This window comes from Kribbella catacumbae DSM 19601, from assembly GCF_000372465.1.
Classification (GTDB): Bacteria; Actinomycetota; Actinomycetes; order Propionibacteriales; family Kribbellaceae; genus Kribbella; species Kribbella catacumbae.
Map to the genome: position 1 here is coordinate 227201 of NZ_AQUZ01000004.1, position 55823 is coordinate 283023.

The 55823-nt window shown below is 67.7% G+C and carries 55 protein-coding genes (2 of these 55 running past the window's edge); 19 read left to right on the forward strand and 36 right to left on the reverse strand.

The window, feature by feature from the left end; all coding sequences use genetic code 11:
• The 5 genes from ppdK to A3ES_RS0106505 all read right to left on the reverse strand — a co-directional run.
• Window positions 1–741 carry the beginning of a pyruvate, phosphate dikinase gene (ppdK, locus tag A3ES_RS0106485; RefSeq protein ID WP_020385972.1) on the reverse strand. Its footprint begins 1938 nt before the window's first position, so only the first 741 of its 2679 coding nucleotides appear in the window; the start codon lies at window positions 739–741; its stop codon lies beyond the left edge, outside the window.
• A gap of 347 nt (window positions 742–1088) precedes the next feature.
• Window positions 1089–3053, reverse strand: coding sequence for a vWA domain-containing protein (locus tag A3ES_RS0106490; RefSeq protein ID WP_020385973.1), 1965 nt, complete (start codon window positions 3051–3053; stop codon window positions 1089–1091).
• 1 nt (window position 3054) lies between these two features.
• Window positions 3055–4452, reverse strand: a complete 1398-nt coding sequence (locus A3ES_RS0106495; RefSeq protein WP_020385974.1) for an ATP-binding protein — start codon at window positions 4450–4452, stop codon at window positions 3055–3057.
• A gap of 60 nt (window positions 4453–4512) precedes the next feature.
• Complete coding sequence (locus A3ES_RS0106500) at window positions 4513–5784, reverse strand: serine hydrolase domain-containing protein (RefSeq protein ID WP_020385975.1); 1272 nt, start codon at window positions 5782–5784, stop codon at window positions 4513–4515.
• Window positions 5785–5793: 9 nt separating this feature from the next.
• Window positions 5794–6525, reverse strand: coding sequence for a Clp protease N-terminal domain-containing protein (locus A3ES_RS0106505; RefSeq protein WP_020385976.1), 732 nt, complete (start codon window positions 6523–6525; stop codon window positions 5794–5796).
• Window positions 6526–6702: 177 nt separating this feature from the next.
• Between A3ES_RS0106505 and mug the strand changes: the two genes are divergently transcribed.
• On the forward strand, window positions 6703–7212 hold the full coding sequence (gene mug, locus A3ES_RS0106510; protein ID WP_083933227.1) for a G/U mismatch-specific DNA glycosylase: 510 nt from the start codon (window positions 6703–6705) through the stop codon (window positions 7210–7212).
• A 36-nt stretch (window positions 7213–7248) separates the two neighbouring features.
• On the opposite strand, the gene A3ES_RS0106515 is transcribed toward mug, so the two are convergent.
• Window positions 7249–8181 (reverse strand): alpha/beta hydrolase, encoded by a 933-nt coding sequence (locus A3ES_RS0106515; RefSeq protein ID WP_020385978.1) that lies wholly within the window; start codon window positions 8179–8181, stop codon window positions 7249–7251.
• 112 nt (window positions 8182–8293) lie between these two features.
• Here A3ES_RS0106515 and A3ES_RS0106520 point away from each other — a divergent pair, with 112 nt between their 5' ends.
• Both A3ES_RS0106520 and A3ES_RS0106525 read left to right on the forward strand, forming a co-directional pair.
• Entirely contained in the window at window positions 8294–8866 is a 573-nt protein-coding gene (locus tag A3ES_RS0106520) for a TetR/AcrR family transcriptional regulator (protein ID WP_020385979.1), read from the forward strand.
• A gap of 25 nt (window positions 8867–8891) precedes the next feature.
• Window positions 8892–12212, forward strand: a complete 3321-nt coding sequence (locus A3ES_RS0106525) for a hypothetical protein (protein ID WP_020385980.1) — start codon at window positions 8892–8894, stop codon at window positions 12210–12212.
• Here A3ES_RS0106525 and ligD read toward each other — a convergent pair.
• From ligD to A3ES_RS0106560, 7 genes are all read right to left on the reverse strand, one after another.
• Window positions 12209–13177: a non-homologous end-joining DNA ligase gene (gene ligD / locus A3ES_RS0106530; protein WP_026162601.1), complete on the reverse strand. Its 969-nt coding sequence runs from the start codon at window positions 13175–13177 to the stop codon at window positions 12209–12211. The genes A3ES_RS0106525 and ligD overlap by 4 nt on opposite strands.
• 141 nt (window positions 13178–13318) lie before the next feature.
• Window positions 13319–14176 (reverse strand): PASTA domain-containing protein, encoded by an 858-nt coding sequence (locus A3ES_RS0106535; protein WP_020385982.1) that lies wholly within the window; start codon window positions 14174–14176, stop codon window positions 13319–13321.
• A complete protein-coding gene (locus tag A3ES_RS0106540) occupies window positions 14173–14673 on the reverse strand; it encodes a SigE family RNA polymerase sigma factor (protein ID WP_020385983.1) in 501 nt (166 codons plus the stop codon). The genes A3ES_RS0106535 and A3ES_RS0106540 overlap by 4 nt, the downstream gene beginning before the upstream one ends.
• A gap of 130 nt (window positions 14674–14803) precedes the next feature.
• Complete coding sequence (gene dusB / locus A3ES_RS0106545) at window positions 14804–15925, reverse strand: tRNA dihydrouridine synthase DusB (RefSeq protein WP_020385984.1); 1122 nt, start codon at window positions 15923–15925, stop codon at window positions 14804–14806.
• A gap of 2 nt (window positions 15926–15927) precedes the next feature.
• Window positions 15928–16629, reverse strand: coding sequence for a hypothetical protein (locus tag A3ES_RS0106550; protein ID WP_020385985.1), 702 nt, complete (start codon window positions 16627–16629; stop codon window positions 15928–15930).
• Complete coding sequence (locus A3ES_RS0106555) at window positions 16629–18014, reverse strand: glycine--tRNA ligase (RefSeq protein ID WP_026162602.1); 1386 nt, start codon at window positions 18012–18014, stop codon at window positions 16629–16631. The genes A3ES_RS0106550 and A3ES_RS0106555 overlap by 1 nt, the downstream gene beginning before the upstream one ends.
• A 46-nt stretch (window positions 18015–18060) precedes the next feature.
• Complete coding sequence (locus A3ES_RS0106560) at window positions 18061–18357, reverse strand: antibiotic biosynthesis monooxygenase family protein (RefSeq protein WP_020385987.1); 297 nt, start codon at window positions 18355–18357, stop codon at window positions 18061–18063.
• Between the two features lie 73 nt (window positions 18358–18430).
• On the opposite strand from A3ES_RS0106560, the gene A3ES_RS0106565 reads away from it, so the two are divergent.
• Entirely contained in the window at window positions 18431–18742 is a 312-nt protein-coding gene (locus A3ES_RS0106565; RefSeq protein WP_020385988.1) for a DUF6703 family protein, read from the forward strand.
• Here A3ES_RS0106565 and A3ES_RS0106570 read toward each other — a convergent pair.
• The 4 genes from A3ES_RS0106570 to A3ES_RS0106585 are packed head-to-tail and all read right to left on the reverse strand — an operon-like array spanning window position 18739 to window position 21900.
• Window positions 18739–19287: a DUF305 domain-containing protein gene (locus tag A3ES_RS0106570; protein WP_020385989.1), complete on the reverse strand. Its 549-nt coding sequence runs from the start codon at window positions 19285–19287 to the stop codon at window positions 18739–18741. The two genes, A3ES_RS0106565 and A3ES_RS0106570, sit on opposite strands and share 4 nt — an antisense overlap.
• On the reverse strand, window positions 19284–19439 hold the full coding sequence (locus A3ES_RS55415) for a hypothetical protein (protein ID WP_020385990.1): 156 nt from the start codon (window positions 19437–19439) through the stop codon (window positions 19284–19286). Before A3ES_RS55415 ends, A3ES_RS0106570 begins: the two co-directional genes overlap by 4 nt.
• Window positions 19436–20155, reverse strand: coding sequence for a discoidin domain-containing protein (locus A3ES_RS46445; RefSeq protein WP_202806442.1), 720 nt, complete (start codon window positions 20153–20155; stop codon window positions 19436–19438). Before A3ES_RS46445 ends, A3ES_RS55415 begins: the two co-directional genes overlap by 4 nt.
• Entirely contained in the window at window positions 20152–21900 is a 1749-nt protein-coding gene (locus A3ES_RS0106585; RefSeq protein WP_020385992.1) for a discoidin domain-containing protein, read from the reverse strand. Before A3ES_RS0106585 ends, A3ES_RS46445 begins: the two co-directional genes overlap by 4 nt.
• Window positions 21901–22108: 208 nt before the next feature.
• On the opposite strand from A3ES_RS0106585, the gene A3ES_RS0106590 reads away from it, so the two are divergent.
• A complete protein-coding gene (locus A3ES_RS0106590; protein WP_026162604.1) occupies window positions 22109–23104 on the forward strand; it encodes a LacI family DNA-binding transcriptional regulator in 996 nt (331 codons plus the stop codon).
• Between the two features lie 114 nt (window positions 23105–23218).
• Here the strand turns inward: A3ES_RS0106590 and A3ES_RS0106595 are convergent, their stop codons facing one another.
• The 8 genes from A3ES_RS0106595 to A3ES_RS0106625 form a co-directional block, all read right to left on the reverse strand.
• Window positions 23219–24592, reverse strand: a complete 1374-nt coding sequence (locus tag A3ES_RS0106595) for an alkaline phosphatase family protein (protein ID WP_020385994.1) — start codon at window positions 24590–24592, stop codon at window positions 23219–23221.
• Window positions 24589–25737, reverse strand: a complete 1149-nt coding sequence (gene eboE / locus A3ES_RS0106600; protein WP_020385995.1) for a metabolite traffic protein EboE — start codon at window positions 25735–25737, stop codon at window positions 24589–24591. Before eboE ends, A3ES_RS0106595 begins: the two co-directional genes overlap by 4 nt.
• Window positions 25734–26585 carry a TatD family hydrolase gene (locus tag A3ES_RS0106605; RefSeq protein WP_020385996.1) on the reverse strand — a complete coding sequence of 284 codons (852 nt, stop codon included), beginning with the start codon at window positions 26583–26585 and terminating at the stop codon, window positions 25734–25736. The genes eboE and A3ES_RS0106605 overlap by 4 nt, the downstream gene beginning before the upstream one ends.
• Window positions 26586–26597: 12 nt before the next feature.
• A complete protein-coding gene (locus A3ES_RS54970) occupies window positions 26598–27182 on the reverse strand; it encodes an EboA domain-containing protein (RefSeq protein WP_169501753.1) in 585 nt (194 codons plus the stop codon).
• Entirely contained in the window at window positions 27179–28003 is an 825-nt protein-coding gene (locus tag A3ES_RS54975) for a sugar phosphate isomerase/epimerase family protein (RefSeq protein WP_020385998.1), read from the reverse strand. Before A3ES_RS54975 ends, A3ES_RS54970 begins: the two co-directional genes overlap by 4 nt.
• On the reverse strand, window positions 28000–28884 hold the full coding sequence (locus A3ES_RS52385; RefSeq protein ID WP_083933228.1) for an SCO3242 family prenyltransferase: 885 nt from the start codon (window positions 28882–28884) through the stop codon (window positions 28000–28002). The genes A3ES_RS54975 and A3ES_RS52385 overlap by 4 nt, the downstream gene beginning before the upstream one ends.
• The gene (locus A3ES_RS0106620) at window positions 28878–30002 is read right to left on the reverse strand and encodes an inositol-3-phosphate synthase (RefSeq protein ID WP_020385999.1); all 1125 of its coding nucleotides are present in this window, start codon (window positions 30000–30002) and stop codon (window positions 28878–28880) included. The genes A3ES_RS52385 and A3ES_RS0106620 overlap by 7 nt, the downstream gene beginning before the upstream one ends.
• A 139-nt stretch (window positions 30003–30141) precedes the next feature.
• Window positions 30142–31452: a YibE/F family protein gene (locus tag A3ES_RS0106625; RefSeq protein ID WP_020386000.1), complete on the reverse strand. Its 1311-nt coding sequence runs from the start codon at window positions 31450–31452 to the stop codon at window positions 30142–30144.
• 52 nt (window positions 31453–31504) lie between these two features.
• On the opposite strand from A3ES_RS0106625, the gene A3ES_RS0106630 reads away from it, so the two are divergent.
• The 4 genes from A3ES_RS0106630 (at window position 31505) to A3ES_RS0106645 (ending at window position 34735) form a co-directional block, all read left to right on the forward strand.
• The gene (locus A3ES_RS0106630) at window positions 31505–32497 is read left to right on the forward strand and encodes a metal ABC transporter substrate-binding protein (protein WP_020386001.1); all 993 of its coding nucleotides are present in this window, start codon (window positions 31505–31507) and stop codon (window positions 32495–32497) included.
• The gene (locus A3ES_RS0106635) at window positions 32494–33252 is read left to right on the forward strand and encodes a metal ABC transporter ATP-binding protein (RefSeq protein WP_020386002.1); all 759 of its coding nucleotides are present in this window, start codon (window positions 32494–32496) and stop codon (window positions 33250–33252) included. Before A3ES_RS0106630 ends, A3ES_RS0106635 begins: the two co-directional genes overlap by 4 nt.
• Window positions 33249–34253 carry a metal ABC transporter permease gene (locus A3ES_RS0106640; RefSeq protein WP_026162607.1) on the forward strand — a complete coding sequence of 335 codons (1005 nt, stop codon included), beginning with the start codon at window positions 33249–33251 and terminating at the stop codon, window positions 34251–34253. Before A3ES_RS0106635 ends, A3ES_RS0106640 begins: the two co-directional genes overlap by 4 nt.
• Before the next feature lie 86 nt (window positions 34254–34339).
• Window positions 34340–34735, forward strand: a complete 396-nt coding sequence (locus tag A3ES_RS0106645) for a Fur family transcriptional regulator (RefSeq protein ID WP_020386004.1) — start codon at window positions 34340–34342, stop codon at window positions 34733–34735.
• A gap of 113 nt (window positions 34736–34848) precedes the next feature.
• Here A3ES_RS0106645 and A3ES_RS0106650 read toward each other — a convergent pair whose 3' ends face one another.
• Window positions 34849–35454: an MBL fold metallo-hydrolase gene (locus A3ES_RS0106650; RefSeq protein WP_020386005.1), complete on the reverse strand. Its 606-nt coding sequence runs from the start codon at window positions 35452–35454 to the stop codon at window positions 34849–34851.
• Entirely contained in the window at window positions 35454–36548 is a 1095-nt protein-coding gene (locus A3ES_RS0106655; protein ID WP_026162609.1) for an S-(hydroxymethyl)mycothiol dehydrogenase, read from the reverse strand. The genes A3ES_RS0106650 and A3ES_RS0106655 overlap by 1 nt, the downstream gene beginning before the upstream one ends.
• Before the next feature lie 115 nt (window positions 36549–36663).
• Here A3ES_RS0106655 and A3ES_RS0106660 point away from each other — a divergent pair, with 115 nt between their 5' ends.
• From A3ES_RS0106660 to A3ES_RS0106675, 4 genes are read left to right on the forward strand one after another with little or no spacing between them, the layout of a single operon-like run.
• On the forward strand, window positions 36664–37551 hold the full coding sequence (locus tag A3ES_RS0106660) for an ABC transporter ATP-binding protein (RefSeq protein WP_020386007.1): 888 nt from the start codon (window positions 36664–36666) through the stop codon (window positions 37549–37551).
• Window positions 37548–38390: an ABC transporter permease gene (locus tag A3ES_RS0106665; protein ID WP_020386008.1), complete on the forward strand. Its 843-nt coding sequence runs from the start codon at window positions 37548–37550 to the stop codon at window positions 38388–38390. Before A3ES_RS0106660 ends, A3ES_RS0106665 begins: the two co-directional genes overlap by 4 nt.
• A gap of 27 nt (window positions 38391–38417) precedes the next feature.
• Window positions 38418–39641 (forward strand): sensor histidine kinase, encoded by a 1224-nt coding sequence (locus A3ES_RS46450; RefSeq protein WP_020386009.1) that lies wholly within the window; start codon window positions 38418–38420, stop codon window positions 39639–39641.
• Window positions 39641–40282: a response regulator gene (locus tag A3ES_RS0106675; RefSeq protein WP_020386010.1), complete on the forward strand. Its 642-nt coding sequence runs from the start codon at window positions 39641–39643 to the stop codon at window positions 40280–40282. The genes A3ES_RS46450 and A3ES_RS0106675 overlap by 1 nt, the downstream gene beginning before the upstream one ends.
• Here the strand turns inward: A3ES_RS0106675 and A3ES_RS0106680 are convergent.
• From A3ES_RS0106680 to A3ES_RS0106705, 6 genes are all read right to left on the reverse strand, one after another.
• The gene (locus A3ES_RS0106680; RefSeq protein WP_020386011.1) at window positions 40279–41088 is read right to left on the reverse strand and encodes a hypothetical protein; all 810 of its coding nucleotides are present in this window, start codon (window positions 41086–41088) and stop codon (window positions 40279–40281) included. The two genes, A3ES_RS0106675 and A3ES_RS0106680, sit on opposite strands and share 4 nt — an antisense overlap.
• Window positions 41085–41255 carry a hypothetical protein gene (locus tag A3ES_RS53855; protein ID WP_020386012.1) on the reverse strand — a complete coding sequence of 57 codons (171 nt, stop codon included), beginning with the start codon at window positions 41253–41255 and terminating at the stop codon, window positions 41085–41087. Before A3ES_RS53855 ends, A3ES_RS0106680 begins: the two co-directional genes overlap by 4 nt.
• Window positions 41256–41337: 82 nt before the next feature.
• Entirely contained in the window at window positions 41338–42168 is an 831-nt protein-coding gene (locus tag A3ES_RS0106690; protein WP_051084640.1) for an isoprenyl transferase, read from the reverse strand.
• A 307-nt stretch (window positions 42169–42475) separates the two neighbouring features.
• Window positions 42476–43231, reverse strand: coding sequence for a DNA repair protein RecO (gene recO, locus A3ES_RS0106695; protein WP_020386014.1), 756 nt, complete (start codon window positions 43229–43231; stop codon window positions 42476–42478).
• A gap of 12 nt (window positions 43232–43243) precedes the next feature.
• Window positions 43244–44071: an SDR family oxidoreductase gene (locus A3ES_RS0106700; RefSeq protein WP_020386015.1), complete on the reverse strand. Its 828-nt coding sequence runs from the start codon at window positions 44069–44071 to the stop codon at window positions 43244–43246.
• On the reverse strand, window positions 44068–45057 hold the full coding sequence (locus A3ES_RS0106705) for an aldo/keto reductase (protein WP_020386016.1): 990 nt from the start codon (window positions 45055–45057) through the stop codon (window positions 44068–44070). The genes A3ES_RS0106700 and A3ES_RS0106705 overlap by 4 nt, the downstream gene beginning before the upstream one ends.
• A 241-nt stretch (window positions 45058–45298) precedes the next feature.
• On the opposite strand from A3ES_RS0106705, the gene A3ES_RS0106710 reads away from it, so the two are divergent.
• The 4 genes from A3ES_RS0106710 to A3ES_RS0106725 are packed head-to-tail and all read left to right on the forward strand — an operon-like array spanning window position 45299 to window position 50900.
• Entirely contained in the window at window positions 45299–48412 is a 3114-nt protein-coding gene (locus tag A3ES_RS0106710; protein ID WP_020386017.1) for an FtsX-like permease family protein, read from the forward strand.
• Window positions 48409–49248 (forward strand): ABC transporter ATP-binding protein, encoded by an 840-nt coding sequence (locus A3ES_RS0106715; protein ID WP_020386018.1) that lies wholly within the window; start codon window positions 48409–48411, stop codon window positions 49246–49248. The genes A3ES_RS0106710 and A3ES_RS0106715 overlap by 4 nt, the downstream gene beginning before the upstream one ends.
• Window positions 49245–49922 (forward strand): ABC transporter ATP-binding protein, encoded by a 678-nt coding sequence (locus tag A3ES_RS0106720; protein WP_020386019.1) that lies wholly within the window; start codon window positions 49245–49247, stop codon window positions 49920–49922. Before A3ES_RS0106715 ends, A3ES_RS0106720 begins: the two co-directional genes overlap by 4 nt.
• Window positions 49923–49976: 54 nt before the next feature.
• Window positions 49977–50900, forward strand: coding sequence for a hypothetical protein (locus A3ES_RS0106725; RefSeq protein ID WP_020386020.1), 924 nt, complete (start codon window positions 49977–49979; stop codon window positions 50898–50900).
• 6 nt (window positions 50901–50906) lie between these two features.
• Here A3ES_RS0106725 and A3ES_RS0106730 read toward each other — a convergent pair whose 3' ends face one another.
• From A3ES_RS0106730 to amcB, 3 genes are all read right to left on the reverse strand, one after another.
• Window positions 50907–52373 carry a bifunctional GNAT family N-acetyltransferase/NUDIX hydrolase gene (locus A3ES_RS0106730; RefSeq protein WP_020386021.1) on the reverse strand — a complete coding sequence of 489 codons (1467 nt, stop codon included), beginning with the start codon at window positions 52371–52373 and terminating at the stop codon, window positions 50907–50909.
• Between the two features lie 68 nt (window positions 52374–52441).
• The gene (locus A3ES_RS46455; protein WP_020386022.1) at window positions 52442–53089 is read right to left on the reverse strand and encodes a pentapeptide repeat-containing protein; all 648 of its coding nucleotides are present in this window, start codon (window positions 53087–53089) and stop codon (window positions 52442–52444) included.
• A 237-nt stretch (window positions 53090–53326) separates the two neighbouring features.
• Window positions 53327–54430 (reverse strand): cyclophane-forming radical SAM peptide maturase AmcB, encoded by a 1104-nt coding sequence (gene amcB / locus A3ES_RS0106740; RefSeq protein ID WP_020386023.1) that lies wholly within the window; start codon window positions 54428–54430, stop codon window positions 53327–53329.
• A gap of 359 nt (window positions 54431–54789) precedes the next feature.
• Between amcB and A3ES_RS0106745 the strand changes: the two genes are divergently transcribed.
• Entirely contained in the window at window positions 54790–55203 is a 414-nt protein-coding gene (locus A3ES_RS0106745) for a UTRA domain-containing protein (RefSeq protein WP_237744871.1), read from the forward strand.
• A gap of 21 nt (window positions 55204–55224) precedes the next feature.
• Window positions 55225–55823, forward strand: partial view of a GntR family transcriptional regulator gene (locus tag A3ES_RS0106750; RefSeq protein WP_026162612.1) — the 5' portion only. Its footprint extends 130 nt past the window's final position; the window shows 599 of its 729 coding nt (coding positions 1–599); the start codon lies at window positions 55225–55227; the stop codon falls past the right edge of the window.

A 55823-nucleotide genomic window follows, 5' to 3' on the forward strand; every position in this document is an offset into this window, starting at 1 on the left:
CATCCCGAGGTTGCCGAACACCATCGAGCAGATGTTCACCGCCGTGCCGAGGTCTTTGGCGATCCGCTCCTGGCGGCGGTACAGGATCGCGCGCTCGGAGTTCCAGGAGCCGAAGACCGCCTCGATCGCGAGGTCCATCTGCTCGCGCGGGTCCTGCGGGAACTCCCGGCCGGTGTGCTGCTTGACGGCACCCTTGAAGGTCTCGACGAGCGCCTGCAGGTCGTCGGTGTCCAGGTCCAGGTCGTTCTTGCTGCCCTTGGCCTGCTTGGCCGCCTCGATCGCGTCCTCGAAGACGTCGCCTTCCATCCCGAGCACGGTCTTGCCGAACATCTGGATCAGCCGGCGATAGGCGTCCCAGGCGAACCGCGGATTGCCGGAGTGGTGCGCGAGACCATTCACCGAGTCGTCGTTCAGGCCGACGTTGAGCACCGTCTCCATCATCCCGGGCATCGACGCGGCGGCACCGGAACGGACCGAGACGAGCAGCGGGTCGTCGGCCTGGCCGAGCTTCTTGCCCATCTTCTGCTGCAACGCGTCGACGTGGTGGTCGATCTCGTCGGCGAGTTCAGGGGGCACGGAGCCGGTCGCGAGGAAGACCTTGCAGGCCTCGGTGGAGATGGTGAAGCCGGGCGGTACCGGCAGGCCGAGATTGGTCATCTCGGCGAGGTTCGCCCCCTTGCCACCGAGAAGTTCCCGCATGCTCTTGTTGCCTTCGGTGAAGTCGTAGACGAGTTTCGGCACGGTGACTCCCTGAGGTTTGGGCCCGAGGTGTTGACGGCGACTGGTCGCGGCTTGGTGACCGCTGGCCCGACGACTCCGATGGCGAGGGCGTCTTTTCAGGGTAAGGCAGAAAAACAGTCCAGTTGAACACTGGTCTCACGCTGTGAGGGTGACGCTGCCCACATGTCATCGACCGGAAAACCCTTACCCCATTGACAACGCAGGACAAATCCCCATTTCACCGACGGATGGTGGGCAAGCCCACCACTGATGGGCTTGAACACCAAACGGAGGCCGTGAACAAGGTCTGCAGTGTTCACGGCCGCTGTTTGGTGTGCAAGCCCACTTCTGGTGGGTTCGCCCCCACTTCAGAGGCGGCGACGGGTCCTCAGGTAGTCGCCGACGACGGCCGCGCCGAGGCCGTCTGCGTCGGGGGCCAGCACCCGGCCGCCACTGCGGCGAGCGAGGAGGTCGACGAACGCGTTCAACCGTGGATCGTCGCCCAGGCGGAACACGGTGAGGGATGCGCCCAGCTTGGCGAGGCGGTCCACCTCCGCGACCGTCTTGCGCAGCGTCGCCGGTCGAGGCGGGTAGTCGAACTCGGCGGTGCCATCCGGTTCCAGGTGAGCAGTCGGCTCCCCGTCCGTGACCATCAGGACCACCGGCTGGGCGTCTGGATGACGTCGCAAATGCCGGCCGGCCAGCAGCAGCGCGTGGTGCGCATTGGTGCCCTGTTCCCAGGTGCCTTCCATTCCGATCAGCTGCGGCAGCTCCACCACACCGGCGTACCGGCCGAAGGTGATCAGCTGGAGTGCGTCGTTGCGGTACCGGGTCGAGATCAGCTGGTGCAAGGCGAGCGCCGTCCGCTTCATCGGCAGCCAGCGGCCTTCCTGCACCATCGACCAGGACGTGTCGACGAGCAACGCGACGGCGGCTCGCGCCCGATGCTCGGTCTCGGCGATCTCGACATCCGACACATCCAGCCGCACCGAGCCATCACGCCCGGCCCCAGCAGTCCGCAGTACTGCGTTGCGCACCGTCCGCGGCACATCCCATGGCTGGGTGTCACCGAACTGCCAGGCTCGCGTCGACCCGCTCAGCTCGCCGGCCGCTCCCGCCGAGGCGGCGTCACGTTCGCCGGACTGACCGCGCGCTGTTCGCAGTACGTCGGAGAGCGCTGTCTGGCCGAGCTGCCGCAGCGCCTTCGGAGACAGCTGCAACGTGCCATCGGGCGCGCGCTCGAGCAGCCCCTGGTTGCGCAGCTCTCGCTCCAGCTCGGACAGCCGGCGTGCATCGACCGTCGCCTCGTCACCGAGCTGCTGGGTCAGCGCATCCAGATCGATGTCCTCCAGCCGCGCCCCCGGATACGACTGGGCCAACTGCTCGGCCAGCGCATCCAGCTCGGCGAGATCGGACATCGCCCGGGCACCCTCGGCCAGCCCGAGCGGATCATCGCCACTCATCCGCTCGGACCCGGACCAGTCCTCGCCGGGCCTGAGCGCCTGCAGCTGAGCGTCGAGATTCGCCAGCTGCTGGGACAGCTGAGGATTGCCGAACGCCTGCTGCGAGAGCTGAGCCAGTTCGGCCCGCTGCTCCGGCGTCATCGAGTTGAGCATCCGCTGCGCGGCCGCCGCGCGACCAGCCAGTACGTCGATCAGCTCGTCGACCGTGCGCGGGTTCTCCGGGAAGAACTCGCCGTGTTTGGCCATGAACTCGCTGAAGAGCTGATCGATCTGCGGATGCCCCTGTGCATGAGCCGCCAGCAGCGCATTGAGATCGGACAGCATCTCGTTGATCCGCTCGACGTCCTCCGGCGTCGTGTTCTGCAGCGCCTCCTTCATTCCCTCGAAGCGCGACCCGAGCAGTTCCCGGCCGAGCAGCTCGCGGATCTCCTCGTACTTCTGCCTGGCCTCACTCGACTGCCAGTCATAGTTGGCCAGCTCCCGTACTGCGGCCGCGGTACCGACCGGCAACGCGTCGAGCTGTGCTTCGCGGAAGCGGGCATCGTCGGAGGGGTTCGGGAACAGGTCACGCCGCTCGGCCTCGAGCGCTTCGTCCAGCAACCGCTGCACGTCGCGCAAAGTACCGTCCAGGTTGTGCCGCCGCTGGATCTCGCGACGCCGCTCCCACAACCTGCGAGTCAGATCATCGAGCCCTTGGGTGTTGCGCGTGCCGCGCCGGAGCAACTCCTCCAGCGCGGACCTCGGTGACGAGCCGGCCATCACGTCCCGGCCGAGCTCGTCCAGCGCGTCCCGCAGATCCACCGGCGGGGCGAGCGGGTCCGGACCCTCATGCCAGGGTCCGTACGACCAGCCTTCCGGTATGACGGACATGTCAGATCCCGTAGACGGTTGTGTCGTCGTCGGCGTCTTTGGCTAGTCGTTTGGACAGGTAGAGGGCTTCCAGTGCGAGCTCGATCGCGGCGGCGATTCGGCCGGGTGAGTCGTCGGCTTCGACACCTGCTCTTGCCGCCACATCGTGCAGCACGGGCAACTCGGGAAGGGCCGCCAGTACGTCGCGTCCCGGGATCCTTTCGCCCGTGGTCACAAGGTGGCCTTGGGCAACGGCATCCGCCAGCGGGGTGAGGTCGAGTCCGGCGAACCGCTCGCGGGCAGTGTCGGCGATGGACCTGCGCAGAAGGTATTCGAGCAGCTCGGTCTCGCGCCCTTCCTCACCCGGCTCGAACTCGAGCTTGCCCCGCAGTACGGCGGGAACTGCCTCGAGATCGACCGGCCTTGCCACGGCCGGCTCCTCGCCGGTGATCGCCGACCTGCGCAGCGCCGCGGCGGCGACTGTCTCGGCGGCGGCGACCGCGAAGCGCGCGGAGACACCCGAGCGCTGGTCGATCGCCGTCGACTCGCGCAGGTGCCGCACGAAGCGCGCGAGGATCTCCAGCAGCGGCTCCCCCACCTCGGCGGTGAGGTGGCTCTCCTGCCGGACGACGTCCACCTCGGCGTCGATGTCGAGCGGGTAGTGCGTCCGTACCTCCGCGCCGAAGCGGTCCTTCAGCGGGGTGATGATCCGTCCGCGGTTGGTGTAGTCCTCGGGGTTGGCCGTTGCCACCAGCAACACGTCGAGCGGCAGCCGGAGCGTGTACCCGCGAACCTGGATGTCGCGCTCCTCCATCACGTTCAGCAACGCGACCTGGATCCGCTCGGCCAGGTCGGGCAACTCGTTGATGGCGACGATGCCGCGGTGCGCACGCGGTACGAGACCGAAGTGGATCGTCTCGGGATCGCCGAGACTGCGGCCCTCGGCGACCTTGACCGGGTCGACGTCGCCGATCAGGTCACCCACCGAGGTGTCGGGCGTCGCGAGCTTTTCGGCGTACCGGAGGCTGCGGTGCAGCCAAGCGACCGGCAGGTCGTCGCCGAGCTCGGCGGCGCGTCGTTTGGACGCGGGAGTGATCGGGTCGAGTGGGTGCTCGGGCAGTTCGGCGCCCTCGATCACGGGGGTCCACTCATCGAGGAGACCGACGAGAGTGCGGAGCAGGCGGGTCTTGCCCTGGCCGCGCTCGCCGAGCAGGACGACGTCGTGGCCGGCCAGCAGGGCGCGTTCGAGCTGGGGAATCACCGTGCGGGAGAACCCGACGATGCCGGGCCACGGGTCACGACCGGTGCGCAACTCTGTCAGCAGGTTGTCGCGAATCTCGGCCTTGATGGAGCGGGGAACGAATCCGGCAGCACGAAGCTCGCCGGCCTTACGAGGGAGATCATTGGGTGCACTAGTCACCCTGACGACGTTAGCTCGCAACTCCAGCCGACGCCCGCCATATCTCAACCAGTGCTGCTCTCAACCGGTTCTGCGCGGAGTCACCCGGCCGGAGGTGAACAGATACGTCGGAGTGAAGGTCAGTGGCACCCACGGCTGGCCGGGTGCGCTGCGAGTGACGAAGTGGTTGCCGTCGGCTGGCGCGGTCAGATGCAGCTCGTACTCGACGATCGGCTCCTCGGCGAAGGCAAGTCGGTCGCCGGTGGCTCGATAGATCATTAGCAGCCGGCCGTCGCGGCGAAGTACCTCCATTTCGACCCCGGCACGCTCAAAGACGCCGAGGTGCTCGTCTCCCCCGGCTGCTCCGGCCACGGGTTCGGGCGGTGGCGGGGCAGCGACACCCACCGAGTGCGTGAACACCTCGGAGACGAGCTGATCGAAAAGGGCGGGCGCGTTGGCCGAGTTCGTCAGCAAGCAGACGGCCAGGCGAGCCTCAGGGTCGATGCGGAGGAAGGCGAGCTGTGACACCGTCTGGCCGTCGTGGCCGAAGAGTTTGCGACCTGACCAGTCATAGAGTCGCCACGCCAACCCGATCGCCTCGAACCCGTCCCCAGGAAACGGCGCCTGCGGTTGGCGCATCTCGGCGTACTGATCCAGGTGCAGTTGGGCGAAGCGCAACAGGTCGCCGGCGCTTGCACTGATCAAACCGGCCGGCCCGATGCTGCGGGGCAGGTTCCAGGTCTTCACCGGTACGCCGTCGGCGGTGTGGCCGAGAGCGTTGCGGTGCAGGATCGCCTGCTCGGGCAGGGTCATGGTCTGCTGGAGGCCGAGCGGTTCGATCAGTCGAGCTTGGAGCGTGGCGTCCCAGGTTCGCTTGTCGAGGACCTCGATGATTCGGCCGAGCAGGACGAATCCGGCGTTGCAGTACGAGTACGCCGTACCGGGCTCGAACAGTTGCTCCACCTCGCCCAGCAGGGCGACATAGCGTTCGACGCAGTCGTCGCCGCGGCCGGTGTCGGTGAAGAGATCGCCGTCGATACCGCTCTGGTGGGTGAGCAGGTGCCGGACCGTGATCCGCGCGTCGACCGGCGCTTCGGGCAACAGCTCGACGACGGCGTCGTCGTACGACAATTTGCCGTCAGCAACCAACTGCGCGACGAGGGTCGCCGTCCAGATCTTGCTGATCGAGCCGACTTGGAAGACCGAGTCGGCTGTCACCTCGAGGCCGGTGTTGCGATTCAATACGCCGTACGGCGCGATGGTCTGCTCACCGTCGGCCCAGATCCCGAGTACCGCGCCGGGCACTCCGCTTTCGGTTGCGAGCTGGGCGAGCCGGGTTGTCCAGTCAGGCATGCGGCAAACCTACTTGGCTTGCGTCACCTCCTCGATTGCGGCCCGGACCGCCTCGGCGGCGGCCGCTTCGTCCAGTCCGAGCTCACGCAAGACCTCGGTGGCGAGGCTGGCCGAGTCGCGGTAGAAGGCAAGCAGCAGGTGCTCGGTGCCGACGTAGTTGTGGCCGAGGACGAGCGCTTCGGCGACCGCGCCCTGGAGGACATGCGCGGCCTTACGCGTGTACGGCGGGTTCTCGGCCGACAGCGCGGCTTCGACATCCTTCGGCGCACCGGCCGCCTTGGCCGGACTTCTTGGGGCGACGGCCTTGGCGACTGCCTCTTCGGTGATGCCGTGTGCGACGAGGATGCGGGTCACGATCGACTCGGGCTGCGTGAAAAGGGCGAGCAGCAGGTGTTCGGTGCCGATGAACGGATGGTTCATCCCACGGGCGACCTCTTTCGCTCCGTCCAGCACGGCCTTTGTGCGCGGGGTGTATCGCTCGAGGACGGCCGCGGCGGTCCAGGAGTCGGCGAAGCGCTTGTGGGCAGCCTGCTTGCTCACGCCGAGCACCGCGCTGATCTCGACCCACGACTTGCCGGCCCCACGAGCCCGGTCGACGAAGTAGCCGAGGGCGGCGTCACTGGTGCTGGTCAGTTCATTGATGGTGCTCGCGGCCGTGCCGAGCTGGTCGAGGACCTCGTTGCTGCCGGCGTCCTCGCGGATCGTGTCGATGAGCTGCTGAAGGTCGGGTCCAGGGGTCATATCGTCAACTGTAGGTTGACGATGGTCGCTCGTCAACCGTTGGTTGACGGACCGCCAGCACTCACGAACCTCACTCTCCTGCCCGCCTCTACGCTCAGCGTGCTCCGGATCGGGCTGCCTGGGCGGAGTTTATGAGTGGTGGCGGTCCGGGCCGGGCGGCGAGGCTAGGGTTTTGGGGTGCAGGCATTGGGTGATGTGGTCAGGCCGGGGTTGCGGGTGCTGTTCTGCGGGATCAATCCCGGGTTGATCTCGGCGGAGACCGGGCATCACTTCGCCAGGCCGGGGAATCGGTTCTGGCCGGCCTTGCACCTGGCGGGATTCACGCCGCGGTTGTTCCGGCCGGATGAGCAGAAGGAACTGCTGGGGCTCGACCTCGGGATCACCAACGTGGTCGACCGGCCGTCGGCGCGGGCCGACGAGTTGACCACGGCCGAGCTGATCGCCGGCGGCGAGAACCTGGTCCAGAAGGTGCTCACCTACCAACCACAGTGGCTCGCGGTGGTCGGCGTCACGGCGTACCGGGACGCCTTCGGGGAGCGGAAGGCGGCGATGGGCGAGCAAGCCAGGCGGATCGGCGCGACGAGAGTTTGGATCCTGCCCAACCCCAGCGGCCTCAACGCCCACTACACGCTACCGAAACTCGCAGCCGCCTACGCCGAGCTGGAGAAAGTCAGCGCCGGCGACTAGCGGGCATCAGGGCAGCACTCGCCAGGCGGGTGATCGTCAGGCGAGGGCGTTGCGCAGCGTGCTGATGGCGAGGTTGATCGCGGCCTCGGCGGCATTGGTGTCGCGAAGCGCGTCGACCATCACGAAGTCGTGGATGACCCCACCGAACCGGACCGCGGTGACCGCCACGCCAGCCTCGCGGAGCTTGGCCGCATACGCCTCGCCCTCGTCCCGCAGTACGTCGGCTTCGCCGGTGATCACCAGTGCGGTCGGCAATCCGCGGAGCTGCTCGAGGCTCGCGCGCAGCGGCGACGCGGTGATCTGGTTCCGCTCGGCCTCATCCTTGGTGTACTGATCCCAGAACCACTTCATGCCCTCGCGCTGCAGGAAGTAGCCTTCGGCAAATTCGTGGTAGGACGCCGTGTCGAACGACGCGTCGGTGACCGGGTAGAACAGCACCTGCTGGTTGAAGGTCACATCCCCGCGCTCCTTCGCGAGCAGCGTCACCGCGGCCGCCAGGTTGCCACCCACGGAGTCACCCGCGATCGCCAGCCGACTCGCGTCCAGATCGTGTTCCTTGCCGGAAGCAACGATCCAGCGGGCGGCCGCGTAGTTCTGCTCCAGCGCGATCGGGTACTGCGCCTCCGGCGACCGGTCGTACTCCGGGAAGACCACCGCCGCGCCGGCGCCGACGGCCAGTTCGCGGACCAGCCGGTCATGGGTGTGCGCGTTGCCGAAGACCCACCCGGCGCCGTGGATGTAGAGCACCACCGGCAGTGGACCCGCAACGCCGGCCGGGCGGACGATCCGGACCTTGACGTTGCCGTCGGGGACAGTCAGCCATTCCTCGTCGACGGCGAGCTTCGGGTAGTCGGTGGTCTGCACCTCGTCGACGGCCTTGCGACCCTCGTCCGGCGGCAGCTGGAACAGGAACGGCGGGACGCTGGTGGCGTCGGCGAAAGCTTGGGCGGCAGGCTCCAGAACGGTCATCGAAGGACTCCTCTACAGATCCGGCGGTGGAGAACGAGCGTTCTCGACCGATGTCCAGTACTGTAGGAGAACGATGGTTCTCACCGCAACCCCGACCCCGGAGGAAGGGCCTATGACGATCGACACAGCGACCGCCCAGCAGCAGGTGCTGGCCGCGGCGGACGCGCTCTTCTACGAGCGCGGCGTGCAGGCGGTCGGGATGGACGCCATCCGGAACGCGTCCGGCGTCTCGCTGAAGCGGCTCTACCAGCTCTTCCCGTCCAAGGACCACCTGATCGAGGCCTACCTGGACAAGCGAGACCTGCAGTGGAAAACGATGCTCGCCGAGCACGTGGAAGCCGCGACCGACCCGCGCGAGCGGATCCTGGCGGTGTTCGACTTCCTGCACACCTGGTTCATGGAGAAGACCTTCCGCGGCTGCGCCTTCATCAACTCCTTCGGCGAGCTCGGCACCGTCTCACCCCAGGTCGCCGAGCTGGCGCGGCGGCACAAGACAGGCTTCAACCACGCGCTCAAGGAGCTGGCAGCAGCAGCCGGTGCGCCGGATCCGCAGCGCCTCGCGGACTACCTGATCCTGCTCAGCGAAGGCGCCATCACCACCTCGGCCTTCACCGAATCGGCCGTCCCGGCGACCCGCGCCCGCGAGGCCGCTCAACTCCTGATGGCGGCCACCTTGCCCGCCTGACACCGGCAGTCGGCAAGATGTGGGGATGCGAGCGAGAGAACTGCTGAAGGCCCTCGATCGACTCCCGTACGGCGAACGCGTCCGCCTGATCGCCGTGGAGGCTCGTCGCACCCCCGAGCTGAAAGCCCTGATCGCCGAACTGGACAACGGCGACGCCTTCGCACGGACCGTCGGCCTCCAGCTCGCGCAGATCGGCGGCGACGTCGAGCACCTCACCAAACTCCTCAGCGACCCCGTGCTCCAGTGGCGCGCCTTAGCCGCCGTCGGCCGCGGCGTACCGGTTCCTGATGACGCACTCCAGGCCCTGTACTCCGATGCGCCTGCCGCGCTACGCACCCGCATCCTCGGTGTCATCCGGCGCACCCGGCGACACGGGCTCGCCGCCCGCCTGATCGACGAGCAGCGAGAGCGTTGGGGTGATCACGCAGCCGCCAGCATGCTCAGCAGCACCGACCGGGCCACGGTCGAACGCTTGCTGCCAGACCTCGCGTACTCGCTGTCCAGCGGCGAGTGGTGGCGCCTGGGTGCGCGCCACCCGGAAGCGGTACTCGACTACGCCTTCCGCACTCTGCCGGGCGACGCCGACCGGAGCGAGTGGTGGGAGAGCGTCGCGTACGGCGCCATCGAGGCGATCGACCTCTACCCCGAGCGCGTTCTGGAGCTGATCAAGGCGGCGCTCCCCCAGCACGATCTGCCCTGGGCTGTGGTCCGCGTCCTCGGGCAGCTGGCCGAGCTCGATCCGGCCGGTCTGCTGGCGATCCTGCTCGCACCGGATCGCGCCTCGACGATCCACCGAGCACTCACTCCCGCGCTCCGGCGACGGTTGCACCGGTTCGCCGACGAGGACCTGATCGCGCTCGGACGCACTCTCTGGCCGAAGGTCGAAGGACTGCTGTCCGATCTCCCACCCTCCCGGCGGGCGACGATCTTCGAGGCGGTGACCGCCGAGGTCGATCTCGGCCAGACGATCCTCCACGAGGAGCTGCTCGCAGTACTGCCGCGAGCCGTCCGGCACGTGCATGCCCGGCGGATGCTCACGCTCCCGAAGGTCAGCGAGAACCTCAACCTCCGCTGGCAACTCACCGCTCATCTCCCTTACAACGAGGCCTTTGCCCTCCTCGAGCCTGAAGTCGGCCGGGCCGACGCGGACGACCGGGCAGCCGTCTATCGAGCCGTCATCGCGAGCGCCGGCCATGAACGCCAGCCGGCGCAGGTCGCGCAAGTGCTGACCTGGGCCACCAGGGTCCGCAACGACCAGGACCCCGTCCGGCAATCAGTGCTGACCACGGCCGCCTACTTGCCGCCGTCTCTGCTGACGGACGAGCACGTCGGCGCCCTCCAGATCCTGCTGACGGATGCGCTCGAAGCCCGCGACGCGTCCTGGGCTACCCGCTCGGCCCTCAACCAGCTCGCCGAGACCGCCGTCCGACAAGGGGCCATGGGCAACCACTTGGCCTTGCTCGACTGGGGTCTGCAGGCGCACGCGCGACTGACCGAGAACACTGGCACCGTCAGCCTGTACGGACTCATCGACGGACTCCCCCGCGGTCGTGAAGTCGCTGTCTACGAAGCACTGCGCCCGTCCGTCGATGCCGCGGCCAAGCGCCGGGAGTTCGACCTCGCCTTCGCGATCGCCGCGGCGTTCGGTCGCCGCGGCTGGACCAACGAGCACCTGCACGAGGTAATCGAACAGGCCGTCTGGTCGAACCAGGAGTACACGGTCGACCGCGCCGCCCGGCTCTGGCTCGAACCACCCGCGACTCGTTCAGCACGGGCCGGCCTGATCATCGGCCGCGAGGTCGGCATGGCTCGCTGGGACTCCGTCTGGACGGCCGTCACGGAGGTTCGCAGCGATCTCCTCGACCGCGTCCTCGCCAAGCCGAATCGCATCCGCCGATTCGACCGCAACCACCCCGCCTGGCAGGTCTCCGGCGTCGCGCTCCGCCGCTGGCTCCCCCGCCAGCACAGCCGGTACGCCGAACTGGTGACTGCCGCCGCCAACGACTCGCGGATGCCGGAGTGGGCTCGCGCGAGAGCTGTCTCGACACTGGGCCACGTGCCCGGCATCGGTCGCGCTGCTGTCGAGCCGTTCCTCGCCAGCGAGCTGGTGATCTTGCAGGAGGCGGCTCTTGGCGCGCTGGTCTGGACCGACCAGCCGGAACTCGTACTGCCGGTTCTGCTGAGCCACGGTGGTGACGACCGGGCCCGGGTCGCCCTGTACTCGGCCAGCCGGGCTGCACGGTTCGTCAGGCCGAGCCTGCTGGCCCAGACGTTCCGGCCGGTGCTCGTGGGCGAACGGATGAAGGTGACGTCTCGCAAGGAGGCGGCGCGGCTCCTCGGAGTACTGCGTGCTCCGGGGGCGAGCGAAGTACTGGCTGAGGCCTGGGCTGGTGCGCATCGGGATGTGCGGGCGGCGATCACTAGTGCGGCTTCGCAGCATCTACTGCATGAGCTGGCCAGTTGGGCGCTGCTGCAGGAGGCTGTGCACGACTCGGCTGCTACTGCGACCGTCTTGGTCCAGCGGTCGCCTATGAGCATGGCTTCGCAGTACCGGTCGCGGTACGCCGACCTGCTGATCGCAGTGACCAACAGGCCTGAGCCGGAGGTCGTGCGGCTCGCTCTGCTGTCGCTGTCGAAGTGGGCTCGCTACAGCCCAGCCGCTACGCCGGTGTGCGCCGGCTTCATCACCGACCTCTCCATCCGCAACGCCACCTGGAGCGACGCAACCACTGCGCTCGTCGCCATCACCGCAACCGATCCGGCTGCTGGGTTGGAAGAGGTGGTGTCGGCCGTCCAGCTGCTAGTCCGGCTGGAGAGCAACCCCGACGTGCCCAATGCGACAGCCGACCGGGATCACCCTGCCCGCCAGCGGCTGCGCATCGTCGTCGGGCGACTCGCCGCCGCCTTCAGCTCCAGGAACACTGAGGCACGGCAGTCGCTGCTCCGCGTCGCCGACGAGCTGACCGAGCCGGAGTACCTGGCGTTGCGTCTCCGCCTGCTGATCCATGCGCTGCAGTGGAACGCGCCGTTCGAGGAGCTGACCGCGGTGGCCGACCTCCTCGCCGACCGCCCGCTTGCGGCGGCCTCCGCAGTGGACCAGATCAGCCTGCGAATGACCAACGCCCAGGCTCAGTGGACCCCGGCCGACGTACTCGACCCCGCCACCCGTCTCGCCGCTACTGGCCGTCCTGTCGACGGGTTGATCGCACTCACGCTGACAGCAGTCGCTACTGGCCGCGCCGGCTGGTCGCCATCGTGGCGCGCATTGCTGATCGACCTCCGCAATCACCCGGCGGCCGACGTACGGCATACGGCCTTGGAAGTGATGACGGCGCCGGAGGGCTAGGCGTCTTCGGCAGCTTTTCGGGCGGCTGCTTTGCGGCGTTTGCCTTCGTGCATGGCTACGACGCGGGCGATCGGGATCTCGTTGCCTTCCGCGATCAGGTCGGGCGGGAGGGTTTGTGGTGCGGGGAGTTGTTCTGCCCAGGGCGTGGCCAGCAGGTCGGGGGCTGTGTGCACGGTGAAGTCTCTGGGGGTGACCTGCTCGAGGTCGGCCCAGCCGACGGGGAACGACACCGTGGCGCCCGGGCGGATGCGCGGGCTGTAGGCCGCGACGACGGTGGCGCCGCCGGCTCGGGTGGAGTCGACGAAGACCTTTCCGTGGCGTTCTTCCTTCACGTACGCCGTGGTCGCGAGCGCCGGATCGATCTTGGCGGATCGGGCGGCGATCGCGCGCGTCGCTGCGGCGGCGTCCTCGATGCTCGCGCTGTCATCGATCGGCACGTAGACGTGGACGCCCTTGGCGCCGCTCGTCTTGACCGCGCCGTCCAGACCGAGCTCACTCAACGCCTGCCGAACCAGAAGCGCCGCCTGCACCGCCAGCGCGAAGGTCTCGTCACCCTCTGGCGGATCCAGGTCAAGCACCAGATGCGTCACCCGATCCGGCCGATCGACGCGGAACAACGTCGGGTGATACTCGACCGCACGCTGGTTCCCGAACCACAGCAGCGTCCGCCGGTCGTCGCAGACGGCGTACGAGACCTCCCGCTTGGAGGCCTCCGCCCACATCTTCTCCGTACGCACCCACTCCGGCGTGTACTTCGGAACGTTCTTCTGCATAAACGGATCCTGACCCGGCCGAACTCGAATCACCGACAACGGCCGCTCCCGCAACCCCGGCAGCATCAGCTCGCGCACCGCGTCGAGATAATCAATCAGATCCCGCTTAGTCGCCTCGGCGCCATCGAACAACGGCTGCCCCAGGTTGGTCAGCGGCACCCCATCACGCGTCTCATCCGGCTTGCTCGCCATGACAGGAGACTACGGGGTCGTATGGTCAGGCTGCGGTCGCCGCGTTGGGCCGGACCGGCCAGCGGGATCAACGTAGACAGGTGGAGCCGCGATGGCCCATGTGGGGCTGGACCACGTCCGGCGAGCTGCTTGCTGCTTGGCTCAGGGTTGGGCGACGACGGTGACCGTTACCGTTGCGCCAGGCGTCAGCATCGTGCCTGGCGATGGGGAGACGGCGAGGGTGTCACCGGGTGTGTGGCCTGGGGAGTTCTTGGCCTGGATGTTGGGTTTCAGGCCTAGTGCGGTGAGCCACTCCGCGTATTGCTCGCCGGAACGGACCGCTTGGTTTGGTGCATTGAACTGGGGCTCCGGCACGCCGACCTTGTCTGGAACGATCGTGATCCGCTCGAGGATGCGGCCGACCTCACCGGCGTTCGTGGAGGACTCCGCCTGGAACGCTACGTCGAGAGACGGAATGAACACCGCGCCTGAACAGACCGTGACGCGGTTGAGCGAGTCGACCATGCAGCGTGTCCGCTGACGCTCGGCTCGCACGCCGTCGATCTGGAAGGCCTCGTCGGCCTGGAAGCCGATTGGCTTGCCGCTACGCACCAGTACGCTCTCGACACCGCTGGGGTAAGGCGTCTTACAGAGGCCCTGGGCGCCCGCGTCGATGATGACCGTGTCCTTCTGCGGCGTCCCACAGAGGAGCTGGTTCCTGGCCCATTGCTCGGGCACGGCGACGGAGGCGTGCCCGATGCCCACCAGTCGCGTCGCGGCAGGCACCGGCGGTGTCGAGGCGGCCGGCGGTGCGGGGTTCGTAAAGCTCGGGCCGCCTGCGAGCAGCATCGTCCCGCCCACCGCCACTGCTGCGGCTGCCATGCCGACAGCCGAGAGTGCCGCTGCTCGCCGACGACGGCGGCGCGCAGCGCCTGCGCGGATCGCGTCGATCGGTGGTGGCCCGACGTTGGTCCGCTCCCCAGCGCGTTCGAGGAGTTCGGTCAGCTTTGATTCGATCATGATGTTCCTCGCCGTTCTGCCAGGCCTGGGTCTTCCGCTAGCGCCTTCACGGCTCGGGACAGTCGGCTCTTCACTGTTCCGACAGCGACGCCGAGCACGGAGGCGATCTGCGGGTCGGCCAGGTGGGCGTAGTAGCGCAGCACCACCGCGGTGCGCTGATCGGTGCCCAGCCGGTCAAGCGCACGCATCATCGCGTCGGTGTCGTCAACGCCGGTGGTCTCATCTCGGCCGGCCAGCTCGGGCAGATCCGATACTGGCTTCTCGCCGGTCCAGCGGCGGCGACGTGCGGAAATGAAGACGTTGATCAAGACTCGGTGCACGTAGGCGTCCCGGTGGTCGGCGTCGCGTACCTTGCCCCACTTCACCAGGCATCGTTCGAGGGTCGTCTGCACGAGGTCCTCGGCCTCGGGGCGCGTGCACCCCAGGAGCACCGCGGAGCGCACCAGGCCGGGCCAGCGCGCGGCAACGTACTCGCTAAAGTCCGAGTTCCCGGCCATCTCTCACCCAGTTCCCCTCAAGAGCCCCTCACCCGTAGAGACAGGCTGACAGCACCCAAAGGTTCCGCCAGTCGGCAACAGCCTGAAGGACCCCGAAGAAAGGAAGGACAGGGGGCCGAGGTGAAGTCTGTCAGCCGCCGGAGATGCCGATTTCGGCGTCTGCCATGTCTGTGTCGAGGCCGTTGGTGTCGTCGAGCCAGCCGTGTGGGAGGACTACGTGGTCGCGGGGGCTGCCCTGGCGGCCGCGGGGGGAGCCGAGCTCCTGGACCGGGAACGGCGCGGTCGGGTCGAGTTGGGCGAGGAGCTCGTCGAGGCGTTCCAGGGAATCGACCATGCCGAGGGCGGCGCGGAGTTCGCCGCCGGCGGGGAAGCCCTTGAGGTACCACGGGACGTGCTTGCGGAAGTCGCGCAGGCCGCGCTGCTCACCCATGAGATCGGCGAGCAGCTCGCCGTGACGCCGCATCACCGTGGCGACCTCGCCGAGTGTCGGCAGGTTGAGAGTCTCGCCACCGGCGAACGCGACGGCGAGATCGCGGAACAACCACGGCCGGCCGAGGCAGCCTCGGCCGACGATGACACCGGCGCAGCCCGTCTCGGAGACCATCCGGAGCGCGTCCGACGCCTCCCAGATGTCGCCGTTGCCGAGCACCGGGATGGACACGTGGTCGACGAGCTCGGCGATCTTGGTCCAGTCCGCATGACCGGAGTACGCCTGCGCCGCGGTGCGGCCGTGCAGCCCGATCGCGGCCGCACCCGACTCCTCAGCGATCTTGCCGGCGTCGAGATAGGTCTGATGCGCGCTGTCGATCCCGATCCGGGTCTTCATCGTGACGGGGATCCCGTACGGCGTTGCCGCCCGCACCGCGGCCTGGAGGATCGCGCCGAGCAGATTCCGCTTCCACGGCAGGGCCGCGCCGCCACCCTTCCGGGTCACCTTCGGCACCGGGCACCCGAAGTTGAGGTCGACGTGCGCGACGCCGTACTCCGAACAGAGCAGCTCGACCGCCCGGCCGACGTACACGGGATCGACGCCGTACAGCTGCACCGAGCGAACCGTCTCCCGCTCGTCGAAGGTGAGCATGTCCAGGCTCTTCTGGTCGCCCTCGACGATGCCGCGCGAGGTGATCATCTCGCACACGTACAGCCCGGCGCCCTGCTCGGCACACAGTCGCCGGTACGCCGCATTGGTGATCCCCGCCATCGGTGCAAGCACCACTGGCGTTTCGATCGTGAGATCACCGAGCTTCAGCACAGCTATGCCTTTGCAACCAGGATCTGGCCGTTGCCCGAGATCTGGGCCTTGTAGGGCTGTACTGCGTTCGCGGTGGTGGTCACGTCGCAGGCGATGCCTTCGGAGGTGTGCTTGACGACGGCGACGTCATCCATCGTGCAGGTGACCTTGGCGGCCCCGGGCACGGTTCGCAGTACGGCGTCGACGACCTTCGGCTTCACCATCGCGACCGACTCGGAGGTGAACTTGTACGACGCGGAGTACTGCTTCGCATCGACCGTCAGCTTGCCCGTGTACGCCTTGCCCGCATAGGTGACCGTGCAGGTCAGGTCGTGTTTGCCGGCCGTCTCGGCCTTGTCGATGCCGGGGCAGTTCACCGTCGTCGGGGCCGCCTTGCCGGCCGCGATCTGGGCCTGCTTGGCGATCGCGAACCGGATCCGCTGCGCCAGCGGCGCGTCGCTGGCCGGCTCGCCCTTGACGGTCGGCGTCGGCCACGCCTTCGACGGCCTCGGCAGCGGGGTGAGCGATGGCGTCGAAGCCGTCGGGATCGGCGCGGTTGAGCCGGGCGCACTCGGTGTGGAGGATGTCGAGGCCGGCGGCTTACCACTGGCATCCCGCTCGGTGTCCGAACAGCCCGCGACCAGGAAGATCACCAGCGCGCTCACCCCGAAGACCGCCACGCCGAACTGGGTGCGGTCCGGGGTCAGGAACCCGCGCAGCGTCATCAGCAACCCACCAGACGCTGCGCGAGGTACCCGGTGACCTCGGTCAGGGCGACCCGCTCCTGCTTCATCGAGTCGCGCTCGCGGATCGTGACGGCCTGGTCCTCGAGCGTGTCGAAGTCGACGGTGATGCAGTACGGCGTACCGATCTCGTCCTGGCGGCGGTAGCGCCGGCCGATCGCACCGGCGTCGTCGAAATCGACGTTCCAGTTCTTCCGCAGCTCGCCGGCCAGGTCCTTCGCCTTCGGGGACAGGTCCGCGTTGCGGGACAGCGGCAGGACGGCGGCCTTGACCGGCGCGAGCCGCGGGTCGAAGCGCAGTACGGTCCGCTTGTCGACACCGCCCTTGGCGTTCGGCGCCTCGTCCTCGGTGTAGGCGTCGAGCAGGAACGCGAGCACGTTACGGGTCAGGCCGGCGGCCGGCTCGATCACGTACGGCGTCCAGCGCTCGCCCTTCTCCTGGTCGAAGTAGGACAGGTCGACGCTCGCGTGCTTGGAGTGCGTGGTCAGGTCGAAGTCGGTCCGGTTCGCGATGCCCTCGAGCTCGTCGAACTCCTTGCCGCCGAAGTGGAACTTGTACTCGATGTCGACGGTGCGCTTCGAGTAGTGGCTCAGCTTGTCCTTCGGGTGCTCGTACAGGCGCATGTTGTCCGGGTTGAGCCCGAGGCCCGTGTACCAGTCCCAGCGCGCCTTCAGCCAGTACTCGTGCCACTCCTCGTCGCTGCCCGGCGCGACGAAGAACTCCATCTCCATCTGCTCGAACTCACGGGTGCGGAAGATGAAGTTGCCCGGGGTGATCTCGTTGCGGAAGCTCTTGCCGACCTGGGCGATGCCGAACGGCGGCTTCTTCCGGGCCGTACCCATCACGTTCGCGAAGTTGATGAAGATGCCCTGCGCGGTCTCCGGCCGCAGGTAGTGCAGGCCTTCGTCGGACTCGATCGGGCCGAGGTAGGTCTTCAGCAGGCCGTTGAACATCCGCGGCTCGGTGAAGGTGCCCTTGTTGCCGCAGTTCGGGCAGGCGATCTCGTCGAGCTTGACCTCGTCGGCGTCCTTGTTCTTCCGCCGGGCGAAGTCCTCGCGCAGGTGGTCGTCGCGGTAGCGCTTGTGGCAGGACTGGCACTCGGTCAGCGGGTCGACGAACTCCTGCAGGTGACCGGACGCCTCCCAGACCTTGGTCGGCAGGATCACCGAGGAGTCCAGCCCGACGATGTCGTCCCGGCTCGTCACCATCGAGCGCCACCACTGGGTGCGCACGTTGTTCTTCAGCTCGACGCCGAGCGGTCCGTAGTCCCAGGCCGACTTGGTGCCACCGTAGATCTCGCCGCACGGGTAAACGAAGCCCCTCCGCTTACTGAGGCTGACGACGGCATCGACGGTATCCACGGGCACTTTTCGACTCCAGATTGGTGGTACGAGAAAGGTCAAGGCTATCGGTTCAGCGGTGCGGCGCGAACTCGCTGAGGTCGTCGTACGCCGTCGGCTCGTCGATCGCCTGCGACAGCAGCGGCACCGCCGCCAGCTTCACCTCGTACGGCGACAGCGCGCGGCGGTAGCTGCCGATGTTCACCCACTCCATACTCAGCGCGAGCAACTCCGGCTCATCGGCATTCCGCCCGGTCCGGGCCGCCACGAACCCCTTCTGCCGCGACAACACCTCGACAGCGGTCTCCAGCCGGCCAATGAACTCCGGCTGCGCGGCCTCTTCGACCCGGAACCTGATCACCACGAACACCCGCGACAGCGTACGGCGTCACTCCGGGTCACCACTCGCTGGCCCTGCTCCTGGGGCCTGGAACAATGGGCAGATGAGCAGCGCATCCAGCAGTCAGCCGGTCAGTCCGCTTCGAGCGCGGATCACCAAGGCCAGCTACCCGATCGTGGCCAGGTTGCACGGCATGCCCAAGTTGACGCTGCCTGGCATCACCCTCGTACTCGCGCTGGTCGGCGTGTTCGCCCCGCTCAGCGTCGGCGTACCGTCACTGATCCTCCTCGCCTTGCTCCTCGGCTGGCTCGGCTTCCTGTCCTGGCCAGTCGTCACCCGAGGAGCCCGCTTGATGCGACTCTTCTCAGTCCTCGTCATCCTCCTCTTCGCCGTCTCCCGCATCGCCAACGGCTAGGGCGCCTCGAGTTGCTTTAGCTGGGCGGCACGGCTGGCGGCGATGCTCGCCGCCAGCTTTTTCGTTGACGGCTCCTGGCCGGACTTGGTGATGCTGCGGGCCACGACGATCGACTGGTCCAGGTGCTCCTTCAGGTTCTTCTGGAAAAGCTGGTCGAAGGCGGCGCCGGAGGTCTTCTCCAGCGCGGCGATCTCCGGCTCGGTCATCATGCCCGGCATGTCATGACCTTCATGCGCATTGGCAGTCGGCGCTCCAGCCCGGGCGCGCAAGGCGACGAACTGCGCTAGCTCGGCCCGATGTCCAGCAGCCAGTTGCGTCGCGAATGCCCGTACTGCGGGGTCAGCCGCCTGCTTCTCCGCAATCGCCAGCACTCGCAGGAGTTGCTCGTCCATCGGCACCATCAGCTGGATCCACGCGAGATCGGTGGGGTTGAACTGGTGACTGCTCGCCGCCGTGGTCGGAGTACTAGCTGGTGGCGAGGCCGCGACGGATGAACCACAGGCTGTCACGGCGGCGAGCAGGATGGCACTGGTCAGGGCTTTCACGGGTGGCCGTCGGCTCCGCATTTGATGATCGGTCGGATGCAGTCGTTGACGCGGCGTTCCATCTCGGCCACTGGCCAGGCGTTGAAGAAGTCGCCGTGCATGGTGAAGCCGCCGCCGGACGCGAGCCGGAAGCCGGCGGTCGGGCCGTTCACCGGATACCGCAGGACACCCAGTACGACGACTTGTCGGTCGCCGGGTTGCATGAGGTCGGCGAGTTCACCAGGTCGTCGATGGTGGTGTGCGCGTTCGTCACGGTCGCACCGAAGAAGCTGTGCATGTGCGAGGCGCCCGGCAGGTTGGGGAACACGATCGGGTCGTCGGGCAGCCGGTGCGTGTACGGGCAGTCCGCGAGGAACTCGGCCACCCGGACGATCGGGCCGCCACCCGGCGTACCGCCGTACACCTGGAACTCGAACAGCGAAGCGCCCCACTGGGTGGCGCGCTGGGTGATCAGCACCCGCACGTACCGGCCGTTGCCGTTGACAACGAGACTCTGCTCGCCGCCGGTGCCGTTCGTAGTGGTGTGGATCGTCGTCCAGGCGTTGCCGTCGGAGGAGGTCTGGAGCTGGAAGCCACGCGCGTACGCCGCCTCCCAGCGCAGTACCACGCGGTTGACGGCCTGGGACGAGCCCAGGTCGACCTGAAGCCACTGGTTGTCGGCGAAGCTACTCGCCCAGCGGGTGCCGTTGTTGCCGTCGACCGCCGCCGCGGCCGGGAAGGCGGCGCTCTCCACCGAAGAGGCGAGCACTGGCTTTCCCTGTGACAGCAGGGTTTCTGCGGCCTGTGCCGGGCGACTAGTGACAACCAGGTACGCACCGAGCAGGGCGAGCAACGCAACAGTCAGAGTGCCGAGCCTTGCCGACCTCATCGGTACACCCGCACATAGTCGACGAGCATCTTGGCCGGGAACGGCGTACTGGCGTCGGGCGGACCCGGCCAGTCACCGCCGACCGCGAGGTTGAGGATGATGTAGAACGGGTGGTCGAAGATCCACGGACCCCGGGTCGCCTCGACCTGGGCCTTGTCCAGGGTGAAGACCGTCCGGCCGTCGAGCGTGTAGACGATGCCCTTGCTGTCCCAGGCGGCCGCCCAGGTGTGGAAGTCGTCGGAGTAGTCGGCTTCATTCGGCAACTTGTACGAACCGCCGATCCCGCCACCACCGTTGTAGGCCGGCGCGTGCACCGTCGAGTACGCCGTCTTCACGTCCTTGCCGAGCACCTCGAGGATGTCGATCTCACCGTTGTACGGCCACGGGCGACCGGTCAGGAAGTCCGCACCCATCATCCAGAAGGCCGGCCACAGGCCATTGCCCTTCGGGATCTTCACCCGGGCCTCGATCTTGCCGTAGGTGGTGGTGAACTTCCCGCCGGTGTTCATCCGGTGCGACGTGTACTGGCAGGTGCCGCTGCCGGTCAGCGGGTCGATCGGGCAACTCGAGCCGGGCGTGACCTCCTTGCGGGCCTCCATCACCAGGTTGCCGTTGCCGTCCATCGAGGCGTTGTTGTTGTTCGTGTAGTACTCGAGCTCGTTGTTCGGTCCGGTGCCGGGATCGATCGTCCACTTGGCCGCGTCCGGCTTGCTGCCCGCCGAGCCATTGAACTCGTCGGCCCAGATCAGCTGCGGCGGGTTCGCCGGATCGGCCGGCGGCGTCGGCGGCGTGGTCGGCGCGCCACCGGTGCCGTAGACCTGGAACTCCCACAGCGAGTACCCGTACGGCGTATTGCGTTGCGTACCGTACATCCGGACGTAGCGACCGGAGCCGGTGATATTCAGCGTCTCCTTGAAGCCCGGACCGGTCGTGCTGGTGTAGATCGGGGTCCAGTTGGCGTTGTCGTTGGAAACCTGGATCTGGTACGCCTTCGCCGACGCCGGATCCCATTGCAGGATCACCTTGTCGATCTGGGCGGTCGCGCCGAGGTCGACCGAGATCCAGCCTGGGTCGACCCAGCCGCTGTCGGTGGCGGTGGCCCAGCGGCTGGCCGGGTCGAGGTCGAACGCGCGTGCCGGGGTGCACTCCCAACAGTTGCTGTCGTGCTGCTGGGTCGAGGCTGCGCCGGTCTTGCCGTATGAGAGCAACTTGCTTCCCGGGCCGGGGTCAGGACCACCCGTCGTACCGAAGACCTTGAACTCCCACAGCGAGTAGCCCCAGTCGGTAGCGCGCTGCGTGCCGAGCATCCGGACGTAGCGACCCGAGCCGGAGACCGTCAGCGTCTGGTTGCCGCCGGTGCTCGTGGTGGTCGAGTAGATCGAATTCCAGTTGGTGCCGTCGGCGGAGACCTGGAGCTGGAAGGCCTTCGCGTACGCCGTCTCCCAACTCAGCACGACCTGGTTGACGGTGGCGGCCTGACCGAGGTCGACCTGGATCCACTGCGGGTCGGTGAAGCTGCTCGACCAGCGGGTGCCGGGGTCGCCGTCGACAGCCGAGGTCGCCGGGAAGGCGACGTTCTCTGCGGATGAAGCAATGGCGGGCTTGCCTTGGGACAGGAGGGTGTCGGCGGCGCCGGCGGGTGTGGTGACCACCAGTGCGAGGAAGAGGCTCATCGCGACGGCGATGAGGGTCGCGAGCTTGGCGCGCGCTCTGACACAGGACAGGACTGGGGAAAGGGACGGCATGGCATCTCCTGGGGCGGGACGAGAAGAACCGGGGGAACGTTCCCTGAGTCTGAGAAAACCGTGCTGAGGGAACGGTGTCAAGACCTCACGGAGACCGGAACGCAACCTGGACGTAACTCGTGGACCACCCTTGACAAGGTTCCGGAACCGCCGGGATGCTCAATGCTGGGGAACGCTCCCCTTGCCGTTTCGACTGAGGGGATGCTCCGTGCGACGACCTACGCTGCACGCTGTCGCCGCCCGGGCCGGTGTGTCGAAGTCGAGCGTCTCCCGGGTGATCAACGGCGAGCCGACGGTCGCGCCGGAGATCCGGCAGATCGTGATGGCCGCGGTGACCGAGCTCGGCTACGTACCGAACGGCGCGGCGCGCAACCTGGTCACCCAGAAGACGAACACGATCGCGATCATCGTCTCCGATCCCCCGGCCGGTCTGGTCTCCGACGATCCGATGTTCGCGATGGTCGTCCGCGCCGCCTCCCGCGAACTGGAAAGCGCCGGCAAGCAGGTCTCGCTCGTCCTGGCCGGCTCGGACGAGAGCCGCTTGCGCGTCGAGCAGTACCTCGCGGCCGGTCACGTCGATGGCGCGATGCTCGTCTCGATGGACGGTTCGGACCCGCTGCCCGCAGTACTGGCTCGGACTGGATTGCCGGTCGTATCGCATGGGCGGCTGGCGACGCCGGGTCTGATGCCGTACGTCGACAACGACAACGTCGGCGGTGCGACCAAGGCCGTGCAGCACTTGCTTGATCAAGGGCGGCAGCGGATCGCCACCATCTCCGGACCGCTGGATATGCAGGCGGCGCAGGAGCGGTTGAACGCGTACCGGCAGAGTCTGCGGGACACAGGCCGACGATCGATTGTTGCCCTGGGCGACTTTACGCGGATCTCCGGTGCCGAGGCGATGCGCCAACTACTGCAGGACGATCCGCAGCTCGACGCGGTCTTCGCCGCCAACGACCTGATGGCGATCGGCGCCCTGCGCACGCTGCGCGAAGCCGGCCGCCGGGTGCCCGACGACGTCGCAGTGGTCGGCTTCGACGACATCGAGGCGGCTCTGTACACCGCTCCCCCGCTCACCACCGTCCGCAGCCCGATGGGCGAGCAAGCAGCCCGCACGGTCCGCCTGCTTCTCGACCTGCTCGCCCATGGCACCGCAGACTCCGTCATCCTGCCAACCGAGCTGATCCTCCGCGAGTCATCCTGACCCCACCTGGCAAGCCCACCACTGGTGGGCTTGAACACCAAACGGGGGCCGTGAACAGTGCAGACCGTGTTCAAGGTCACCGCTGGGGGTACGAGCCCACCAGTGGTGGGCTTGCTAATCCGGGGCGGGGTGGGCTGCTTTGAGGATCAGATCCCGTACTGCGGTGGCCTCGATCCGTCCCTCCGCGGCGAGCTGGGGGTCGGTGCTGAGGAAGACCGGGCCGTCCTCGGGGTTCGAAGGCAGACGTCCGTGCGAGCCGCGCACGATCGACGGATCGAGCGGGACGACCTGCATCGCGTAGCGCAGACCGAGCTTCTTGCGCAGCAGGTACGACGCCGCGCGCGGCTTCACCCAGCGGTCGGACGGGTCGAAGAACAGCTCGGCCGGGTCGTACCCGGGCTTGCGGTGGATCTCCACTGCCCGGGCGAAGTCAGGCGCTCGCGTGTCGTCGAGCCAGTAGTAGTAGGTGAACCAGGAATCCGGCTCGGCCACCGCGACCAGTTCGCCGGCTCGCTCGTGATCCAGCCCGTACGCACGCTTGCCATCGGCATCGAGTACTTCGGCGACACCCGGCAACCCGGCGAGAAGCTTGCCAACGGCATCCAGATCCGCCGGATCCTTAACGTAGACATGCGCCAGCTGGTGATCCGCCACCGCGAACGCCCTGGAGCTCCACGGATCGAGGTACTCCATGCCGTCCTGAGTATGGATCTCCAGCAGCCCTTCGCTCCGCAGCAACCGGTTGATGTCGACCGGCCGCGAGACATCGGTGATCCCGTACTCCGAAAGCACGATCACCGTCGCTCCCTTCGCCTCCGCGTCATCCAGCAACGGAGCCAGTACTGCGTCCAGCTCGATCGCCGCGCGGATCGCCTCGACCGACGAAGCGCCGTACCGCTGCAGGTCGTAGTCGAGATGCGGGAGGTAGGTGAGCAGCAAGTCAGGGTTGTCCTGGGCAAGGATCTGCCGGGACGCGGCCACGATCCACTTGCTCGACCTGATCGATGCCGTCGGCCCCCAATAGTGGAAGAGCGGGAAGGCACCGAGCTCGCTGGTCAGCCGGTCGTGCAGCTCAACTGGGCGGGTGTAGCAGTCCGGAGCCTTGCGACCGTCGGCGTAGTAGATCGGCCGCGGGGTGACGAGCAGATCGGTGTCCGCGCCCATCGCGTACCACCAGCAGACGTTCGCCACCTTGTACGCCGGGTTCTTGCGCCGGGCAACATCCCAGACCTTGTCGCCCTGGACCAGCTTGTTGTGCTGACGCCACAGGAAGACCTCGCCGAGATCGCGGAAGTACCAGCCGTTGCCGACGACACCATGTTCCGAAGGCATCGTGCCGGTGAGGAAGGTGGCCTGGGCAGAGCAGGTGACGGCGGGCAAGACCGTCCCCAGCTCGCGGCTCAATGGCAACTGCCGCAGTCGGGGCATCCTGCGCAGGAGCCGCGGAGTCAGTCCGACGACGTCGATGACGATGACCTGCTTGCTCACTTGATCTCCTCCAGGCCGAGACCGACCAGGCGGTCGCGGAGCCAAGCGAGTTCTCCGGCGATGCCCTCGGCAAGTTCCTGCTGGTTCTTGGGCGCCTTGGGGAGGACGGACCAGGTGTAGGTCTCGGACTCCAGATGATGGGTCAGCGGGTGCGCGCCACCGACCAGGTGCCGCAGGCTCTCCTCCAGCACATCCGTCGTGCTCGTCAATGGGGCCCGCAGCGGGGTGTGCACGGGCACGTGGAAATGGACCCGCCACGACGCACGGCCGGACAGCTGGTCGATCAGGTCGAGGTCGTCGATCCCTGGGCCGCCGTACTCACGGGTCTGGTGCAGGAACTTCGGCTCGGCGAACTCGTTCAGCAGCTCGCGCGCCTTCGGATCCTCCGGGTCGGGGACGTGCAAGGCGGCCGACACCTGGCTCTTGACCACTTCCACTCCGGTCCGCGCCAACGTGCTGAACGCCTCGGCTGGCTGCTCGAACTGCACCGCGAGATGGCACGTGTCGAGACACAGGCCGAGCAGCGACTGAGCGGAGTACGGGGTGAGCCAGTGGGTGGCTTGCGGGATCATCTCGAGGACGCAGCCCGGTTCGGGTTCGATCGCGACCCTGATACGGCGACCGGTGGTCTCCAGGGTCCGGGCGAGGCGCAGTTCGAGGCGGTTGAACGCATCGCGCGCTTCGGCGTCGCGGGTCCGGCTCCACGGCGTACGCCAGGCCAGCGGCAACGTCGAGATCGACCCGTACGACGCGTCCGCGGGCATCAGTTCGCCGAGTACTTCGACGAGGTCGAGGGTGTACTGGAGTCGCGCGGGTTCGGTCCAGTCGGGTGAGTAGACCAGCTTGCCGACGACGCGATCGTGGAACCCGGAGTACGGGAATCCGTTCAGTGTCACGACTTCGAGGTTGTTGCGGTCGAGGGCACGGCGGAGGCGGTTGAGGGCGACCGACGAGTTGGCGAGGCGGTCGGCGAGGGTGTTGGCGAGCCAGAGGCCGACGCCGAGCACCGGGACGCCTAGTTCCTTGCGGACCAGGGCCGAGCAATTGTCGAGCTGGGCGATGACGCCTTCGAGGTCCTCGGCCGGATGGACGTTCGTGCAGTAGGCGAGGTGGACGATCGAGCCGTCGGAATGCCGGAACCTCATGCTCGGGCACCTCGCAGGATCGAGTTGCCTTCGTAGGTGTCATCCGGTTCCGTGCCGGTGAGGTCTAGCCGTTGCGACTGACCGTAGAAGGCAACCGGGTTGCGCCAGAGCACCTGGTCGACGTCGTCCTCGGTGAAGCCGGCGGCGAGCATCGCCTGGCCGGTCGCGTAGGTGCGGAGCGGGTCGGACTTGCCCCAGTCGGCGGCCGAGTTGACCAGGATCCGCTCGGTGCCGAACTGCTGCAGGATCACGACCATGCGATCCGGGTCCATCTTGGTATCGGGGTAGATGGAGAAGCCCATCCAGCAGCCCGAGTCGGCGACCTCCTTCACGGTCAGCTCGTTGAGGTGATCGACCACGACGCTGTGCGGTTCGAGGCCGGATTCCTTGACGACGGCGAGCGTGCGCGTAGTACCGGCCGCCTTGTCGCGATGTGGGGTGTGGACGAGGACGGGTAGCTCGAACTGCTTGGCCAGTTGGAGTTGCGTGGCGAACACCTCGTCCTCCTCGGGGGTCATCGAGTCGTAGCCGACCTCGCCGACCGCAACCACGCCGTCCTTGGCGAGATACCGCGGCAGCACTTCGAGCACCTCACGGCAACGCGGGTCGTTGGCTTCCTTGGGGTTGAGCGCGATCGTGCAGTGATGCTTGATCCCGTACTGCGACGCGCGGAACGGCTCCCAGCCGATCAGCGCGTCGAAGTAGTCGACGAACGAGCCGACGCTGGTCCGCGGCTGACCGAGCCAGAACGCAGGCTCCACCAGAGCCTGTACTCCGTGCGCGGCCATCGCCGCGTAGTCGTCGGTGGTCCGCGACGTCATATGGATGTGCGGATCGAAGATGCGCATGGGTGACACCTCTCAGGGCGGACAGGTGAGGTACGCCTCCAAGTCGGCTGGGGTGTCCCGGCCGGCTGCGCTCCGTTCGGCGGCGAAATCGGACATCATCCGGATCAGTTCCTGATCCACCCGCTTCGGCAGGCCGTCGACCACGGCCAGCGGGACATCGGCGAACACGCACTTCAGTACGGCCTGACGGAAGGCGTGTTGGGGTAGATGGTGGGTCGCGTAGGGACCGAGCGCAGCCGCGAGCAGGCGTCGGTCGTTGGTGCGGATCGCGTCCTCGATGATCGGGAGTGCCTGGTCATCGAGGGGGTGCGCGACGTCGGCGACGGACAGTGCGTGCAGCACGGCCAGCTTCTCGGCGGCGTCGCCGTACCGGTAGACATCCAGTACGTCGGTCGCCGGGGCGCCGACGAGCAGGAGGACTCGGACTGCTTGATCTGTGGTCCATGCCGGGCTGAGGCGGTCGCGACCGACCTTGCGGGCCGCTGCGGGGAAGGCAGTTTCCAGCGGTTGCCGACGCGCTTCCGCCAGCCAGGTGCGCGCCGATGCGGGCAGGAGCATCTCCAGCTCCGTTGCGGGTGTCAACACCTCCGGCCTCATGCTGACGCCTGGCGGAGGAAGTCGATCGAGGTGCGGGCGACTGTGGGCGCGGCGTGGGAGTGGCGTGGGAGTTCTACCGCCACCAGGCCGGAGTACTGGATGTCGCGGAGGGCTTGGAAGACCGGTGGGAAGTCGATTTCGCCGGTACCGAACTCGAGGTGCTCGTGGATGCCTCGGCGCATGTCGTCGATCTGGACGTTCACCAGGTACTGCGCTGCCGCGGTGATGCAGGCGGGTGGGGATTGGGGCTCGTTGCAGACGAGATGGCCGATGTCGAGGGTGAGGCCGAGGGCGTCGCTGCCGACTTCTGCCTGGAGTTTCAGGTAGCCGGCCAGGTCATCGACGAGCATGCCGGGCTCTGGTTCGAGGCCGAGCTTGACGCCACGGTCGGAGGCGTACGTGACCAGTTGGTTGCAGCTGGCAACGAGTCGTTGCCAGCCGGTCTCGGCCGAGACGTCGGCGGGCAGGATGCCGGACCAGAAGGAGACTGCTTCCGCGTCGAGATCGGCGGCGATGTCGACGGCGCGTTCGAGCAGGGCGATCCGCCATTCGGCGCCGGTGGTGTGCAGGAGGGTGGGTTCGTGTTTGCGGTACGGGTCGAGGATGTAGCGGGCGCCGGTCTCGATCACCACGGAAAGGTTGTGCTGGGCAAGCAGCTTGCCGACGGCGGCAGTGCGCTCGCGAAGCTCCGGACCGAACGGGTCCAGGTGGTTGTGGTCGAGGGTCAGCGCGACGCCGACGTACCCGAGGTCTGCGATCACCTGGAGCGCCTCGGGCAGGCGGTGGTTGGCGAACCCGTTGGTCCCGTAGCCGAATCTCATGTCGGAGAAACCTTCCTGGCAAGGGCCTTGGCCAACGGCAGTGCAGTCACCAGAGCAGCCGCCAACCTCGGCGCTCCGCCCCGGGCACACCAGGCTGCCTGCAAAGGCACCAGCCCATGGATGCCGGCGCCGACTGCACGGCGGAGGTTGGGTCCGCTTGGATCGGCTGCGGCCGCGAGTTGCGCCCGCCCTACCGATCGAGCGAAGACGCCAGCAAAAGTCGCTGCCACGATCCCGGCTCCTGAAAGGTGTGGTCGGGAGGAGGCCAGCGCCGCTGCTATACCTCCGGCTGCCGTTGTCGTGGTGATGAGAGTGGTGCCTGTCAGGGCGGCTCGGGCTGGGCCTGGGGTGCCGCCGTGGACTTCGCCTTGGGACATGAGGGTGACGCCCAGGATGTGGGTGCCTATGGCGAGCGCTGGGGCTAGGGCGGCGCGGCGGGTGGGGCCGGCGCCTACAAGGACGTCTAGGGAGCGGGCGGCTGCCATGAGGAAGGGGCCCGCGGGGGTGTTCTTGCCGCCTAGGTCGTAGGTCCAGGCGGTTGCTGCCAGTGCTGCCGAGGTGCGGAGGGCTGGGCGGCCACCGGCGAGGGCTGCCAGGGCCAGGCCGGTGGCTGTCAGAGATGAGGCGAGGGCGAACGCAGTACGGGGTGTTACTCGGCCGGAGGGGATTGGGCGTTCGGGGCGCTCGGTAGCGTCGACCTCGCGGTCGGCCCAGTCGTTGAGGGCCATGCCGGCCCAGTAGATGGCGACTGAGGATGCTGCGAGGCCGGTTAGCCGGGCTGGGCTTCGGAGGTTACCGGCGGCTACGGCACCTGCCAGTACGTCGCCTGGGACGGTTAGTGCGGCTGGGGCTCGGACCAGTTCGACCAGGTCCTTCAGCATGGCTGCACCCAGCGCAGCAGTTCGTCGTACTGCCTGGCTAGGGAGTGCTCCGTCGACTCGATCGGGTCTTTGAAGTAGAAACCGAGGAAGGGCATCGCGCCGACGTGGCCGCGCTCGAGTGCGAGGGCCGACAGGCGTGCCAGGTCGAGTACGAGCGGTGCTGCGAGGGCGGAGTCGCATCCTTGCCAGGTGAACTGCAGCGTCATGCGTACGCCGAGGAAACCGGAGAACAGCACGTGGTCCCAGGCGGTTTTCCAGTCGCCCATCGGGTCGACGTAGTCGATGTGCACCTCGCCGGCGACCTCCCCGAGCATCTCGGTGAGACCGCGTTCCTTGGAGATGCTCTTCGACTCGGCTGCACGTGGGTCGGCGAGTGTGGCGCCGTCACCGCCGCCGAGCAGGTTGGTCCCGGACCAGGCATGTACCGGCAGTGCGCGCGTCGCGAACATCGGCGCTAGGACGGACTTCACCAGGGTCTCCCCCGTCTTTGCGTCCTGTCCGCCGTACGGCATGCCGCGATCCACTGCCCACTCGCGGACGCCGGGCGGTCTGATCGAGGTTGACGGCGTGAAGTCCACGTACGCCGCGCCGGCCTCGAACGCCGCGAGCGCACCCAACGAGCTGGCTGGTAGCACCTCCCGCTCGCCCAAGACGGTCCGCAGGTCGGCGAGCCCGTCAACAGTCACTTCGTACGGCGCCTCGGTGGACGCCACGTTGATCGCCACCACGTGCTCGAGGTCGTTCCGAAGGCGGAAGGCGCGGATGTCCTCAGCCATCCGCCGGACCATCGCAAGCTGGCCGATAGCCGACTCCGGCAGTACGGCGATGTTTCGCTCGGCCTCGGCGAGTTCGGCGGTGATCAGGGTTTCCAGGCCGGGTGGGAGGACGCCTCCTGCGACCAGGCCTTCGACCTGTTTGAGAAGTGGGGTTTCGATGAGGTCGTGGCCGCCGAAGACCAGGTGGTCCAGGGGGACCAGGTCGGCAGAAGCGAAGGCGGGGAGTTCTGTCACCACGCCGGCTGGTGGGCTGCCGTGGTTCAGGGCGGCGGCGCCGGCGATGGTCGTCGTGGCGACCGACCCTCTTGCTCCGAACAGCCAGACACCAACGCGTCGACGCATCCGCGGCTCCTCACGAGTCCAGCCACGGAAGGTGATCTTGGACGGACGATCCGTGACAGATCGGAACTCTAGATCGCCTGCCGACTGCTTGGGAAGATGCCGCCGGAGACTTTGTTGTGTCAACCGCCGAATTCCCGAACTACACCGAATCCGCAGATTCTCCCGCCGGTGCCGGCCCGGCGACCAACTCACGCGACCGATCGGCCACGGCCATCGCGGCCAACGCCGTGGTCAGCGGGACGGCCGCGATGATGCCAAGACTTCCGACCAGACCTCGGACGACTTCCACCGCCACGATCTCGGTACTGAGCAGATACCCCGTCGACACCCCACCGATCGCGAACACCATCAGGATCGGCAGCGCCGCGCCCGCATAAGCCAGGACGAGGGTGTTGACCACCGAGGCCACGTGGGCGCGACCGATCCTGAGCCCGGCCCCGATCAGTTCGGACCGGCTCGCCTCCGGGTTGGCCGCGGACAGCTCCCAGACGGCGCTCGCCTGGGTCACCGTCACATCGTCGAGCACCCCGAGACACCCGATGACGATGCCGGCCACGAGCAGTCCGGTGAGATCGAGATCGGGCACGAAGGCCTTGACCACCGACGGGCCATCACCGGCCAGACCGGAGAACGAACTAACCTTGACGAAGGCCCAGCCGAGAAAGGCGGTCAGGCCCAGCGAAGCGATCGTCCCGGCCAGAGCCACCGACGTTTGCGCATTGACGCCATGGGTGAGATAGAGCGCGATGACCATGATCACCGAGCCGCCGACCACCGCCACCAGCAATGGATTCGAGCCCTTCAGGATGGCGGGCAGGATGAACTGCGTCAGGGTCAGCGCGGTCATGGCCAGCGCACCCAGCGCGGCGACTCCCCGCCAGCGCGACAACGCGATCACCGCGATCCCGAAGATCACCGCGAGCGCGACGAGCGGGAACGTGCGGTCGTGGTCGACGTACTGGTACCGATTGGCGATCGGCGCGCCCTCCTGGACCCCCAGGATCACCCGGTCGTCGACCTTGACCGGAACCGCGGCATTCTTGCCCTTGGGCACCTCGACCGGCACCTGGAGCCCTTTGTCCGTGCCGGGTGCGCTGCGGAGCTTGACCGTCGCCTGGTCGCAGTCGGCAGGCGACTCGGGACAGGGCTTGAGCGCCGTCACCGTGCCACTCGCCCCGGTCTGCTCGGCGGCCGCGATCTTCATGTCGCCACCCGGCCACATCACGATCATGGCGATCACGGCGGCCGCGATCAGCGGGATCAGCAGCGCGGCGACCACTATCCGGACGCGCCGGGCGACCACCGCGTCGGCGTCGACGACCGAGGTGTCGACCACCGCGTCCCCATGCCCGTGACCATGACCATGCCCGTGGCCGCGCGGAATTTCGAGCCGGCGCCCGCGGTTCGACTTGGTGTCGGCGCGCCGCCGTCCTACGGTCCGCTTGGCCATTCGTCAACTCCCTGTTTTGACAACCATCCCGAGTTAAATGAAAATGATTGTCATGAGATCTAGTTCGCGTGCTGTCGTCGCCGGGCTCGCCGCCCTGGCACTGGTCACTCTGGCAGGCTGCGGCGACGACGCCGCCAGCGGCTCCGGTGGCGACAAGCTCGACGTGGTTGCTTCGTTCTACCCGCTCGAGTTCATCGCCAAGTCAGTGGGGGGCGATGCCGTGAACGTCACCACCCTGACCGCCCCCGGCGTCGAGCCGCACGACCTGGAGCTGACTCCCAAGCAGGTTGGCACCATCTCGGCGGCCAAGCTGGTCCTCTTCGAGAAGGGGCTGCAGCCGGCCGCCGACGAGGCGATCGACCAGAACAACAAGGACGCCGGGTTCGACGTAGCGCCCGCCGCCAAGCTCGAGGCGACCGGTGCGGACTTCGAGGAGCACGAGGAGGGCGAGTCCGCCCCGAGTACGCCGACCGGCACCGTCAAGCCCGCGGCGTACACCGAGCCGGCGGCCCACACCGGCGGTGACCTCGACCCGCACTTCTGGCTCGACCCGGTCCGGTACGCCGGTGTCGTGCAGGCCGTCACGGACAAGCTCGTCGCGGTCGACGCCGCGCACGCGGACGGCTACAAGCAGCGCGCCGCGACGCTGCTCGGCGAGGTGGGCAAGCTCGACACGGAGTTCAAGACCGGGCTGGCCGACTGCCAGCTGAAGACGTTCGTGACGAGTCATGAGGCCTTCGCCTACCTCGCGAAGCGGTACGGTCTGACGATGGTCGGCATCGCCGGACTCACCCCGGACGCCGAGCCGACCCCGGCGCGGATCAAGGAGGTCCAGGACATCGTGCGCAAGCAGAAGGTGACCACGATCTTCTACGAGGAGCTCGTCAGCCCCAAGGTGGCCGAGTCGATCGCCCGCGACGTCCACGTCAAGACCGCGGTCCTGAGCCCGATCGAGGGCCTGTCGGACGCGAACTCCCAGGAGACCTACCTCTCGCTGATGCGCGAGAATCTGCAGGAGCTCCGGAAGGCGAACAGCTGCGCGTGACACCACCCAACACTGCTGAGCCAGCCGTCCAGGTCGCCGATCTCTCGGTGGACCTGGGCGGTCGTCTCGTCCTGCGCGGCGTCGATCTGCAGATCCGCCGCGGCGAGGTCGTCGCCGTGCTCGGCACCAACGGCTCGGGCAAGTCCACCCTGATCCGCACGATCGTCGGCCTGCTGCCGGCCGCTCGGGGCGAGGTCAACCTCTTCGGTACGCCGGTACGCCGCTTCCGCCAGTGGAACCGCATCGGCTACGTGCCCCAGCGGATCACCGCGGCGGGCGGAGTACCGGCCACTGTCGCCGAGGTCGTGTCCTCCGGGCTGCTCTCGAAGCGGCGGTTGTTCCGGCCACTGAAGACCGCTGAGCGAGCCGCCGTCGACGAGGCGCTGGAGATCGTCGACATGGCCGGCCAGCGCAAGGACGGCGTCGCTGAGTTGTCCGGCGGCCAGCAGCAGCGAGTACTGATCGCGCGGGCGCTGGTCTCGGATCCTGAGCTGCTGATCCTGGACGAGCCGACCGCCGGGGTCGACCTGGCGAGTCAGGGCATCTTCGCCGGCGCCATCCGCGAGCGGGTCGCCCGCGGCACGACCGTGGTGATGGTCAGCCACGACCTCGGGCCGATGGACGCGCTGATCGATCGCTCCATCGTTCTGCGCCGCGGCCGGATCGTGTACGACGGCGCGCCGCACGCCTCGCAGACTCATGCCCATGTCCACCCGCACGGGTCGATCCAAGACGAGCCGGGGTGGCTGTCATGACGATGTTCGAGCTCGAGTTCATGCAGCGGGCGCTGATCGCCGGGCTGCTCACTGGACTGTCCGCGCCTGCGATCGGCACGTACCTGGTGCAGCGCCGCTTGTCCTTGATGGGCGACGGCATCGGCCACATCGCTATCACTGGCGTCGCCCTGGGATTGCTGACCGGCACTGCGCCGGTGCTGACCGCAGTACTGGTCGCCATAGCCGGTGCTACCGCTATCGAGCTCGTCCGGGCGCGCGGGAAGGCCAGTGGCGACGTAGCTCTCGCACTGCTCTTCTACGGCGGCATTGCGGGCGGCGTACTGCTCATCGGCCTGGCAGGGCAGGGCGCGGCGACACTGAACACCTACCTGTTCGGCTCCCTGACCACTGTCTCCCCCAGCGACCTGTACGTCGTAGTCGGGCTCGCCGTGGCCGTACTGGTCGTGGCGATCGGTCTGGGGCCGCAACTGTTCGCGGTGTGCCAGGACGAGGAGTTCGCTCGCGTCACCGGCCTTCGGGTCCAGCTGCTGAACCTGCTGATCGCCGTGATGGCTGCAGTGACTGTGACTGTTGCTATGCGCACCGTCGGGCTGCTCCTGGTCAGCGCGCTGATGGTGGTGCCGGTGGCTACCGCACAGCAGTTCACGCGGTCGTTCCGCAGTACCTTCCTGACTGCTTGTGCCCTCGGCGTCACTGCCTGCTTGGCCGGCATCATCACGTCGTACAACGCCAATGTCGCTCCCGGCGCCACCATCGTCGTACTGGCTCTGGCGGGCTTCGTGGTCGCCGCGATCGCCGGCACCCTGGTACGGCGGCGCCGCGGCGTCCTCGCGCCGCTGCCGGACGAGGAGCCCGAGATCGGCGTACCGGTTCCGGCACCGCACGTGGTGAGCTCCGCCCACCAGCACGCCCACGACCCGAAGTGCGGGCACCCGGCTGTCGAGCACGGCGACCACGTCGACTACGTTCACGACGGTCATCTCCACGCGGCGCACGGAGACCATTGGGATGAGCACTAGTCCTCCCCGGAGGACTTGGTTGTTGACTTCTGAGAGAATTGGCGGGTTGCCGCGGAAATCACGGTGACGAGATGACAGGAGGAACGGTGGCCATCGGAACACGCTCGACCCGTCAGCGCGCGGCGGTCGCTTCCGCGCTCGACAACCTCGACGACTTCCGGACGGCCCAGGAGATCCACCAGGAGCTCCGGGGTGCTGGTGAGGCCGTCGGCCTGACTACGGTCTACCGGACCCTGCAGGCCCTCGCCGACTCCCGCGAGGTCGACGTCTTGCGCACGGCCGACGGCGAAACGGCGTACCGGCGCTGCTCGAAGGGCCATCACCACCACCTGGTCTGCCGCAACTGCGGCCGGACGGTCGAGGTGGAGGGTCCGGCCGTCGAGCGCTGGGCCGACAAGGTCGCCGCCGAGCACGGCTACGCCGACATCAGCCACACCCTGGAAATCTTCGGCACCTGCCAGGACTGCCAGAAGCCCGCCTGAGAAGGCCGGTCCGCCACCACACACCAACCTCCGCGGCACGCCTCCGGAACCTCTCGCCTGAGCGTGCGCCCGTCGCCGCGACGCGACTTAGTGTGTGGTGGCGGTCCGGGTTGTCAGCTGATGTTGGCGACTTCGGCAGCGATGGTGGTGGTGTCGCCGTGGCCGGTGTGGACGATGGTGTCCGGCGGCAGGGTGAGCAGCTTGGAGCGGATCGACTCCAGGATCGTCGGCTTGTCGGAGTACGAGCGGCCGGTTGCGCCGGGTCCGCCGTGGAAGAGCGTGTCACCGGTGAAGACCGCGTTGAGGTCCTCCGCGTAGAGACACGTGCTGCCCGGGCTGTGGCCGGGGGTGTGGATCGCACGCAACGTCGTACCGGCGACCTCGAAGGTGGTGCCGTCGGCGAGCTCGTGGTCCGGAGACACGTCGTACTGCGTGTCCCACAGCATCCGGTCCGCCGGGTTGAGCCAGACGGGCGCCTTCGCAGCGTCGCGGAAGTCGCCGGCCGCGTTGATGTGGTCGTTGTGGCCGTGCGTGCAGATCAGCGCGACCACCCGGCGATCACCGACGGCCTCCACCAGCGCGGCGGCATCGTGGGCGGCGTCGATGACGAGTACCTCCTCGTCGTCGCCCACCAGCCAGACGTTGTTGTCGACGTCCCACGTGCCGCCGTCGAGGCTGAACGTGCCGGACGTGACGAGCCGCTCGATCCGGGCCGGCATCAGAACAGCACCACCGATCGCAGGACGTCGCCGTGGTGCATCTTGGCGAAGGCGGCCTCGACCTCGTCCAGCGCGATCGTCTCGGACACGAACCGGTCCAGCGGCAACCGTCCCTGCAGGTGCAGATCGATCAGCAGCGGGAAGTCCCGGCTGGGCAGGCAGTCGCCGTACCAGCTCGACTTGAGCGAGCCGCCCCGGCCGAAGAAGTCGATCAACGGCATGTCGAGCGTCATGTCGGGTGTCGGTACGCCGACCAGCACCACGGTCCCGGCCAGGTCACGCGCGTAGAAGGCCTGCTTCCAGGTCTCCGGGCGGCCGACGGCGTCGATCACCACGTCCGCGCCGAAGCCACCGGTGAGTTCCTGGACCGCGGCGACTACGCCGTCGTGATCCAGGTCCTTCGAGTTGATCGTGTGCGTCGCGCCGAGCTCCTGCGCGACGTCGAGCTTGCGCTGGTCGATGTCCAGCGCGATCACCCGGGCGGCTCCGGCCAGCCGGGCGCCGACGACGGCCGCAGTACCGACTCCGCCGCAGCCGATCACCGCGACGGTGTCACCGCGACCGACGTTGCCTGTGTTCACCGCGGCGCCGAGGCCGGCCATCACGCCACAGCCGAGCAGGCCGGCCACCTCGGCCTTCGCGGCCGGGTCGACCTTCGTGCACTGACCGGCCGCGACCAGGGTCTTCTCGACGAACGCGCCGATGCCGAGCGCGGGCGACAGCTCGGTGCCGTCGGCAAGGGTCATCTTCTGCTTCGCGTTGTGCGTGTTGAAGCAGTACCACGGGCGCCCGCGCAGGCAGGCGCGACAGGAGCCGCAGACGGCCCGCCAGTTCAGTACGACGAAGTCGCCGGGCGCGACGTCAGTGACGCCTTCACCGACCGACTCGACCACACCGGCCGCCTCATGGCCGAGCAGGAAAGGGAACTCATCGTTGATGCCGCCCTCGCGGTAGTGCAGGTCCGTATGGCAGACGCCGCACGCCTGCACCTTCACCACCGCCTCCCCCGGGCCGGGATCGGGGATCGTGATCTCTTCGATGGTCACTGGTGCGCCCTTGCTCAGGGCGACGACTCCACGCACGGTCTGACTCATCCCCCGACGCTATCTGGCCAGGCGTCGTCTTGACACCTGTGTCCACCGGTCGGGGGACAGAGCGTCAGCCGGGAGGTGCTTCCGCGAGGCAGTGCCGGACAGGGATGGTTGAGCCATGACCGACACAGACAACGCAGTGAGGGTGCGGGGCCTGGTGAAGCGCTACCCGGACAAGGTGGCCGTGGCCGGCGTCGACCTGGACATCCATCGTGGTGAGGTGTTCGCCCTGCTCGGGCCGAACGGCGCGGGCAAGACCACCACCGTGGAGGTGCTGGAGGGGTACCGCCGAGCGGACGAGGGCGAGATCAGCGTGCTCGGCGTCGACCCCGCCAAGGGCGACCGGGTCTGGCGCAGCCGGCTCGGCATCGTGGCGCAGACCTCCAGGGACGAGGCGGAACTGACGGTCGCCGAACTGGTCAACCACTACGCCGGCTACTACCCGGACCCGCGCGACCCCGACGAGGTGATCGCGTCGGTGGGGCTGGACGAGAAGCGCAAGACCCGGACCCGGAAGCTGTCCGGCGGTCAGCGCCGCCGGCTCGACGTCGCGCTCGGGGTGGTCGGCAACCCGGAACTGCTGTTCCTGGACGAGCCGACCACCGGGTTCGACCCCGAGGCCCGCCGCCAGTTCTGGACCCTGATCGAGGACCTGCGCACCGAGGGCACCACCATTCTGCTGACCACCCACTACCTGGACGAGGCCGAGCACCTGGCCGACCGGGTCGGCGTGATCGCGGACGGCCGGATGATCGAGGTCGGTACCCCGGAGACGCTCGGCGGCCGCGGCGCCCGGACCGCGCGGGTGTCCTGGCTGGACGGCGACGGAGCCCACGTCGTACGGACCGACCAGCCGACCGCGGAGGTCGCGGCGCTGATGGCCCGGTTCGGCGGCGAGGTACCGGAACTCGAGATCCGCCGCCCGAGCCTGGAAGACATCTACCTGGACCTGATCGCGTCGGTCGGCGTCACCGCCGACGCTGCCCTCGAAGGAGCCGTTCGATGAGCGCCGCCAGCGCCCCCATCCGCAATGTCACCGGCAAGCCGCTGCCGTCGACGGTCAGGGTCGGCCTGTCCCGGACCGGGCTGGAGGTGAAGCAGTTCTTCCGGGAGAAGGAGCAGCTGATCTTCACCTTCTTCTTCCCGATCATCTTCCTGGGCATCTTCTCGGCCGTCTTCAGCGATAGCGACTTTCAGGGAGGCGTCAACGCCGCCACCTACTTCACCCCGGGGATGATCGCCTCCGGCATCTTCCTGACCAGCTTCCAGTCGCTCGCGATCACCATCGCGCTGGAGCGCGACGAGGACCTGCTGAAGCGGCTGCGCGGTACGCCGATGTCGCCGCAGTCCTACTTCTTCGGCAAGATCGGGCTGGTCCTGGTCACCTCGATCGCGCAGTTCGGACTGCTGCTCGCGATCGCCGGGCTGCTGCTCGGGGTGGACATCCCGAGCGAGCCGTCGAAGTGGCTGAACTTCGTCTGGATCTTCGTCCTCGGTACGGCGTCCGGCTCGGCGCTGGGGATCGCGTTCTCCGTCGTCCCGAAGTCCGGCAAGGCGGCCTCCGCGGTCGTCACCCCGGTGGTCCTGCTGCTGCAGTTCATGTCCGGCGTGTACTTCGTCTACAGCAGCCTGCCGTCCTGGATGCGCGACGTCGCGTCGGTCTTTCCGCTGAAGTGGCTGGCCCAGGGTATGCGATCGGTGTTCCTGCCGGACGCCTTCGAGGTGAACGAGCCCGGCGGCTCCTGGCAGCTCGGCCTCGGCGCGATCGTGCTCAGCGTCTGGCTCGTCCTCGGGCTGGTCGTCGCCCAGCGGGTGTTCCGCTGGACCCGCCGGGACGCCGGCTGACCAACCGGCCAACCCGGTTGGAGGAAGATGGTGACCATGGAGCGCTGCGAGGAACCCACCGATCAGCCGGTCTGGGTTCGTTCCCTGATCGGCTGGCACGTGGTGTTCTGGTCGCTGCTCGGTGTCACCGCGATCGCGTCGCTGCTGTCGGACCTCAGTTCCGACCGCCAGATCGTCTACCTCTCGTTGCTGGGCGTGTTCGGGATCGGTTACCAACTGGTGGCCAAGCCCGCGATGACGTCGCGGGCTCGGCTCCCGTCGCATCTGTACAGGCTGCTGATGATCGCCTGCGTCGGCGGGATGGTTGCGATCTACCCGCAGTCCATCTTCGTCTTGTTCATCGTCTCGGCGCAGATCTGGCTGCTGAGCGAAGGAATTCCCGACGGCGTGCTGTTCACGCTGGCCCTGCTCGCCACCGTCGGCGCGGCCCAGCTGTGGGCGTCCGGCTGGACTACGGCCGCAGCGATGGAAATCTGGCCGTGGCTACTGATCAGCCTGGTGGTGAGCGTCCTGTTCGGCGTCTGGGTCGAGCGGGTGATCAACGAGAGCGAGCAGCGCGCCGAGCTGATCAGCGAACTGCGGGCCACCCGGGACGAGCTCGCCGCCGCGCACCACACGGCCGGGGTGATGGCCGAGCGGGAGCGAATGGCCCGCGAGATCCACGACACGCTGGCGCAGGGGATGACCAGCATCGTCATGCTCTCGCAGACGGCCGCGGTCGAGCTCTCCCGCGGTGCTGTCGAGCCTGCGGCTGGTCGATTGGCCGCGATCGAGGACACGGCTCGGGAGAACCTTGCCGAGGCGCGGGCGCTGGTGGCCGCGTTCACCCCCGTGGCGTTGACCGGGGCGACGCTGGCCGAAGTACTGCGGCGGCAGGGTGAGCGGTTCGCGGCGGAGACCGGCGTCGACGTACAGGTGTCTCTCGACATGGGTGATGACGAGGTCGCCGCGTTGCCGCAGGGGCAGCAGGTGGTGTTGTTGCGGGCCGCGCAGGAGTCGCTGGCGAACGTACGCAAGCATGCCGGGGCGACCCGGGTGCGGATCAAGTTGGGCCTGTCCGCTGACGGGGTCGCGATCGAGATCAGTGACGACGGGTCTGGGTTCTCGCCATCCGCGCCTGCAGACGGCTATGGACTCGCGGCGATGCGCGGGCGGGTCGAGGAGTCCGGTGGGACAGTGTCGGTCGACAGCGCGCCAGGGCGCGGTACAAGGGTGCAGGTACTCATCCCGGCGACGGGTCAGGAGGATTGATGGTTCGCGTGCTGGTGGTGGACGACCATCCGGTGGTCCGGTCAGGACTGATCGGGATGCTCGCGGTGACCGATGACATCGAGGTGGTCGGCGAGGCGGGCGACGGCGAGGAGGCTCTTGCGCTGGTCGAGTCCACCCGGCCGGACGTCGTCCTGATGGATCTGCGGATGCCGCGGCGAGACGGGGTGTCGGCGACCGAGGCGATCGTGTCCGGCTACCCGGCGACGAAGGTGCTCGTGCTGACGACGTACGACACGGACGCCGACATCCTGCACGCTGTCGAAGCCGGGGCGGCCGGCTATCTGCTGAAGGACACGCCACACGCCGAACTGCTCGACGGGATCAGGGCTGCAGCGCGCGGCGAGACAGTCCTGGCACCACCAGTCGCCGCCCGCTTGATGTCCCGACTCCGTACTCCGGCCGCGCCTGCCGCAGTACAGCCTTCGCCTCGCGAGCTAGAGGTGCTGGCGGCTGTCGCGCGAGGACTGAGCAATGCGGAGATCGGCCGCGAACTGTTCATCGGCGAAGCGACGGTGAAGACACACCTGCAGCGTCTCTTCACCAAGCTCGACGTGGACGACCGCACCCACGCGGTCACCGTCGCGATCGAACGCGGCCTGCTGCCCTCGCCGCGACGCTAGCGGCCGTACTCGTTCTGGCGGTTGGCTTCTCCGGGACGGAGGTGGAAGGTGCCTTCTTCTGCCGCCGAGCCCGGGGCTCGCTGCTGGGATGCCGGGGTGGGGTTGGCAGCGGCTCGGAGCATCTGCTCCAGCTCCTGGCTCTCCCGCTCGGCCCCAGCCAGCTCCGGGCTGACGCGGTCGATGTTCTTTTCCAGCCGCCTCAGGTCCTGCTGCGCGTCGTGGATGTTGCGGTCAGCCTGCGTACCGGTCGTCCTGACCGTGTCGGCCGTCGCCTGCAGCTCGCCGTCGCGCGCCTGCCGCGCCAGCGGCTCGACGTTGCCCCGGGCAACCGCCAGCTTGCCGGCCACCTCGACCGCCATCCGGTCGGCGGAGTGAACCGCATCCTCCAGCCGATCCAGCCGATCCTGCAGGTTGTTCACCAGCTCACTCTGCTGGCCGGGCAACCGGGACAGCTGCACGACGGCGCTACGCCCGGTCCGCAGCTGCCGCCGGGTCTCCTCCAGGAGTTCACGCACCTCCGCGAGCCTCTCCGCGCCGGCCTCGGCCTTCCGGCTGACGCCGCCGACGGAGTACTCGGCATCCGCCAGGTACCTGCGCGGCTCGTCGGCCGCGGCCATGCTCTTACCGTTGAGGATCAACTCGTTGACGTCTCGCCTGCCATTAACCGACAGCTTGACGACCTCGAAGGCAACGGTGGCTGCAAACCTCAGCGAGCCGCGAGCCCGCTGGATCGCAGCCGCCGCCTCATCGGCGTACTCCGCGGCGCGCCTCGCGTTCTGCTCCGCGACCTCGGCGTCGGCCGTCATCGGTCCGCACCGCCCGCATCCGGCTTTCCGTTCTTGGCCGGCGCGGCCAGTTCGTCATCGGTGGCCAGCGCCTGCTCCAGGGTCGCCGCGATCTCCGCGAACCCGTCCTCGGCATCGCGCAGTGCCTCCTCGGGGGTCTGCTCACCCGGCATCTGCTGCTCCTCCACGGTCGTTCCCTCCGGCTGTTGGTCTATCTCGCTTACGGGACACTAGACCCGCGCGGGCTCACGCGGTTCGCAGTACCGGGGGTCAGGCCTGCTCGACCTGGTTCGGGACGGCGCCACCGTAGCGGCGGTCGCGCTGGGCGTAAAGCTCGACCGCACGCCACAGGTCACGGCGGTCGAAGTCGGGCCAGAGGGTGTCGAGGAAGACCATCTCGGCGTACGCGAGCTGCCAGACCAGGAAGTTGGAGGTGCGCTGCTCCCCGGACGACCGGACGAACAGGTCGACCTCGGGAACGTCCGGCGAGTAGAGGTGCTTGGCGATCGTCTTCTCGGTGATCCGGTCCGCGTTGAGCTTGCCGGCGGCAACCTCCGCGGCGATCGACTTCATCGCGTCGGCGATCTCGGCCTGGCCGCCGTAGTTCACACAGAACTGCAGCGTGATGGTGTCGTTGTGCTTGGTCTGCTCCTGGGCGGACTCGAGCTCGGAGATCACCGACTTCCACAGCCGCGGCCGGCGTCCCGACCAGACCACCCGCACGCCCATCGCGTCCAGCTCGTCGCGGCGGCGGTGGATCACCTCGCGGTTGAAGCCCATCAGGAACCGGACCTCCTCCGGCGACCGGGCCCAGTTCTCGGTCGAGAACGCGTACGCCGAGATGTACTTGACGCCGATCTCGATCCCACCCTTGATCACGTCGAGCAGCGAGGCCTCGCCGGCCTTGTGCCCCTCCGTGCGCGGCAGATTCCGGGCCTTGGCCCAGCGCCCGTTCCCATCCATCACGATCGCGACGTGCTTGGGCACCAACTCAGCCGGAATCACCGGCGGCCGCGCCCCCGAAGGATGCGGCTCCGGAGCAACCACCTCCGCACGCCGCGAACTCTCCACCCGACCCCGACGACGACCAATAGGCGACATACCCCGAATCCTCCCAAACCACCCCGGCAACCGATCCCATGGGTAGGACCGGACCGCCCCAACTCACAAACCTGCTGTATCCGGCCCATCGCACACCCGCCTACGCCTGGCCAGGACTGACCGGGCGAGGTTTGTGAGTGGGGGCGGTCCGGGGCCGCGCCGCCAACCCGGCCACGGCTTGCCGCACATCACGAGGTACGGCCGTAGCGCTAGGCGGTCCTCGAGCTGGCTTATCCGAGCAGGGTGTCGAGCTGGTGCTGTTGGCGGGAGTCCAGGCGGTCGATGGCGCGAGGAGGAGGCATCGGCGTCATCCCAGGTTGAGTTGGTGGGTTTCGGTGGTTAGGTCCAGGTGGCGGAGGGAGCGGAGGCGGTCCAGGTGGTAGGTGGTGAAGGCGGAGACCAGGGTGGATGCCTCGCGGCGGGTTCTGGGGTCTGTGCGTTCGGCTGTGGGCCAGTCGCCGGTCAAGAGCGCGCCTAGGAGCGTCACGGTGGTGGGCGCGGGCATTGCGCAGGCCGGTGGGCGGCAGGTGGTGCAGACCATGCCGCCGGCGGCGGGGTTGAAGGCTCGGTGCGGACCTGGTTCGCCGCATTTGGCGCAGTCCTCGAAGGAAGGCGCGTAGCCGGAGATCGCCAGGGAACGGAGCAGGAAGGAGTCGAGGACCAGACCGGGGGTGCGTTCACCCGCGGACAGGACGCGGAGCGCACCCGCCAGCAGGAGGTGCTGCTGGGTGGCCGGTTCCTTCTCCTCGACGACCAGGCGGTCGGCGGTTTCCAGCAGCACCGTACCGGTCGTGTACCGCGCGTAGTCGCTGACGATGCCTTCGCCGTACGCCGCGATCGACTCCGCCTGGGTGACCACGTCAAGGGAGCGGCCGGTCGCGAGCTGCAGGTCGACGTGGCTGAACGGTTCGAGCCGGGCGCCGAACCGGGACGACGTCCGGCGTACGCCCTTCGCGACCGCGCGGATCTTGCCGTGGCTGCGGGTCAGGAGCGTGGCGATCCGATCGGCTTCGCCCAGTTTCTGGGTCCGGAGCACGATCGCCTCGTCACGGTAGAGCGGCATCCAGCCATTCTCTCAGGTCTTGGCCAGATACTCGGTGAGCCCGATCGCCGGGTGCCCGGTGAGGTCCTCGACCGCGCTGCTCACCTCGCTCAGCTCACCGCTCGCGATCGCCGCGTACGACGTGACCCAGCCGGCCACCTCCCAGGGCGGTGCGCCGAAGCATTCGCGCGACCGGTACGCCTCGTCGAGCGTCTCGGGTTCGTACCGCACCGGCCGACCCCACGTCTCGCTCATCAGTGCAGCCGCCTCGGTCAACGTGAACGCCGACGGTCCGGTGAGGTCGTACGTCATCCCCGAGTGGTCCCCCGACATCAGCACCGCCGCGGCCACCTCGGCGACATCGTCGCGCGCGACCGCCGCGACCCGCCCATCCCCGGCCGGCCCGCGAATCACGTCGTCCTCACCGACGAAGGCCGCCACAGCATCGACGTACAGGTTGTCGCGCAGAAATGTGAAGTCGGCACCCGTCTCGCGCACGTGCTCCTCGGTGTGCCAGTGATCCCGCGCGAAGGTGAAGGTCGCCGACGGCGAAGCAGCCACGAACGAGGTGTACACGATCCGCCGTACGCCGGCCGCCACCGCGGCGTCGACCGTTGCCTTGTGCAAATCAACTCGATCGGCGGACTCCGTTGCACTGAGCAACAACAAAGTGTCCACCCCGTCCAGCGCGTCCAGCAACGCGGCATGCTCCCCGTACGCCGCCTGCGCCACCTCCGCGCCCGGCAGCTCGGGCGCCCGCGCCGGATCCCGCACAATCAACCGCTGCGGTACGCCGCCGGCCGCCAGCCGTCGCGCGACTCGCGAGCCGAGCTGACCGGTGGACCCGGTCACGCCGATCATTTGCCCACCATCTTCATGCCACCAGGCGCATACCGATCACCCGCCACCGCATCCGGCGGGAAGGCCGCATCCAGCTCGGCCAGATCCTCGGCGGTCAGCGAAACGTCCACGGCACCAAGGTTCTCGGCCAGGTACGAGCGCCGCTTCGTGCCCGGGATCGGCGCGATATCATTGCCCTGCGCAAGCAACCAGGCGAGTGCGAGCTGACTCGGCAGCACCCCTTTGGCCTCCGCCAGCGAGCGGACCTTCGCCACCAGATCGAGATTGCGCTGGAAGTTCTCCCCACTGAACCGCGGCAGCCCGCGCCGCATGTCATCGGGCTCAAAGTCGTCCGGTGAGGTGAGCTGCCCGGTCAGGAATCCACGCCCGAGCGGGCTGAACGGCACGAACCCGATCCCCAGCTCGCGCAGCGTCGGCAGTACGCCGGTCTCCGGGTCCCGCGTCCACAACGACCACTCGCTCTGTACTGCGCTGATCGGGTGCACCGCGTGCGCCGCCCGGACCGTGTCACCCGACACCTCCGACAGACCGAGGTACCGAACCTTGCCTGCCTCAACCGCCAGCGCCATCGCTCCGACGGTCTCCTCGATCGGCACCTGCGGGTCCCGCCGGTGCAGGTACCAGAGGTCGACGTGGTCCACGCCGAGCCGCCGCAGCGAGGCGTCCAGAGCAGTCCCGGCGTACTCCGGGCTGCCGTTCACCACGTTCGGCATCGCTCCACCCGTCGCCGGGCGCTGGAAACCGAACTTGGTCGCCAGCACCACCTCGTCGCGCCGGCCGGCCAGGGCGCGCCCGACGAGTTCCTCGTTCGCGCCGTCGCCGTACACGTCGGCGGTGTCGATGAAGGTGCAACCGGCGTCGATCGCGGCATGCACGGTCGCGATCGACTCCGCGTCGTCAGCCTGGACGCCGTACGACTGGGACATCCCCATGCAGCCGAGGCCGAGGCTGGAAACGGTCAGATCTCCGAGTTGGGATTCACGCATGCCTCGAACCTACCGCTGCCGACGCCGGGCCCGGCCGAGACCCTCAGATGCGTGAGACGCAACGTTTTCCCGGATCAGGTCGCGTTCCGTAGCCGCCGGATCGCGGTCCGCAGTACGGATGGCGTATCGGCCTGGTCCAGGCAACAACTCTGTGTCTTTCTGGGCGGACGGCTGACGGCGACCTCAGGTCTCCGTAGGTTCAGCCGGAGTATTCAGTTCCGGCGGCTGGGGGTGGCCACTGATGTTCTTGCGGCAGGCTCTGCGCTACAGATGGTCACAGATGCTGGTCCTGGCGGGGGTGAGCGTGCTGATCGGCACGTGCGCGGCGTTCGCGCCGTGGTTCTCGCGGGCGGTCGAGCAGACGGTCACCACCGAGACGTTGTCCGGCCAATGGATCTCGGCCGCCTGGCAACTCGACGGGTCTCCCCCGCCGTTCCAGGGTGGTCCGGCCAAGTCGTCGCCACCCGAGGAACTGGCCAAGCTCCTCCCGGCTGACCTGCAACCGCTGTTCAGCCCACCGGCGTACGGCATGACGGTCACTGTGGACTGGGGTCTCAAAGGGCAGAAGGCGGCGATCGAAGGCAAGGTGGTCTGGCGGGACGGGTACTGCGCCCAACTGGTGCTGACCGTGGGCCGTTGCCCCCGCGCCGCGAACGAGGTCGTTGCCTCAAGCACCGATCTGAAAAACTTCAACGCCGCGGTCGGGGCCACGATCAAGGCCGCCTCCACCCAGTACGCCGGTGGCGGCATGCTCCGCGTGGTCGGCGTCTACCAGGCCGACGATCTGGCCACGTACTGGTTCGGCCGCGGACCGAGCGGCCACTCCTTGCCGGCCAGCGAGACACGGCCGGCCCAGTCCGACTTTCTGCTCACCGAGCGCGTCACCCTGGAGAAGGGCACCTGGGGTGCCCACTCGACGCTGGACACGCGCCCGCTTCCGGGCAAGGTCCGGGGGGACGATCTGGACCAGCTCCGGCAGGTCACCGACGAGTCCGGCGCCAATGCTGCCGAGCTCAACCTCTCGGCACAGAACACGACCGGCTTGCTCGGTCTCATCGACACCATCAAAGCCGAACGCCGGCAGGCCGCCACGATCATCCCGCTGGTGATGGTGCAGGTCGCTCTGTTCGGCGTGGTGGTGCTGGCCCTCGCACTGGCCGCCGTGGTCGACCAGCGACGACCGGAGCTGGCGGTCTCCCGGTTGCGGGGCGCCGGCGCACGGCGTACCGGCACGGCGTTGGTTGCTGAGTTGTGCGTGCCTGTACTGGTTGGCACCTTCGGCGGTGTCCTCGCCGGCTTCGGTGTGCTGCTGATCGTGCGGAGTACGTGGCTGGACGGCGGAGCTCCATTGGAGCTGCCTTGGACGGTACTGGCCGCTGTCGGCCTCGCTGCCGTCGTTGGGGTCGCGGTCGTGGCGTGGTCGGTTCGCGCCGTCATCCGTCAGCCGATCTCCACACTGCTCCGGCGGATCGTGCCGCGGCGCCGCGGCCGGACTGTCGGCATAATCGATGTCGTCGTCATCGTCGTCGCATCCGCAGGCCTCGCAGGCGCTCTGACCGGCGGCGGTCGAGGCCCACTGCCTGTACTGACGCCCAGCTTGCTTGCTCTCGCGGTGGGCCTCGCATTCGCCCACCTGCTGCTTCCGGCGGCAGGGCTGGTGAGCAGGCAGGCGCTTCGCCGCGGCCGGCTCGGCCTCGCGCTCGGCGCGTTGCAGGTCGCCCGGCGCCCAGCCGTGACGCGGATCGTCGCAGTAGTCGCGGTGGCGACCGCTTTGGTCTCCTTCGCTGGCCAGGCCTCATCCGTTGCCGACCGCAACCGTGACTTCCGGGCCGGGTACGAGATCGGCGCCGACGCAGTGCTGGCGATGGAGGTGAACACCTTCGCGAACTTCAGCGGCGCGGTCGACCGGATCGACCGTGACCGGAACTGGCTGACACCCGTCGTGCTCTCCTACCCGTCGAACTCGAGCGGCCTGCGTGCCCTGATGATCGAGCCGGACAGCTTCCGGCGGATCGCCTTCCGTGGCGAGCAACTGACCGATACGGACGGATTCCGCGCGCTCAAGGCTCCGGCCGAGCCGCCTGCGATCGAAGTACGGGGTAACCGGCTGACCATCACCGCGACCCCCAGCAATCTGGTGCCGTACGTGCCGCCCACCAGGGACGGCGAGGCCATCGAGTCAGGTCCGCCCGCCAAGGCCGTGGTCCTGCAGGCGACCGTCTTCAGTCAGCGCACAGGATCCCGGTACCTCGTCCAGTTCCCGGCGCTGCCATTGGACAACGGCAAGCCGGTCGAGCTCAGCACCAGGATCGACTGCGGAAAGTCCTGCCAGCTGATCCGGCTGGGCGTGGCGCGTGAGCTTGGCGACTCGGCGGGACTTCGCGGCGGGATCAAGATCGACAAGGTGGCCACCGACACCCAGCCCACCGTCCCGCTCGGCAAAGGGCTGGACTGGGAGCCGATGCAGCAGCCCGGTGGTGACGCGGCCCAAGGCACCATCTCGGCGACGAACGGCCCGGCCAACGGATTGACCCTCAGCCTGACCAGCACCGGTGCCGCGCTCAACCTGCAGAACACCAGGATTCCGTCCGCCGTACCGGCGCTGGTGACGAGTGAGTTCCCGGTCAGCCAGACCCAGACCGTGCCCGGCATCGACGGGATCGGGTTCCCGGTCCAGAAGCTCGACCAGCTGAAGAGTGCCGTTCCCCGCTACACCGAACGCACCGCTGTGGTCGATCTGGAGACCGTACGCCGGCTGGGTGGCAGCGTGGCCGACACCAGTACCGACTTCGAGATCTGGCTGAACGCCGACGGGCTGGCGCACGCCGACCAGATCATCGCCGAACTCGCCACCGTAGGCATCACCGCGAGCATCGTCGACCGGCACTCGGACCGGGTCGACACCTACGGCCGCTCCGCCAGTGCACTCGCACTCCAGCTCACTCCGGTCATCGGGATCGCCGGCTGGGCACTGGCGATCATCGTGCTCCTGTTGATGATCGTCACCTCTTGGCGATCCCGGGCCCAGGACTACGCGAGCCTGCGCATCACCGGCGTACCGGCGACGACCACCGGACGGGCGGCGCGGTGGGAACAGACCGGCCCGGTCGCGCTGGCGGCGTTGCTGGGATCGGCCTGCGGCATCCTCGGGGCCCACGTCGCGCTGCCGATGATCCCGCTCTTCGCACCGACCGCCCAACCGTCACCGATCCCGCTCGACCTGGCCATCAACTGGTCCGTCGCGCTGGCGCTGTCGGTGATCAGTGTCGCGATCATGGCCACGACCACGCTGCTCCTCGGCACCGGCGTCAACCGTCGCGCCGGCTACGCCCGGATCCGGGAGGAATTGTCTTGACCGGCCTCGCGATCAACACCACCGGCCTGGTGCACATCTATCGCAGTCAGGGTCACGACGTCGCCGCATTGTCCGGGATCGGGATCGGTGTCCGGCCGGGTGAGCTGGTCGGTCTGCTCGGGCCGTCCGGCGCCGGAAAGTCCACCCTGCTTCAGCTTTGCGGCGGCCTGCTGACCCCGAGCGCCGGGCGGTTGCAGATCGGCGAACACCACATCGCCACGATGACCGAGGCCGAGCTCGACCGGATGAGGGCCGGCGATGTCGGCATCGTGCTGCAGGGCGCGGGGCGCAACCTGATCCCGTACCTGACGCCGCACGACAACGTCCGGTACGCGCAACGCGCCGCGGCCCGCGGTCGTCCGATTCCGGCGCCGCAGGAGGTGCTGGATCTCGTTGGCCTGGGCAACCAAGCGCGGGTTCCGCTCGCTCGGCTCACGCCCGGCCAGATCCAGCTCTGCGCGGTCGCGGTCGGGATCGCCACCTTCCCTGGGTTGTTGCTGGCCGACGAGCCGACCAGCCAGCTCGACCATCGGGCTCGCGACGAAGTACTGGCCGCGATCTCCACGATCAACAAGGCGACCGGGATGACCGTACTGCTGATCACCCACGACCCCGAGGTGGCCGCGGTACTGCCACGGACGATCACCATCCGGGACGGGCGGATCGCGTCGGAAGGCAGGTCGGGTGAGGAGTTCGCGGTGGTTGCGACCGACGGGTCGTTGCCGTTGCCTCCCCATGTCGCGGAACTGTTGCCGCCGGGCACGTTGTTGCGGGTCACCACCACCGATGACGGCGACGTCCGGCTGTCCCCGCTCGACCAGGAGGACACAGCATGATCACCGTCACCAATCTCACCGTCGCGTACGCCGATCTGGTCGCCGTCGCCGACGTTTCGCTGCGACTGCCGCCGGGCTACGTGCTGGCGGTCAGCGGGCCGTCCGGGGCCGGCAAGAGTTCGTTGCTCTGGGCAATCGCCGGGGCGGTCTCGGCCAAGTCGGGCACGGTGGACGTCGATGGGCTGGAGATCGTCGACCGGCCGGGCGCGGCGGCGCACGGCGTAGTACTGATTCCGCAGGGCAACGGGCTTGCGCGGGTGCTGACCGCGCGGGAGAACCTGTCGATGCCGTTGCTCGCCAAGGACAAGTTGCCGGCCGATGACGAGGATCGTGAGGAGGCGCTGGGATCGATCGAGGAGATCATCCAGAGAGCGCTCACTGACGTCGGACTCGAAGAGAGCGGCGACCATCTGGTCGAGGAGCTGTCCGGCGGTGAACAGCAGCGGGTCGCGGTCGCGCGGGGGCTGGCCCAGCGGGGCAAGGTGATCCTCGCCGACGAGTCGACCAGCGAGCTCGACAGCACCAACAGAGAGCGCGTTCTCGAGTTGCTGCGCGCCGAGGCCGACCGGGGCGCGGCCGTCATCATCGCCACCCACGACCCAAGCGTGGCCGCCGGCGCCGACGGGCACGCGTTGATGGACGAAGGCCGCCTGACGTGGGAACGTCGGCTGTAACTTTCGGGGTGCCGCCCGCATCTAGCTGTTCGACAAGCTGAGAGGAATGGGCGGATGAACAGAGGACGATGGGTGCCGGCCCTGGGGCTGGCATCACTGACGCTGGGCCTCATCACGATCCCGGCGACCACAGCCACCGCGAGCGGCACGCAGCAGGCCGCGGCCTGCTCACTGGGCCTGGGCGCGGTCAACGAGAAGTATGGGTTGCAGCGGCAGCGAGTCACCGCGGGCAACCCACCGAGCGTGCAGCCCACGGAGGAGTTCGTGGCGAACGCCTTCCCGAACATAGACGTCCGGCAGAGCGGTTCGTGGGTTCATGAGCCGAACGTCGCGGGCTTCGACTACTACGGCAAGATCATCCTCGGCCCGTACATGTACAGGGCGATCTACCGATCCGATGATGCCGATGCAGGGGTGAAGCTGACCCGCATCGGTGGCGGCTGGGACACCTTCACCTTCTTCGAGGAGTCCCGGTACGACGAGGGCGCGCGGCCGGGATCGCAGGCTCACACCTTCGAGTACGGGCTGCGCAAGGACGGGGTGCTGTTCCGCTGGCGGGAAACCGGTGGCAAGTTTGTCGCCACGGGTTCGTACCCGGGCTTCGCCTCTGTGCAGACGATGGCGCTGATCAGCCAGACCCGGACCTACGACACCTTCCTCGCGAACACCCGCGGTGGAGCGCTCTACACGATCCGGATCCCGATCAGCAATCCGCTGAAGCCGATCGTCACCAAGGTCCGGAGCTCCACCTGGCAAGGCTTCGACGCCCTGGTCGCCGAACGCTGTGGCCAGTACGGCACGCTCCTGATGGGCATCGACAGGGACACGCAGTCCGGCTACCTGTACGCCGTCGGGAACGCGAACGGCACCTCGACCGTGATCAACGGCCTCGGCAAGGTGCCGGGTTCGTACAACGACCCGGTGAACTACCGGTGGACCGGCGTGGCCTTCGCCAACCCGCCGCTCAACGGCGACTGACAGGTCTCACAGACCCTGGAAGGTCGGGGTGGCCGGTGGGCCGTCGGCGAGGAGAGCAGCCAGCAGGTGCGGCAGCGAACGGGGCGAGAGGTAGGCCGGCCCCTGGTGGGCCCGAAGTTCTTCGGGGGTCCACCAGCGGTGGCCGTGCACGTGCTCGGCCTGTAGCTCCGCCGCTGACCTCGTGCCGGCCGGGGTGAAGGCGTCGGCGCGGATCAGGAAATAGTCGTTGATGACGCCGTCGTAGCCCGCCGCATGGCCCGGCGCGACGGTCACCTGGTGCCACAAGTGCGTCGGGTCAGCTGGTACGTCGAGGCCGATCTCCTCCGAGAGCTCACGGGACAGAGCCTTCTGCAACGACTCCCCCGGCTCGACGCCGCCACCCGGCGCGGCCCAGACGACGTGGCCGTCATCGAACTCGAACCGCATCAGCAGGATCCGGTCCTGAGCATCCAGGACGACCGCCCGCGCCGCCGGCCGCAACCGCGGTACGGGGAGCTCCAGCTCGTACTCGACGTTCTTCTCCTGGGCCTCGAAACCGAAGCGGGCGTTGACTTTCTGCATCGCCGTGTTCGTCTCGGCCGTCCAGGTGTGCAACCACTTCTGGGTGGTGCGGTGCTTGGCGAGCTGCTTGAGGTTGGCCAGCTTCAGGTGGGTGCCGAGGTTGTGGCCGCGGTGCTCACGCAGTACCAGGGTGTCGTCCTGCTGGGCCGCGTCCGGGTCGGCTCTGGGGAGGTAGATGGTCGTGTAGCCGGCCGGGCGCCCGTCCGTCGTCTGCGCCATCGTGTGCAGCGCGAGGTAGTTCTTGTCGGCCCGCAACTCGCGGGCGCGAATCCGCTCCACGTCCCACGGCACCAGTTCCCGCGTCATGCCACCCGTGGGTACGTCCCGGTCCATCGCCGTCTGCAGGTCGGCGAACGCCTGCAGGTACTCCTCCGGGCACGGCCCAGACCACGAGGTCAGCCGGAAGCCCTCCAGCGGCTCGACCTCGACCGAGCCAGTCCAGGGCAACTCCGCCACCAGGTGGTCCTCGACGTTCTCGACGGTGAAGCCCAGCTTCGCCGCGAAGGCGCTCCCCGGCCACGTCTCACTGGTGAATCCCGTCGGCATCCCCAGCCCGGCCTGGAAGATGGTCCGTCCCTCGCCGGCCGCCCGGGACCTCGCCCAGCCCCACAACGCGGTCCCGATTCCACGGCGGCGGTCGGCTGGAGCAACGTCGATCTCGACGATGACGGTGTCCAGGTTGCTTTCCAGCCAGTACTCGAACAGCATCGCGCCAACCACCCGCACCCCGTCGAACGCGGCAACCGCGTGCCGGGACTTCAACCCGTTCCGGGAAGTCAACGACGACGCCAGCGCCTCCCGGGTCGCCACAATCGCGGCCGGCCGATCCGCGGTCGCCCCGGCCCAGAACACGGCGTACCAGGCATCAAAGAGCTCGCCGTCGGCCGGATCGATCTCGCGCACGGTGATCATCCCTCGACCCAAACAGACAACAGGCCCACCTGCCACACAATTTGGGCAGGAGCCACCAGCCCTACGTGTCAGGGATGACTGATCTGGATATCCAGGTCTGCGACTAACGCCGCAGTCAAGTCGGCTAGCTGGTCGGCGGTCAGCATGACGCCACGCAGACAGACAACACCGCGGACCGTCTCAAGCGAGTTGCCCCGCAGATCGGATCCACGCAGATCGCAGCGGTCGAACTCCAGGCCTGACAACCGGCAGCCATCGATGACGGCCTTGTCCCATCGGCAGCTGACCAGGCTGGCCTCAGTCATCGAGCAGTTCACGAACCCCAGCGCGCCAGCAGTCCGAACTGTGTCAAAGGTCGCGTAGTCGAGTCGGCAGTTCTCGAAGATCACGTTCTCGCAGACGACCGCGGTCAGCGCGAGCCCGGACAATTGACAACCACGAAAGTGCACCCGATCCAGCTTTCCACCGTCCAACCGAGCCGATGACAGGTCGACGCCATCGAACATGCTGCCGGTGATCGCCACGCCGTCCCAAACGGCATCAGCAAGGACCGTGCCAGCAAATCTGGATCCGATGATCGGCACACTGTCGAGCTGCAGCCGCGCCTCGTCGATCCTGCCCACTGATGCGTAGCGGACCCCTCGGCCGGACAACACGTCGACCTCTGTCAGATCCGACTCATCGACAGCCGGCAGCAAGATCCGAGTCTTGCGCACTTCCCGAATTTCCACAGCTCTCCTGCGACGTGTACTGGGTCGGCGGATGGTCACCGGCACCCACCCGCCGACCATGGCTGACCTACTTGTGCTTCCTCCAGTTGTCCCACGAAGGGCGGTTGTCCCATGAGCTAGATGGCGCGCGTGTCTCATCACGTTGCGACATCTGATACTCTGAACGCACCCGAAGCTTGGCGAGCGCTGCCGAATCCGCTCCAAGGAGCGTGGCTAGGGGATTCATATGGCCATCCTTTCGGTGATGTGGTCCGCTGCAGCGCGGACCAGGCTCTGGCGGGTGTTTCGGCAGTACGCCGTCTCAGCGATCTCCAGGGACCCGTGCTCGAAGTAGCGGTTGCCGGCCTGCGCGCCGCCGCAGAACGAGTAGAAGTCACAACCAGCTGCGCATTTACTTAGCGCCTCCTCGAACTCAAGAACGTAGGCGAGTCGCGAGGATTCCGCGATCATCCGAGGCAAAGACATCCGGAGAACGTTGCCGGCAAGGAAATCTGCGTACTTGACGTCTTTGATACCAAGGAGCTCTGGCGACAGCAGAACAGTGTCTCCGTTGTGCGCAATCGTCGGGATGGGATCAAACGGTCGACGATCCTCGCCACTTCTAGTGCGTGTCGCCAGGAAGTCGTTGAGTCGATCCAGTTCACGAATCCGCAGCACGCTACCCGCTTCGCGGTGCCGCAGGAGCGCTCTCCAGAACTCGTAAGCGGTGGACTCCTCGACGCCGGGCCGACCCGCCCCCTCTTCCTCTTCAATGTTGAAACCGACCGAGGAACAGCCGATTGCACTGAAGAAGTCGACCAACTCCTCCGCATGTCCGATGGTTGAAGGCGTCACCACGCAGATGACGGTGAAGTCGATCCCAGCCGTTTGGAGCCGCTCGATACCTCGCCGGGTTTGCGCGAATGTCTCCGCGCCTCGCCAATTCACACGATCCCGATTCGCCCAGGGTGGTCCGTCGACACTGATGCCGACATCGAAGCCGTACTCCTTGAACAGATCGCACCAACGCTGATCGATCAGCGTTCCATTCGATTGGATCCCGAACTCGACCAGGTTCGATGACCTAAGCGTCTCGAACGGCTTCAACAGCGCGCGAAAGTGCTCGATGGGGGTCGTCGTCGGCTCTCCGCCGTGCCATACAACGTCCACGGGGTAGGGGCTTGCCTGTTGCCAGACGGACGCAGCACACGCAGCGGCGACCGGCGTTGACATCAGCGCACGCCGTTTGCGATCCGGCAGATAGCAATACGAGCAGTCCAGGTTGCACAAACTTGTCGGCTGCATCACCAACGTGTGAAACGTCGTCGATATCGCGGCGTTCTGCATGCTCGCCCTTCTTCCTCACCGTTGAAGGACGGAACCGGCGCCGGTTGCAGGGACCTCAGCGCCGGTTCCGTCGCTTGGCGGACTGCGGCTGATGCTGAGACGGACAATACTACCTTTCGCATATTGCAGCAAGGTTGACCCCGAGGAGGTCCTGCCACGAACCTTGCTGCCTTCCAAGTACAGTGAAGTGACCGGCATCCATCGGCGACGAGAAGAAGGAGGCAGCAGTGGCGAACGGAGCGGCCCGTTGGGAAAGCGTTTCGACGCCGTATTTGAGGCCACGAGCCGCCGGCGAGTTGGACGCCTGGTCCGAGGAACTCGCAGAGCGCGATGTATCCGGCAGCCAGCAACTCCGGGAGGTGGCGGCGGTTGTTCCTCCACCAGAAGTCGCTGAAGGCCTGGGTACCTCACCGGGAGAATCGGTAGTGGTTCGTCGCCGAGTCATGCTGGTTGACGGCCGGACAGTCGAACTGACTGACTCCTACTACCCCTCCGCTGTGGCGTCAGGCACCGGCCTGGCGGAGCCACGGAAGATTCGTGGTGGCGCAGTCACGCTGCTGACAGAGCTCGGCTACGAAACCGGCGTAGTTCAGGAGGAGATCTCTGCTCGACCACCCACATCGGACGAGTCCGCAACCCTCGATCTCGCCGACGGCGAGTGGGTGATCATCCTGTCTCGCCTGACCACAACAGCAGACGGCGAACCAATCGAGATGAGCGTCATGACCATGGCAGCCAACGGCCGACGGCTGCGCTACCAGGTGACCACATGATCCGAAACAGCAGCACGCATCATGGATAATGGAAACGACGTCAGGCCACGCCACCAACAGATTGCAGCCGACCTACGGGCCCAGATCATGGCAGGCGACCTTGCACCCGGCCAGCAGTTGCCCTCCACCCAGAATCTCGTACATCGATTCTCGGCGGCCAACGCGACGATTCAGCGCGCACTTACTGCGCTCAAACGTGAGGGCTTCGTTTACAGCCTGGTCGGCAAAGGTGTCTACGTTCGTGATCGCCGCCCGTTCGTGGTCGATGCCGCCACCTACCTTTCTCCCAGCCCAAAGGGCTATGCCTACCGCCTGCTGGACGTAGCCGAGGTCCAGGCCCCCACTGAGATCTCCTCAGCACTCGATCTCACCTCGGATGGACACGCCATCCTGCGCCAGCGACTACTGTCGTACGACGGTGAGCCGATCGAGATCTCGTGGTCCTACTACCCGGCAGACATCGCTGCGGATGGCCCGCTCGCACGGAAACTTCGCATCCCCGGCGGGGCGGTTCAGGCCCTCGCGGAACTCGGCTATCCGCAGCGCGAGTTCGCCGATCGCCTGTCTGCCCGCCTACCCACCACTGAGGAACTCGAAATCCTTGGACTGCCAGAGGACGT

Bases quoted from the DNA above. Each gene is read 5' to 3' on its own strand.
- A3ES_RS0106710 (WP_020386017.1), top strand. From the start codon at position 45,299: ATGTTCTTGCGGCAGGCTCTGCGCTACAGATGGTCACAGATGCTGGTC.
- A3ES_RS52385 (WP_083933228.1), bottom strand. From the start codon at position 28,884: ATGCTGAAGGACCTGGTCGAACTGGTCCGAGCCCCAGCCGCACTAACC.
- A3ES_RS0106720 (WP_020386019.1), top strand. From the start codon at position 49,245: ATGATCACCGTCACCAATCTCACCGTCGCGTACGCCGATCTGGTCGCC.
- A3ES_RS0106650 (WP_020386005.1), bottom strand. From the start codon at position 35,454: ATGCCGGCCCGGATCGAGCGGCTCGTCACGTCCGGCACGTTCAGCCTC.
- A3ES_RS0106660 (WP_020386007.1), top strand. From the start codon at position 36,664: ATGACCGACACAGACAACGCAGTGAGGGTGCGGGGCCTGGTGAAGCGC.
- A3ES_RS46445 (WP_202806442.1), bottom strand. From the start codon at position 20,155: ATGAGGTCGGCAAGGCTCGGCACTCTGACTGTTGCGTTGCTCGCCCTG.
- A3ES_RS0106505 (WP_020385976.1), bottom strand. From the start codon at position 6,525: ATGACCCCTGGACCCGACCTTCAGCAGCTCATCGACACGATCCGCGAG.
- A3ES_RS0106535 (WP_020385982.1), bottom strand. From the start codon at position 14,176: ATGATCGAATCAAAGCTGACCGAACTCCTCGAACGCGCTGGGGAGCGG.
- A3ES_RS0106500 (WP_020385975.1), bottom strand. From the start codon at position 5,784: ATGCCTGACTGGACAACCCGGCTCGCCCAGCTCGCAACCGAAAGCGGA.
- A3ES_RS0106655 (WP_026162609.1), bottom strand. From the start codon at position 36,548: ATGAGTCAGACCGTGCGTGGAGTCGTCGCCCTGAGCAAGGGCGCACCA.
- A3ES_RS0106640 (WP_026162607.1), top strand. From the start codon at position 33,249: ATGACGATGTTCGAGCTCGAGTTCATGCAGCGGGCGCTGATCGCCGGG.
- A3ES_RS54970 (WP_169501753.1), bottom strand. From the start codon at position 27,182: ATGAGGCCGGAGGTGTTGACACCCGCAACGGAGCTGGAGATGCTCCTG.
- A3ES_RS0106585 (WP_020385992.1), bottom strand. From the start codon at position 21,900: ATGCCGTCCCTTTCCCCAGTCCTGTCCTGTGTCAGAGCGCGCGCCAAG.
- A3ES_RS0106625 (WP_020386000.1), bottom strand. From the start codon at position 31,452: ATGGCCAAGCGGACCGTAGGACGGCGGCGCGCCGACACCAAGTCGAAC.
- A3ES_RS0106665 (WP_020386008.1), top strand. From the start codon at position 37,548: ATGAGCGCCGCCAGCGCCCCCATCCGCAATGTCACCGGCAAGCCGCTG.
- A3ES_RS0106620 (WP_020385999.1), bottom strand. From the start codon at position 30,002: ATGCGTCGACGCGTTGGTGTCTGGCTGTTCGGAGCAAGAGGGTCGGTC.
- A3ES_RS0106730 (WP_020386021.1), bottom strand. From the start codon at position 52,373: ATGATCACCGTGCGCGAGATCGATCCGGCCGACGGCGAGCTCTTTGAT.
- A3ES_RS0106515 (WP_020385978.1), bottom strand. From the start codon at position 8,181: ATGACCGTTCTGGAGCCTGCCGCCCAAGCTTTCGCCGACGCCACCAGC.
- A3ES_RS0106540 (WP_020385983.1), bottom strand. From the start codon at position 14,673: ATGGCCGGGAACTCGGACTTTAGCGAGTACGTTGCCGCGCGCTGGCCC.
- A3ES_RS0106565 (WP_020385988.1), top strand. From the start codon at position 18,431: ATGAGCAGCGCATCCAGCAGTCAGCCGGTCAGTCCGCTTCGAGCGCGG.
- eboE (WP_020385995.1), bottom strand. From the start codon at position 25,737: ATGAGGTTCCGGCATTCCGACGGCTCGATCGTCCACCTCGCCTACTGC.
- A3ES_RS0106680 (WP_020386011.1), bottom strand. From the start codon at position 41,088: ATGACGGCCGACGCCGAGGTCGCGGAGCAGAACGCGAGGCGCGCCGCG.
- amcB (WP_020386023.1), bottom strand. From the start codon at position 54,430: ATGCAGAACGCCGCGATATCGACGACGTTTCACACGTTGGTGATGCAG.
- A3ES_RS0106690 (WP_051084640.1), bottom strand. From the start codon at position 42,168: ATGTCGCCTATTGGTCGTCGTCGGGGTCGGGTGGAGAGTTCGCGGCGT.
- recO (WP_020386014.1), bottom strand. From the start codon at position 43,231: ATGCCGCTCTACCGTGACGAGGCGATCGTGCTCCGGACCCAGAAACTG.
- ligD (WP_026162601.1), bottom strand. From the start codon at position 13,177: ATGGCGAGCAAGCCGGATGAGACGCGTGATGGGGTGCCGCTGACCAAC.
- A3ES_RS46450 (WP_020386009.1), top strand. From the start codon at position 38,418: ATGGTGACCATGGAGCGCTGCGAGGAACCCACCGATCAGCCGGTCTGG.
- A3ES_RS0106700 (WP_020386015.1), bottom strand. From the start codon at position 44,071: ATGATCGGCGTGACCGGGTCCACCGGTCAGCTCGGCTCGCGAGTCGCG.
- A3ES_RS0106630 (WP_020386001.1), top strand. From the start codon at position 31,505: ATGAGATCTAGTTCGCGTGCTGTCGTCGCCGGGCTCGCCGCCCTGGCA.
- A3ES_RS0106525 (WP_020385980.1), top strand. From the start codon at position 8,892: ATGCGAGCGAGAGAACTGCTGAAGGCCCTCGATCGACTCCCGTACGGC.
- A3ES_RS0106490 (WP_020385973.1), bottom strand. From the start codon at position 3,053: ATGTCCGTCATACCGGAAGGCTGGTCGTACGGACCCTGGCATGAGGGT.
- A3ES_RS54975 (WP_020385998.1), bottom strand. From the start codon at position 28,003: ATGAGATTCGGCTACGGGACCAACGGGTTCGCCAACCACCGCCTGCCC.
- A3ES_RS0106550 (WP_020385985.1), bottom strand. From the start codon at position 16,629: ATGACGCTGCGCGGGTTCCTGACCCCGGACCGCACCCAGTTCGGCGTG.
- A3ES_RS0106725 (WP_020386020.1), top strand. From the start codon at position 49,977: ATGAACAGAGGACGATGGGTGCCGGCCCTGGGGCTGGCATCACTGACG.
- A3ES_RS0106520 (WP_020385979.1), top strand. From the start codon at position 8,294: ATGACGATCGACACAGCGACCGCCCAGCAGCAGGTGCTGGCCGCGGCG.
- A3ES_RS0106605 (WP_020385996.1), bottom strand. From the start codon at position 26,585: ATGCGCATCTTCGATCCGCACATCCATATGACGTCGCGGACCACCGAC.
- A3ES_RS0106705 (WP_020386016.1), bottom strand. From the start codon at position 45,057: ATGCGTGAATCCCAACTCGGAGATCTGACCGTTTCCAGCCTCGGCCTC.
- A3ES_RS0106675 (WP_020386010.1), top strand. From the start codon at position 39,641: ATGGTTCGCGTGCTGGTGGTGGACGACCATCCGGTGGTCCGGTCAGGA.